Below are 56,530 nucleotides of genomic sequence, written 5' to 3'. Positions count from 1 at the left end.
CACACGAAATCGAGCACCACCGACCGAACAGGACGCCCGATGCGCAGAGCCATGATCGTTCCGCTCGCGGCTTGTGCGCTCCTTGCTGCCGGCTGCACTACGAGCGTCGAGGGAACGCCGACCGCGGCGAAGGGTGCCTCGAGTACGACGGGCTCGTCGTCCGCCGCACCCGGCGCCTCGGGCGCGAGCAAATCGGCGGACTGCGATGCGTTGACGGAGGCGTTGGGTCCACTCGTATCGGACCGGCCGGAGGTCTCGGAGCAGACGTTGCCCGGGTTCGAGGACCCGATGTGCATGTGGTCCAAGGGTGCATCGAACATTGCCGGTGCCCTCACCGTGATCGTGCGGGAAGAAGCGCACGATCCGGCTGTGCTCGCGCAGATGCACACTGTCGGAACCACGGTTCCCGATCCCCGCGCCGACGCGCTGGGCGGCGTGGTGCTGGACGTGGTGGGGCTGGCACTGCTCACGCCGACCCACAACATCATCGCCAACAGTATGGACAGCAGCATCGACGATGCGAAGAAGCTGGACATGTTGTTCGCGGTCGCCGAGTATCTGGAGAAATAGTCCTCCATTAGGCTGGTCTGCATGAGTGAGCAGCGCAGCAAGGCGGACAACATCAGCTGGCAGGGTTTCTCCACCAAGGCGGTTCACGCCGGATTCGACCCCGATCCACAGACCGGTGCGGTAAACGTTCCGATCTATGCGAGTTCGACGTTCGCGCAGGACGGCGTGGGCGGAATGCGTGACGGCTTCGAGTACGCACGCACGGGCAACCCGACGAGGCGGCCGCTGGAGGCCAACCTGGCCGCGTTGGAATCGGGCACCTACGGGCGCGCCTTCGGTTCGGGCATGGCCGCAACGGACTGCGCGCTGCGCGCGACGCTTCGCCCCGGCGATCACCTGATCATTCCCAACGACGCCTACGGCGGAACGTTCCGGCTCATCGACAAGGTCTTCACTCAGTGGGGGATCGAATACACCCCGGTCCCCGTCACCGACGTCGACGCGGTGCGCGCGGCCATGAGGCCCGAGACCAAGCTCGTGTGGGTGGAGACGCCCACCAACCCGTTGCTCAACATCGGTGACATCGAGAAGCTGGCCGACGTTGCGCACGAGGGCAACGCGAAGCTGGTGGTGGACAACACGTTCGCGTCGCCTTACCTGCAGCAGCCGTTGCAGCTCGGCGCGGACATCGCCCTGCACTCGACCACCAAGTACATCGGTGGACACTCCGACGTCGTCGGTGGCGCGCTCGTGACGGACGACGAAGAGCTGGACACGGCATTCGCGTTCCTGCAGAACGGCGCGGGCGCGGTTCCCGGCCCGTTCGATGCGTTCCTCACACTGCGTGGCATCAAGACGCTCGCGCTGCGTATGGAGCGGCACAGCGACAACGCCGAGAAGCTCGTCGACCTGCTCACCGGGCATTCCGCGGTGTCGCACGTGATCTACCCGGGCCTCGACAGCCATCCCGGTCACGGTGTCGCGGCCAAGCAGATGCGACGCTTCGGCGGGATGATCTCGGTGCGGCTCGCCGGTGGCCGCCAGGCCGCGCTCGACTTCTGCGCCCGTACGGAGATCTTCACCTTGGCCGAGTCGCTCGGCGGCGTCGAGTCGCTCATCGAGCATCCCGGTGCGATGACTCACGCGTCCACGGCAGGCTCGGTGCTCGAGGTTCCAGACGATCTGGTGCGTCTGTCGGTGGGAATCGAGGACGGCGCCGATCTGGTTGCCGACATCGAGAACGCGCTTCGCTGATTCGGAGCTTCCACGAGTGCGGCTTCCACGCGGGTTACTCTTGCCCGCGTGGAAGCCGTCACCCTCGAACAAGTAAGGGCAGCTCGTGAGCTGTTGGACCCCGTCATGCGGCGGACCCCGACGATCGCCTCGCGGGCGCTGTCGGACCGGAGCGGTCATCAGGTATTGCTCAAATGCGAAAACCTGCAACGCACCGGATCTTTCAAGCCTCGGGGTGCATACAACCGGATAGCCAACCTGTCCGAAGTCGAGAGTGCGAACGGTGTGGTTGCGGCCAGCGCCGGAAACCATGCGCAGGGCGTGGCCTGGGCGGCCACCGAGCTCGGCATCGAGTCGACGGTGTTCATGCCGAACGGAGCGCCGTTGCCGAAGCTGGTGGCGACGCGGGCGTACGGCGCCACCGTGCATCTCGTCGGAGAAACCGTCGACGACGCTCTTGTCGCGGCACGAGAGTTCGCGGAGTCGAACGGGGCAGTTCTGATCCATCCGTTCGACCACCCGGACATCGTCGCGGGCCAGGGCACGGTCGGCCTCGAGATCCTCGAACAACTTCCGGACGTCGGCACTGTGCTGGTTCCTGCCGGTGGCGGCGGACTGCTGGCTGGAATCGCGGCCGTGATCTCCGACCTCGCGCCGGATGTCCGGATCATCGGAGTACAGGCAGAAGGGGCAGCGGCGTGGCCCGGTTCTCTCGAAGCCGGACACCCGGTGCCACTTGGCGCCATGTCGACGATGGCGGACGGGATCGCGGTGGGCCGGCCGGGCGACGTGCCGTTCGCGCACGTGTCCAAGCAGGTCGACAAGATCGTCACCGTCTCCGAGGATGCGTTGTCACGTGCCCTGCTGCTGTGCCTCGAACGAGCGAAGCTCATCGTGGAGCCGGCAGGTGCGGCCGCCGTGGCCGCGTTGATGAGTATCCCGGCCGACGAACTCGGGCTGACCGGGCCGGTGTGCGCCGTCCTTTCCGGCGGCAACGTCGATCCCCTGCTGCTCACCCACGTCGTCACGCACGGACTTCGCGCCGCCGGGCGTTATCTCGGTGTGCACATCACGATTCCGGATCGTCCGGGCGGTCTGGTCGACCTCCTCGGGGTGGTCAGTGACAACGGCGCCAGCGTGGTCGACGTCGTGCATTCCCGGACCCGCGGCGCCCTCGCGCTGGACGAGGTGGAGGTATTTCTCACCGTCGAGACGCGCGGTCCCGAGCATCGGCAGAGCATGCTCGACGCGCTCGACGCGGCCGGCTACGCACCTCGCCTTCAGGACTGACTCGGCCAACCTCCGAGGGTGACCACCCGAAACTCCTGGTCGACGAGTCTGGCAGGAAGTTCCAGGCGCGAGAGGAAATCGATCGCGCCGCCCGCCATACGCACGGCAGTGGTACTCGCGCTGTGCGCCGCGGTGCACGTTTCGGCGACGACGGAGACGGTGCGCCACTGCGGAAACGACTCCGGGTGAAGGGGTTTGACGGTGCTCGCCGTTGCGACCCCGGCGCCCGAGGGGATGGACACCTGGCACGTCGGATCGCCGGGTAGGTCCTGCACCTGGACCTGCCATCGGTCCTCGGGGGTGTCTCCGGCCGCGGCGATGTCACCGCCGAGGGCCACGAGGACCCCGCAGCCGAGAAGCTCGGCCGTGGACGTCGCGCAGTGGTCGGCAGTGCTCGCTCTGGACGTACTCGACAGATCGAGATCGACTCCGTCGGGAAGATGTAGTGACGTTCCGTCGACGGAGATCGCGCGCCAACCGGTTCCGTTCGCAGTCGGCCCGGGCGCTCCCTCGGTGGAGTGGGCAACAGACAGCGCATCCGCAACGAAGCGAGCGAACATCGGGGTGACCGTGTTGTGTCCGGGGATCAGATTGCGAATCTCGGAGTCGGCGCGGTCTCGATTGGTGGCGACATCGGCGGCAGAAAGGTAGCCGCGGACGAGGTTCGTCGCCGAGTCGAGCGCATCCGGATCGGTGACGACCACCCGAGCGTGCAGACCCCACGACGACCATTCGGTGGCGTGTTTGGGCGTCACGATCCGCTGGAAACAGCGTCTGCAGGTCCGTCGCCGGCTGCGACGAGTGCAACGGCCGTGGAGTCGGGGGTGGGTGTGTCGGTGGCGACGCTGCCGCCGGCGAGCAGTCCGACGATTCCGGCCGAGGCGAGGGCAATGCGAACAGGTAGGAAGCGTGCGGGGCGTCGTTCATCGCTCATGGCGTCCAGCATCCCCGTCGAACCTGTGAAGAGTCTGGGAAGCAGCTTGGGATCGGTGTCGGGTTTGACCACATTCCCTGGTCCGAGCCCCGAAAACGCTCTGTGTGACGAGCCCCGGAAAATATCCGCTTTCGACCCGTTCGAAGTTCGTCATTCTCCTCCCGCCACCTGTGTCTCGCCGTAACGTGAGGGCACTCGGTCCGTTGCACCGAGGAGGAGGAGTTACGGATGTCAGTGGATGCAGCAGCGATCATCGTGGCGATCACTACGGCAGCGGGGGCCATTGTGGCGGGGGCGGACATTCCGCAACCCGTCAAAGATCAAGCGGTCACGGCGGTTCAGAACGCAGAACAGGCATCGCCGGACGTGCAGAAGCAGGTCGAGGACGCAATAGCGGCGATGCCGGAAGGCACGCGCCAGCAGGCCGAGCAGATGGTGGGTGATGTCGGCGGCGCAGTGAAGGACGCGACCGATCCGTACATTCCCGAGCAGGAGAAGGCTCCCAAGCCTGGAGACCCGGCAGTTGCGGCGCCCCCTCCGCCCGCACTTCGAGTTGCACCCGGAGGCCAGACGGGCACGGCCCCACTCTCCAGCGGCGCTGCACCGACGAACAACGGATTTCAATCTTTGATGCCGTCCGCCCCGTCTTCGGTGGGAGCTGTCGGAGCAGCAGGTTCTGCCTTCGCCGATATCCCAGGGCTGCCGTTCCTCGGAGCACTCGGTTCGCTGGTGCCGGCGGTGCCCGCAGGTTTTCCAGGTGTGTCTCTCGCTCCGGTCGGTGCCATCGCGGTGTTCGCACCGTGGATTCGCAAGGCCGGTTCCGTGTGTGAAGGCGTCAAGCCCGCCACCTTGGCCGCCCTCTATTCGGTCGGCAGCGGATTTCGCTATGGCGCGGCCGCACCGACGAGCCCGGCTGGTGCGCGCGGGCCCGGACAGTTCACCCCGGAGGCCTGGGCCAAGTACGGAAAAGACGCCGACGGTGACGGCAAGGTCGACATACTCGGTGTCGCCGACCCGGTGATGGCCAGTGGCGCCATGCTGTGCGACGTGTTCGGTCAGGTCGAGGCGCTCAAGGCCGGTGGTGCCGTGAAGGGCGATTCCCTGGACCTGACCCTCGCCGCGTACGACGTCGGGATCGATGCGGTTCGGCAGTCGGGCGGTGTCCCCGCCGCAGCGCCGGGCCGTGAACCTGCGCCGTTCGTTGCTCGCGTTCGATCGCTCGAGGAGTCGTTCGACCGCATGTTGGCCCCGTTCTTCTACGGCGGCGCAGCAGTGGACGGCGTCAGCAAGGTGATCGACGCGGCCATGAAGTACATCGGACTTCCGTACGTCTGGGGCGGCGGCAGCATCAACGGCCCGTCGATGGGTGGCTTCGACTGCTCGGGCCTGACCTCGTTCGCGGTGTATGCCGCGACCGGAATCAAGCTGCCCCGTACCTCGGAGACCCAGTGGCGCGTCGGTGTCGAGGTTCCGCTCGACCAAGCCCGTCCCGGCGATCTGCTGTTCGGTAACTGGGGGCCGGGTGGACCGGGTCACGTCGCCATCTATCTCGGCAACGGACAGATGCTTCACGCACCCACCACAGGCGATGTCGTACGCGTCGGCGCGGTCTTCGACGGCATGAAGGCTCGCCGACTCGCCTGACCCTCATTTGCTCATACAACGAAGCGCCGGCCCCGGATTCTCGATCCGGGCCGGCGCTTCGTCGAAGGAAATCGGTGTATCAGCCGCGGTACGGTTCCGCGCTGACGAGTGTCACCTTCATGCTGTTGCCGTTGGGCAGCGTGTACTCGCGGGTCTCGCCGACCTTGGATTCGAGCAGGGCGCTACCCAGCGGTGAGTTCGGCGAGTAGACCTCGAGCTCGGAGTCGTTCGAGCCTTCTTCGCGGGTGGCGATGAGGAATGTCTCGGTGTCCTTCTCGTCTCCGTCGTAGTAGACCTTCACGACGGAGCCGGGCAGCGCGACACCAGACTGGGTGGGGGCTTCGCCCACCTTTGCGCTGTTCAGCAGCTCCTGAAGCTGACGGATGCGGGCTTCCTGCTGACCCTGATCCTCGCGTGCGGCGTGGTATCCGCCGTTCTCCTTCAGGTCACCCTCTTCGCGCCGTTCGTTGATCTCGGCTGCGATCACGGGGCGGTTGGCGATGAGTTGGTCGAGTTCGCTCTTGAGCCTGTCGTGTGACTCCTGGGTCAGCCAGGTCACCTGGGTCTCGGTCATCTCGATCACTCCCTCGTAGTTGGAGCCGCCGGGCTCCCTCGACAGGTCATTGCAAGAGCAATGACCAACGGCACGACGGGAAGGCACGACTTTCGTCGCGCCGGGCCCCATCCTGCCGTCAATGCAGCAATACACGGTTCCACCCGGAACCGTGTATCAGCCGATTCTAGCACGAGCGGGCCTGCCGAACTGGCGATCGCTGTTCGTTCGCTGTGAGGTGAACGTGTGTCAGTGAGCGGTCAGGTACTCGGGAACGTCGAAGCTGCACCCATAGAGATCGCCCATTCCTGGCGGGCGAGAGGTGAGGACGGCTGTCGTGATCAATACCGTTTGGTCCTCACCACCGGGCACCAGCACTTCGCGTCGGCCGGTTTCGGACCCGTCCTGGGACCGGGCGCGCACGATGCACACCGCCTCACGTGACGGGTCTTCTCGAGTCACTTTGAGGGTGAGGTCGAGCTTCGAGTCGTCGACGATGTCGAACGAGGTGACCTCGGCGTCGATCTCGCTGGTAGCGAACTTCTGGTACGCGACGACAGCGACGACCACCCCGACCAGTACGACCACAGCGCCTGCCAACCATGCCAGTGACCTGCGAGATCGTGCAGGTTTGGTGGTCGAGGAATACCGGCCGGGTGGAAGCGTGCTGGTCATCTTGTCTGCTCTCAGGCCATCGGAACGGGGCCACGGCTGCATTGGGAAGTATCGGGTGGAACTATAGAGGAGTGCATTGGTGCGCAGCCGACGCGGCACACGGCCGGGACGGCGACAGGCGAAGACGAGGTGAACGAACACGTGAGCGGATTCAGGCTCATGGCCGTCCATGCCCATCCCGACGACGAGTCGAGCAAGGGCGCTGCGACGACGGCCCGTTACGCCGCTGAAGGAAACGACGTCATGGTCGTGTCGCTCACCGGCGGTGAACGCGGCGACATCCTCAATCCGGCGATGGACATTCCCGGTGTCAGGGACCGCATTCAGGCGGTTCGTGAGGAGGAGATGGCGGAGGCCGCTCGCATCCTCGGTGTCCAGCATCGCTGGCTGGGATTCATCGATTCGGGCCTGCCGGAGGGCGACCCGAAGCCGCCGCTTCCGGACGGGTGCTTCGCGCTGGTCCCGTTGGAGGAGTCCACGGAGGCATTGGTCCGCGTGATCCGTGAGTTCCGCCCGCACGTGATCACCACGTACGACGAAAACGGCGGGTACCCGCATCCCGACCACATTCGCTGCCACGAGGTGTCGATGGCTGCGTACGAGGCGGCCGGCGATCCGAACCGTTTTCCGGATGCGGGAGAGCCGTGGGAAGTACAGAAGGTGTACTACTCGCACGGCTTCATTCGGAAGCGACTCGTGCTGTTCCAGGAGGAGTACGAGCGCCGCGGCGAAGACTTCCCGATGGCCGATTGGTTGAAGAAGTGGAAGACCGAGCAAGGTGACCTGATGGCACGGGTGACCACACAGATCACCTGCGGCGACTACTTCCCCCAGCGGGACGACGCACTGCGTGCGCACGCGACACAGATCGATCCCAACGGGTCGTTCTTCGCGGTGCCGCTGGACATACAGCAGAAGATTTGGCCGACCGAGGAGTTCGAGCTCGCACAGACACGGGTCACCACGTCGATTCCGGAGTCGGACCTCTTCGCCGGAATCGTGGAGGAAGAGCAGAAGTGAACGCGCTGACTGTCCAGATACTCGCTCAGGCCGATCCTTCGGGCCCCGAGTTCGGCAAGGCGTCGCCGTTCGGACTGCTCGTGCTCTTGGCGCTCTTCGTCGGAGTGATTCTCCTGGTGCGATCGATGAACAAACGGCTCAACAGGCTGCCGGACACGTTCGAACCCGAACATCCGGAGGCGGATCAGGAAGCCGACGAGGGCACGGATCGGGGCGCGATTCCGCACACCCCTCCGGACAAGACCGACTGAGGGCGCTCCGCGCCCTGTGAGCGGTTGACGAGTCCCTGGACTCGCCAACCACTCACAGGGGTCAGGGGATGTAGATCTCGCGTGCCACCCGCGGACCGGGGATGTGTGCGAGCCAACGGACGGGCCCGCGAGCCGGGTCCCATTCGGCGAGTAGTCCGGTCACCTTCGCCGTCATCTCCTTGCGGAGTCGATCGAACGAGTCGTCCGGGTGGTCGCCGACGTACCCGAGCAACAGCCACCAGGCCCAGGCGACGGCGCCCGCGTTGGCGACGAAGTCCGGAATCACGGCGATGCCCCTGGCGGTCAGATCGAGTTCCGCATCGGCGGTCGTTGCGGCGTTTGCCGCCTCGACAACGACCTTCGCGTCGATGACCGCGCAGTTGTCGCCGGTGATGGCGTAGGACACGGCGGCAGGGACCAGGATGTCGACTCCTACCGTCAGGACGACGTCCCGCGGTAGCTGTTCGACGGACGCGGGCACCCGGCTGCGGTCGATCTCTCCGTACTCGTCGCGGGTCTCCAACAGGGTCGGGATGTCGAGCCCCAGTGGGTCGAAGAGCGTGCCGGCCGCATCCGCTACGGCGACGATCTTCATGCCCGCATCGTGCAGATACCAGGCTGCCGCGCCGCCCATGGTTCCGATGCCTTGCACGGCGACCGTGGTCTGATCGACCGGCCAACCCCACTGGGCTGCGGTCGCGAGGCAGGCCTGCGCCACACCGTATCCGCCGATGACATCGCCGAGGAGGCCACCGCGAGCCTCTGCGTTGAGCCCCGCCATCACTCTGTCGGCGGTGGCATTCGGGTCCAGGGCGCGCTCGATAGCGGCGTGATACGACTGGCGCATACCGAGGTGTCCGAAGACGTCGTCGATGAGTTGCTGGGTGACACCCAGGTCTTCGGCGGTCACCCAGTGACGATCGAGAAACGGGCGCATGGCGTCGAAGAATCGGGTGAGCACCTCGACCGCGCGGGGATCCTTGGGATCGAAGTCGACCCCGCCCTTGGCGCCTCCGACCGGGAGGTCGAATGTCGCTGTCTTGGCCGACATGCCGCGAGCCAGGTCTTCGACCTCGCTCATCGTGCATCCCTTGCGCATGCGGGTACCGCCGGTGGCGAGACCGGCAACGAGAGTGTCGACGACCAGGTATCCGAGGGCGCCGGTGACCTCGTCCGTCCATTGGATGCGCATGACGGGCTCGTGGCGCGGCGGGGCCGCGGGTGGGTGGAGCACTGCAGGAGTGGACGTGCGGACCTCGGTGCTCAACCTGTCCAGGGGGTGGTCTGCAATGGTCATTTTCGTCGCCTCCTGAGGTGGTTTCGCGTATGCGGCGATAGACCCTTGTTCATGTCCGTGACTGTTCATGTCCGTGACAAGGGCTCACTGGTAACTCGGGGCCGGTCGCTCGTCATCGGAAGCGGCCGCTGACCACAGCATGCGTCCGAGTCGGACGTGCCGTCCAGTTACGTTTGCTGGACCTGTTCGTTCACGAACTCTGGACTGTCGTACACAGACCGTTACCAGCGCTTATCCTGCAGATATGGAGTTGTCGCTGCACCGTCTGAAGTTGCTGCGCGAGCTCGAACGCCGCGGCACGGTCACCGCTGCTGCGCAGGCGCTGAACTACACCGTTTCCGCAGTGTCGCAACAACTCGCCCTGCTCGAACGTGACGCGGGCACAACACTCTTCGAGAAGCGCGGTCGGCGCGTGGTGTTGACGGAGGCCGGCATCGTGTTGGCGGAGCACGCGGAGGAGATCCTCGGTGCGGTGGATCGTGCGGGTGTCGCGCTCGAAGCGGTGCGCGGTGGGATGTCCGCGACTCTCACCGCAGGGGTGTGGGCATCCGTGGCTGCGGGTTTGCTGCCTCGGGCGTTGAACATTCTGGCGGAGCAGCAACCGGGCATCGAAGTGCTGACGAAGGAGCTGGCACCCGAGGACACAGCCGGCGCGGTGCGCGACGGCGATCTCGACTTCTCGTTCGTGATCGACTATTCCAACTATCCGATGCCCTGGGATCCTCAGTTGACGAGGCAGGTCATCGCGGTCGAGCAGATGCATGCCGCGCTGCCGCCGCATTCCTACGAGGGCAGTTCCGTATCCCTCGCCGACCTGACCGAGTTCCGATGGATCCTGTCCGGCCCCCGTTCACACTTCGGACGTGCGGTGCGTATGGCGTGCCGCACAGCAGGCTTCGACCCCAAGATTCGCCACGAGGTGGGGGAACAGGCCACCGCGTTGGCAATGGTCGCAGCGGGCCTCGGGGTCACCTTGGTGTCGGATCTCGGCCTGAACATGCTCCCTGCGGGAATCGACATCGTTCCCCTGGACGATCAGTTCTTTCGGACGGTATCGGTCGCCCACCGCACGCGGGGCGAAGTGCGAGCATCGTTGCAGTTGGTGGTGGGCGCTGTGACCGAGGCCGCCCGTGAGCTCGGCCTGGAGGACGGTTCCGCTGCGTCGGCGTGAAGAACGACCTGCCTGTTCTCGGCGCCGAGTCACACGCGAGGGCCCAAGAAGAGGCCGCCGCCGGCGTCGATCACCTGGTCGGCCACCTTCGGTCCGGATGTGATCGGCAGACGCCCCTAGACTCGAGGGAAAGCTCGTGGTGTCAACTCTGTAAGGGGCACAGTGAACAAGCTCGTCGACAGCACTTCGCCGTATCTCAGGCAACATGCCGACAATCCGGTGCACTGGCAGCAGTGGGGAGAGGAGGCGACCCGCGAGGCGCGCGAACGCGACGTGCCGATTCTGCTGTCTGTCGGGTACTCGGCCTGCCACTGGTGCCACGTCATGGCGCACGAGTCGTTCGAGGACGAGGCCACTGCGGCACTGATGAACGAGAACTTCGTGTGCGTCAAGGTGGATCGTGAGGAACGCCCCGACATCGACGCCGTGTACATGAACGCGACCGTTGCGATGACCGGCCAGGGTGGTTGGCCCATGACGTGTTTCCTCACTCCGGACGGTGCGCCCTTCTACTGCGGCACGTATTACCCGAAGGAACCTCGCGGGGGAATGCATTCGTTCACACAGCTTCTCGACGCGATCGTGGGGACGTGGCGAGATCGACGCGGAGACGTGAATCAGGCGGCATCGTCGGTAGTCGCGGAACTCGAACGCAGTGCGGGTGGTGTGCCGGGAGGTGGTCCGAAGCTGGACGCAGGCCTGCTCGATGCGGCGGCCGCCACGTTGATCGCCGACGAGGACACCGCACACGGCGGATTCGGGGGAGCGCCGAAGTTTCCGCCTGCGGCCTTGATGGAAGCGCTGCTTCGCAACCACGAGCGGACCGGGTCGGCGGAATCTCTGGCCGTGGTCGAACGGGCGGCATCGGCGATGGCACGCGGCGGTATCTACGACCAGCTGGGCGGCGGGTTCGCGAGATACTCGGTCGACGCGGAGTGGGTGATACCGCACTTCGAGAAGATGCTCTACGACAATGCTCTGCTGCTGCGCTCCTACGCGCACCTGGCCCGCCGCACCGGCTCGGAGTTCGCATTGCGAGTCACGGAGGAGACCGCGGCCTTCCTGTTGCGGGATCTGCGAACGGAAAACGGTTGCTTCGCTTCCGCTCTGGACGCGGACACCGATGGCGTCGAGGGTTCGACATACGTCTGGACCCCAGCGCAACTGGGAGAGGTTCTCGGTAGCGAGGACGGTGAGTGGGCCGAGGCGCTCTTCGGGGTCACGGCCGCGGGCACATTCGAGGAGGGCACCTCGGTGCTGCAGCTCCCCGACGATCCCTCCGACCGCGACCGGTGGCGCAGGGTGAGCGCTGCGCTGTTCGAGAGTCGTGGTTCGCGGGCGCAGCCCGGCCGCGACGACAAGGTGGTCACCGCATGGAACGGACTCGCGGTGACGGCCCTGGCCGAAGCGGGTGCGGGGCTCGGGCGCCCCGAATGGGTGGATGCGGCGGCGACGTGCGCGCGAACGTTGCTCGAGGTCCACAGAGTCGACGGCCGCTTGCGGCGCGCCTCGCTCGGCGGTGAGGTGGGTGCACCCGTCGGCGTGCTCGAGGATTACGCATGTCTGGCAACGGGACTCGCCGCGTTGCATCAGGCCACGGGGGACGGGCACTGGCTGCAGGAATCACGACAGTTGCTCGATCACGCCCTGGCCCGGTTCGAGGACCCGAGCGAACCCGGCAGTTGGTTCGATACCGCTGACGATGCGGAGACGCTCGTCGCGCGCCCTCGGGATCCCGTCGACGGGGCGACGCCGTCGGGTGCGTCCAGCGTGGCGGAGGCACTGCTGACGGTGAGCGTGCTGGCGGACGCGGACACAGCGGAACGCTTCGGACGTGCGGCGGAGAATGCGCTCGCGCGTATCTCGGTTCTGTTCGATCGTGCGCCGCGTGCCGCCGGCCACTGGCTGGCGGTTGCGGAAGCCGCAGTGCGGGGACCGATGCAGGTCGCGATCGTGACCGATGGTTCCGAGGACCTGGCTACGCTCGCCCGGCGCGAGGCGCCGGGCGGGGCCGTGGTGGTTGTCGGAGAACCGGATTCGTCTCCACTTCTCGCCGACCGACCGCTCGTGGACGGCGCCCCGGCCGCGTACGTCTGTCGGGGGTTCGTGTGTGACCGCCCGGTGACGACCGAGGACGAACTGAGGGGATTGCTCGGGAACTGACAGAACTCAGCGGAACACCACGAGGCATACCGCGACGAAATGGCAGACCGCGGCGATCACGGTTGCGGCATGGAAGAACTCGTGGTGGCCGAAGGTGCGCGGCCACGGGTTGGGCCATTTGGCGGCATAGAGAACCCCGCCGATGCTGTAGAGAATGCCGCCCACGAGCAACAGGATCATCGGGGCGAAGCCCACCTGGCGGGTGAGTTCCGGGGCGACGGGGACGATCGCCCAACCAAGAATCAGGTACAGCGGTACTCCGACCCAGCGCGGCGCCATCGGCCAGGCCATCTTCAACGCGACCCCGCAGAGCGCACCGACCCACACGACGGTCAACAGCACTCGACCCGTCGCGGTCGGCAGGGCAAGCAGGCCGAACGGGGTGTAACTGCCGGCGATGAACAGGAAGATCATCGAGTGGTCGGCGCGCTTCATGCGTGTTCGGCTCACCGCGGTGTGCCAATGAATGCGGTGGTAGGCGGCACTGACGCCGAACATCGCGCACACGGTCGAGGCGTAGATCGCCGTGGCGATGGCGGCCTTCGCCGACACCTGGGCGGCGGCGATCGTGAGGGTGACACCGGCGATCGACCCGACGGCGACGGCCCACAGATGTATCCATCCGCGCAGGCGCGGTTTGACAGGTATCAACGCGTCGGCGAGGGAGTCGTCGGTGCCTGAGGTCGTCATGGAAACCTACGCTAGCGTAGGTTGCGCCGGTGTCCAGCGCGGCGAAGCGGTCAGCGCCGAGACCGAACTCCGTCGGCGTAGTCTTTCGTCTCATGGTGATGTCGCGGTGAGTGCACGGAGTCTGCTGTACAGCGTTTACGAGAGACGGCTCCTTCGTCGACTCGACGGACTACAGCACCCTCGGCACATCGCCGTCATGTGCGACGGAAATCGCAGGTGGGCTCGCGAGAACGGTTTCACCGACGTCAGTCACGGTCATCGCATGGGCGCGTTGAAGATCGCCGAACTCCTCGGGTGGTGCGATGCTGCCGGCGTCCAGATGGCCACCATCTATCTGCTGTCCACCGAGAACCTCCGACGTGATCCGGAAGAGCTGGACACCCTTCTCGAGATCATCACCGACGTCGTCGAAGAGATCTCCGGTTCCGACAAGAACTGGAGCGTCAAAATCGTCGGAGCCCTCGATCTGCTTCCCGCGGAGCAGGCGCGCCGACTACGAGAAGCCGCCGCGAGCACCGAGGGGCGCACCGGCACCCACGTGAACGTCGCGGTCGGCTACGGCGGCCGTCAAGAGATCGCCGACGCCGTGCAGTCGCTGCTCAGCCAGAAGCTGCTCGCCGGACTGACCGGTGACGAGTTGGTTCGGTCCATCACCGTGGAGGGTATAGACGGTCACCTGTACACATCGGGTCAGCCCGATCCCGACCTGGTGATCAGAACATCGGGTGAGCAGCGGCTCTCCGGATTCCTGCTGTGGCAGAGCGCGTACTCCGAGATCTGGTTCACCGAGGCGTACTGGCCCGAGTTCAGACGTGTCGACTTCCTTCGTGCCTTGCGTGACTACGCCGCGCGGCATCGTCGTTTCGGGGTCTGAGAAGTTCGGGGTCTGAAGGGGCCCGTTTCGTCAGAGCTTGCGGAGACGCAGCCTGTTGATCGAATGATCGGCGTCCTTGCGCAGTACCAGGGTTGCCCTCGGTCGCGTGGGGAGGATGTTCTCCACCAGATTCGGTCGGTTGATGCTGTTCCAGATGTCTTTGGCCGCTATCGCAGAATCCTTGTCGGATAGGTCGGCGTAATGGTGGAAGTGCGCGTCGGGGTCGGAGAACGACGTCGCGCGCAGAGCGAGGAACCGCTCCACGTACCACTTCTCGATGTCCTCGATGCGGGCGTCGACGTAGATGGAGAAGTCGAACAGGTCCGACACCATCAGGCGAGGACCGGTCTGCAGGACGTTGAGTCCCTCGATGATGAGAATGTCGGGCTGACGCACCAAGTGGTACTGGCCGGGTACGACGTCGTACGAAACGTGGGAGTAGACCGGGGCCGCCACCTCTTCGGCGCCGGACTTCACTTCGGTCACGAAGCGGAGGAGTTTGCGCCGGTCGTAGCTCTCGGGGAAGCCTTTTCGGTGCATGATCCCGCGCCGGTTCAGCTCCTTGCTGGAGTAGAGGAAGCCGTCCGTCGTCACGAGGTCCACTCGCGGGTGGTGTTCCCATCGCGCGAGGAGGGCCTGCAACACGCGGGCGGCGGTCGACTTGCCCACCGCGACACTGCCCGCGACGCCGATCACGAATGGAACCTGGCGGTCGGGATGCGTGTCGCCGAGGAAGGTCGCCGTTGCCGCGAACAACCGCTGCCGGGCGGCGACCTGCAAATGAATAAGACGCGACAGTGGCAGGTAGACCTCGGCAACTTCTTCGAGATCGATCTGCTCGCCCAAGCCGCGTAGACCGTAGAGCTCTTCCTCGGTCAGGACCAGCGGGGTCGATTTGCGCAGCGTGCGCCACTGCTTGCGGTCGAACTCCACATACGGGCTGGACTCACTCGAACGCGCCATCAGACCTGCTCACGCTTGTCGGCCGGCCGAAATAGGCGTGGCATGCGTGTCCTCGCGAGTTGCGGTTGCATAAACGGATTGTGCTTTGTCGCGTACGTGGCGGTGTCGTCGGGGCTGTATCCGCGGCCCGGTTGCGTGTCCCCCGATAAGGTCGGAGCCTATGGAACCGGATCGTCTCGTTCGTGAATATCTGCTGCTCGGTTTGGCATTCGATCGGATCGAGGAGGGGTTCGTCGACGCCTTCACCGGAGATCCGGAGTTGCGCAGGCAGGTGGAGAACGCGCCGCGCCCGGACCCTCGGGATCTGGCGAAGCGGGCCGCGGAACTGCGGCGCGAACTGACCGCCACCGATCTTCCCGAGGAGCGCGCTGCGTTCGTCGACGTGCATCTGCGGGCGCTCGAATGCTCCGGTCGCAAGTTCGCGGGCGAAGACGTCGGCTTCGTCGACGAGGTGGAGGCCTACTTCGACGTGCGCATCGAGCCCGGGGACGAGGACGACTACCGCGAGGCGCATCGCGCCATGTCCGAGGTTCTCCCCGGCTCGCGGCCGCTGGCCGAACGAATCCAGGCTCACCGCGCTGCGGACGAGATCCCACCCGAGCGGCTCCACGAGTGCGTGGAAGCCTTCTCCAGTGCTCTGCGCGACCTCGTTCGCGACGTGTACCCGCTGCCCGAGTCGGAAGTGGTCGACTACGAGATCGTGGGGGACAAGCCGTGGTCGGGATTCAACTACTACCTGGGCGACTATCGGTCGACTGTGGCCATCAACTCCGACCTGAAACAACACATGGCGAATCTGCCCCGGTTGATCGCCCACGAGGCGTATCCCGGTCATCACACGGAGCACTGCCGAAAAGAAGCCGGGCTGGTCGGCGCGGGCCAGCTCGAGCAGACCATCTTCCTGGTCAACACGCCCCAATGCCTCATGGCGGAGGGCCTGGCCGACCTCGCACTCGAGTCGCTCGTCGGCCCCGGGTGGGGTCGGTGGGCGCAGGAGATCTACGCGGATCTGGGCTTGCGCTTCGACGGTGAACAGGCCGAGAACCTCTCGGCGGCGTCGGGTCGGCTCCTCGGCGTGCGGCAGGACTCGGCGCTCATGCTGCACGATCAGGGTCGCAGTCACGACGACGTCGCAGCTTTCCTACAGCGGTGGACCCTCGCCACGCCGGACCGGGCTCGGCAGATGCTGCGATTCCAGTCGTCCTCGCTGTGGCGGGCGTACACCAGCACCTACGTCGAGGGCTATCGGCTGCTGGGCGGCTGGCTTGCCGAAGTGCCTGTCGGGCTCGCCCGTTCGGAACGTTTCGGCCGACTTCTGGACGAGCCGCTCGTGCCGACCACTCTGCGAACAGGAGTGTGACCGGCGCCTGCCGAACGGGTGGGTACACGAGGAGACCCTCGGGTTCGTAGACTGGGTGCATCCATTTTCGCACCCAGCTTGGAGAAACGTCGATGACAGCTGCGCCCGGTTCCGATGTGAACAACACCCCGCTCGCCGAACTCGACCCCGAGGTGGCCGCGGCGATGGCAGGCGAACTGGCCCGTCAGCGTGACACCCTCGAGATGATCGCCTCCGAGAACTTCGTTCCGCGTGCGGTGCTGCAGGCCCAGGGCAGCGTGCTCACCAACAAGTATGCCGAGGGCTACCCCGGTCGTCGCTACTACGGCGGCTGCGAGCATGTGGACGTCATCGAGGACCTTGCGCGCGAGCGTGCGAAGGAACTGTTCGGTGCCGAGTTCGCGAACGTTCAGCCGCACTCGGGTGCGCAGGCGAACGCAGCTGTGCTGATGGCACTCATGAACCCGGGAGAGAAGCTCCTCGGCCTCGATCTGGCGCACGGTGGCCACCTCACCCACGGCATGAAGCTGAACTTCTCCGGCAAGCTCTACGACGTCGCGTCCTACGGGGTGAGCAAGGAAGACCACCGCGTCGACATGGACGAGGTTCGTCGTATCGCGGTGGCAGAGAAGCCCAAGGTCATCGTTGCCGGTTGGTCCGCGTACCCGCGCCAGGAGGACTTCGCCGAGTTCCGCTCCATCGCCGACGAGGTGGGCGCATACCTGTGGGTCGACATGGCGCACTTCGCCGGGCTGGTGGCAGCAGGTCTGCATCCGTCGCCCGTGCCGTACGCGGACGTCGTGTCCACCACCGTTCACAAGACGCTGGGTGGCCCCCGCTCCGGTTTGATCCTCGCCAAGAAGGAGTGGGCGAAGAAGATCAACTCCGCGGTGTTCCCCGGGCAGCAGGGCGGCCCGCTCATGCACGTGATCGCGGCCAAGGCCGTATCGCTGAAGATCGCAGGCACCGAGGAGTTCAAGGAGCGTCAGGCACGCACCCTGTCCGGTGCCAAGATCCTCGCCGAGCGACTTACCGACCCCGACGTGGCGGAAAAGGGCGTCAGCGTGCTCACCGGCGGAACCGACGTACACCTGGTGCTGGTCGACCTGCGTAACTCGCAGCTCGACGGCCAGCAGGGGGAGGACCTTCTGCACGAGGTCGGCATTACCGTCAACCGCAACGCGGTGCCGTTCGACCCGCGTCCCCCGATGGTCACGTCCGGTCTGCGGATCGGCACGGCCGCCCTCGCCTCGCGTGGATTCGGCGATGCCGAGTTCACCGAGGTTGCGGACGTCATCGCCGCCGCACTTGCCGGCACCGCCGATGCCGCGTCGCTGCGGGCTCGTGTGTCGAAGCTGGCCCTCGACTTCCCGCTGTACGACGGGCTCGAGGACTGGCGCCTGGTCTAGGGGCGCTCCGCGCCCCGTGAGTGGTGTGCGAGTCTCTGGACTCGCAGACCACTCACGAGGCGCACCGCCCTTTACCGGATGTTCACCGACACGCCCATCACAGGGGCGGCTCGAAGGGGTGAACCGCAGTACCGTCGGCAGTAACGAGCAGCGGGGAAGTTGCTTGTACGGGAGGTCCTGATCGTGACTGACGAACTCAGTGCGAGGGGGCCGGCACCCGGCCCTCGTGTCATCTGACACCAGGGACGGACCGGTCCAGCGAACCGAGTCGACGCGGGTGCCGCGGCGACCTAGGAGCCTCACGTGACTGCTACACGCTCCGTCCCTTCACGTACCGGACGCTCGACATCCACTTCATCGAAGCCCGCGACGGTGCGGACGTATGTTCTCGACACGTCCGTCCTGTTGTCCGACCCCTGGGCCGTCACCCGCTTCGCCGAACATCGTGTGGTGTTGCCGCTGGTCGTCATCAGCGAACTCGAAGGCAAACGGCACCATCACGAGCTCGGATGGTTCGCCCGCGAGGCCCTTCGGATGCTCGACGATCTACGAATCCAGTACGGGCGCCTCGATCAAGCCGTCCCCATCGGCACCGAGGACGGGACACTGCAGGTCGAGCTGAATCACACCGATCCTTCGGTGTTGCCGGTCGGGTTCCGCAGCGACAGCAACGACTCTCGGATTCTCGCCTGTGCCTTGAACTTCGCGGCCGAGGGCGCCGATGTCGTCCTCGTCAGCAAGGACATCCCGCTGCGTGTGAAGGCCGGCGCTGTCGGTCTGCCCGCAGACGAGTATCACGCGCACGACGTGGTGCCGTCGGGGTGGACGGGAATGTCCGAACTGGATGTGGCGCCGAACGACATCGACGACCTGTTTCGCGACGGATCCGTGGACATCGACAATGCGCGAGAATTGCCGTGCAACACCGGTGTTCGGCTTCTCGGCGGAACATCGAGTGCGCTCGGCAGGGTCACGGCCGACAAGCGAGTGCAGCTGGTACGCGGCGAGCGTGAGGCATTCGGTCTGCACGGGCGTTCTGCCGAGCAGCGAATCGCTCTCGATCTGCTGCTCGACGACAGTGTCGGAATCGTGTCCCTCGGCGGCAAGGCCGGTACGGGTAAATCCGCGCTGGCATTGACGGCAGGCCTCGAGGCGGTGCTGGAGCGGCGAACTCAGCGCAAGGTGGTCGTTTTCCGTCCGCTGTATGCAGTCGGTGGGCAGGAGCTCGGATACCTGCCGGGCAGCGAGAGCGAGAAGATGGGGCCATGGGCCCAGGCCGTATTCGACACGCTCGACGGGCTGGCGAGCTCGGAAGTGATGGACGAGGTGATCAGCCGCGGCATGCTGGAGGTCCTGCCTCTCACGCACATTCGCGGGCGTTCGCTGCACGACTCGTTCGTCATCGTCGACGAGGCGCAGTCGCTGGAACGAAATGTATTGCTGACCGTCCTCTCTCGGCTCGGAAACGGATCCCGGGTGGTACTCACGCACGACGTGGCGCAGCGCGACAATCTGCGAGTCGGACGACACGACGGTGTTGCGGCAGTAATCGAAAAGCTGAAGGGCCACCCGCTTTTCGCGCACATCACATTGACTCGGAGTGAACGTTCACCCATTGCCGCATTGGTGACGGAAATGCTGGAGGAGTTCGGCCCGACCGAGTGATTCACCTGCTCCACCCCTGACCAATGTCACACCCGTTCGGCTCAGCCGAACGGGTGTGACATTCGTTCGTGCAGGTGAGGATTGGGTGTCGGCGATTGATATTGAACTGTGACAGACCCAGTTCGGGGATATTTTCGCGAAGTATTTGTGCCATCCGATTGCATCAACTTTGACAATTGACGCAAACATGGGGTTAGGCTCATACGGCAATTGCCAGAAGCTGTCTGTCTGAAGGAGTAGGGGCTTACGATGAACCGAATCACACGCCGAACCACCGGTCTGGCCGCAGCAGTTGCGCTCGGAGGGCTGGTCCTCGTGGGCTGTGGCGATGATGATTCCTCGGCGAAGGACGCAGTCAACAGCGTCACCAGCCAGGCCGAGAGCGCAGCCAACGGAACGGGCGAGGAAGGCGCGTCCGGCGAGGCCGGCGCCTCCGGTGAAGCCGGTGCCGAAGGTGGAGCAGCGGGCGAAGCCGGCGCAGAGGGCGAGGCCGGCGCCGCAGGCGAAACCAAGATCCCGACTGCCGGTGGCGAAGAAGTGACCGTCAGTGGCGACCTCGCAGCGAAGTACAACGAGCTGGGTGGACCCACGGGCTACCTCGGCGCACCGACCGCTGGTGAGGAAGAGGGTCCCGAGGGCGGCAAGTCGATCCCGTTCGAGGGCGGCACGATCTTCTGGAGCGAGGGCACTCAGGCCCACGTCGTTCAGGGACGCATCCTCGAGACCTACACCGAGGGCGGCGGCGCAGGTGGCGAACTCGGCTACCCGACGAGCGACGAGCACCCGATCGAGGGTGGACTCGGCAGCGACTTCGCGAACGGTTCGATCACGTTCATCGACGACCAGACCGAGGTCGTCAGCAAGTAGAGTTCCTCGAAACCGGGTGTGCCGCTACGTGCGGCGCACCCGGTTTCTTGTTTCAGGGGCGTGCGCTTCGGGCCAGCCCGACCAGCATCGCCCACGCGATGTTCTTCGCGCTGAAGTAGTCCCGCCATACGGCTATCCGGCCGTCCTCGATCTCGAACGTCCCGCACACCCAGAACGCCATCCGAAATCGACGCCACGTCAGAACGTCGGTGCGCTCGGTGAATACGGCGTGATCGTCGCCGGCGATGTGGTGCAGTCGGGCCTCGAACCCGATGTCGTAGCGCTCCATGCCGTGCAGGATTCGATTAACTCGCGGTATGCCCACAATTTTCGGTATGGATACGTTGTGCCACACGATTGCGGGGTGGAGGTGGGTCACAGCCGTATCTATGTCGCCGGATTGCAGCGACGACAGAAAGTCGCGAACCACGGCGATGGACGTGGATTCCGTCGGTCGATTCTGTTCGGCGCCATTCACGGACGTCCTCCTCGTTCGAACCGGCCGAGTCCGTCTTCGTCGAAATACTCGAGGGTGACAGAGTTTCCCGCGAATGTGGCTTTCGATACGGTCCCGGGCGGGGCATTCTCGTCCGAAATCGTAAAGGTGAATGTGTCACCGTCCCAATGATCGAGGGGGCGGCGCTCGGCATCGGGCCCGATGATCAGATAGAGCCGCCCTGCGTCGTTCTCCACCCGCGCCGGTCCCCAGTAGGGGTTCTCGTATGCCCCGGCGTACGTGTCCGCGGGCTGGGCAGGGGCGGGCGCAGTCGGTGGCTGCTGACCGGCCAGCTCGCCCTCCGGGTCGCTCATCGACGCGAATGCGTTCTTGTAGATGTTCGCCCAGTCCTCGCGGACCTCGCCGAACTGGACGAGATCTGCGAACTCGGCGGTGAGGGTCTCGGGGACTCCGGTCGGCGACCCGTTGGTCAGAGCGACGATCGCGACGTCGGCCGACGGAATCGCCACGAAGTTGGTGGCCGCTCCCAACTGGAAGGCTCCCGAGTGACTGATGGTGGTGCGTCCTGCCGGGCTCGCCGAGACGTTGAAACCGTAGCCATAGGTTCCGGCACGTGAATCGGGAGTGGCTGCCGGACTCGAGACGATCTGCGGCGTGATGGCAGGAACGAGCGCTTCTGCGTCCACGATTGCGCGACCGTCGACAGTCCCGCCGCCGAGCAGCATCTCGAGCCAGGCGGTCATGTCGTTTGCAGACGAACTCACGCCGCCGGCAGGCGATTGTGCGTCGGGCTGGCGGACCGCGTCGTGCACGTACTTGCCGTCGACGATCTGATGTTCGACGGCGCGATTCAGCCGAGCCTCGTAGTCGGTGAAACGGGAGCTGGTGTCGTTCATTCCGAGTGGCGCGTACAGGACGTCGTTCGACAGCGTCGCCCAATCTTTCCCGGCCGCCGCAGCGACCGACTCGGCGGCCGCGGTGACACCGAAGTTGGTGTATTCGTAGGTACTTCGGAAAGGGGCCAGGGGGAGGAGTCGGAGCCGCTCGAGGACCTGCCGTCTGTCGTATCCCAGGTCCTCGAGTCGGTCGCCCGCATGATCAGGCAGCCCCGAGCGATGCGTGTACATATCGGCGATGGTGAGGTGATCGGTCACCCACGGGTCGTTCAACGCGAACCACGGCAGGTGCTGGTCGACCGGGGTGTCCCAGGAGACGGTGCCTGCGCCGACCTCGTGCGCCACGACGGTGGCACCCACCGACTTCGACAACGAGGCCAGCGGGAAGACCGTGTCGGCGTCCACCTTCTGATCCGACCCTTCCTCCCGGACGCCGAAACCTTTCGCATAGACGGTCTGGCCGTCGTGCACCACGGCCACGGACATGCCCGGCACGCCGGAATCGGTCATGAGTGTGTAGATCAGCCCGTCGAGTTGCGACACGGCATCGTCGATCTGCCCGGGCGGGATGTCCACACCGGCGACTGTTCCGGGGTCGGCCGGCGGCTCCGCTTCGTTGTCGTCCGGGGCTTGGCTGGTGTCTTCCGACGCGTCCGGAGTGGAGTCGTCTGAAGTGCATCCCGCGGCCACGAGCGTTCCGGTGAGGGCGAGCGCGCAGAAAATATGAGGGATCGTGCGGTTCGTACGCATCATGGGACCTGAGCTTTCGGTCGGCGCACGGTTGCGCCCGGCTCTTTCAGACTATCGACCCGGTGCGATTGACCTGGGCGTTTTCGGGCGCACAACAATTTTGTGCGACCTGGGTCTCCTCCAGGACACTTCGGACCGCTACGGTGTGCGAATGCCGACCGACATCAACGACTCACAGTTGCTCAGCGAGCTTGCACCCGTGGTGCAGGAGAACCTGGACCGGCACATCGCTGCCGCCGACGGGTGGCAGCCGCACGACTTCGTGCCGTGGGACAGTGGCCGCAACTTCGCGTTCATGGGCGGCGAGGACTGGTCCGCAGATCAGTCGAAGCTCAGCGACGTCGAGGCCATCGCGCTCACAGTCAGCGTCCTGATCGCCGACAACATGCCGAGCCATCACCGCGAGCTCGCCCACGCATTCGGCTTGGTCGGCCCCTGGTGGACCTGGGTCGGTCGCTGGACGGCGGAGGAGAACCGCCAGTCGATCGTGTTGCGCGATTACCTGGTCCTGACGCGTGCAGTCGACCCCGTCGCGCTCGAACGCGACCGGATGAAGCACATGGTCACCGGATTCGACGTGCCGCCGATGCACCTCGCCGAGATGCTCGCTCACTCTGCGTTCGACGAGGCCGCAGCGGCAGTCCGCCACCGCAACACTGTCCGGCTCGGTTCGGATCCGTTGGTCGCCACGATCACCGACCGCATCGCGAAGGACGACGAACTGCAGGCCACCTTCTACAGCAATCTCGTCGCCGCCGCGTTCGGCATCGCTCCCGATCAGACCATGATCGCCGTGGCGTCCGCCGTCGACAGGTTCGAGGTTCCGCGCGTCGACTTCATCGACGGCTCGGACAGCACGACTCGCCTCGCCGAAGCCGGGATCTACGATCCGGCTCGTCAGAACGAGGACGTGTTCGCGCCGCTCCTGCGTGAGTGGAAGGTGTCGGAGCGGACCGGACTCGGCGACGAGGCCGAGAAGGCGCGCCAGAAGCTCGCCGCACTGCTCTGATCCAGTATTGATCTGATCGGAGCCGCAGGCCGGACATCCGGCCCGCGGCTCCGATCGGTCTACTTACGAACCTTGGCCATCGCGAGAACATCGAGCCGCTTGTCGAGTTCTTCCTCGGTGAGTCCGTCTCCCACCAGGCCGCGGTCGACGACTGTCTGACGGATGGTCTTCTTCTCCTTCAATGCCTCCTTGGCGACTGCCGCGGCCTCTTCGTAGCCGATCGCCGAGTTGAGTGGCGTCACGATGGACGGCGACGACTCCGCAAGGGTCTTCAGGTGTTCCTCGTCGGCGACCAACCCGGCGATGCAGCGATCGGCGAACAGGCGGGACACGTTCGCCAGCAACGTGAACGATTCGAGCACGTTTCTCGCCATCATCGGGATGTACACATTGAGCTCGAAGGCGCCGCCTCCGCCGCCCCACGCGACTGCGGCGTCGTTGCCGACAACCTGCGCTGCGACCTGCGTAACCGCTTCCGGTAGAACGGGATTCACCTTGCCGGGCATGATGGACGAGCCGGGCTGCAGATCGGGGAGTTGGATTTCGCCGAGCCCCGTCAGTGGGCCGGAGCCCATCCATCGGACGTCGTTGGCGATCTTCGTCAGCGATATCGCGATGGTGCGGAGAGCGCCGGACGCCTCCACGAGGCCGTCGCGGGCTGCTTGAGCCTCGAAGCTGTCGGTCGCGGGCACCAACGAATCGACGCCGGTCGATTCGACCAGCGCGGCAACCACCTTCGGGCCGAATCCGTCCGGTGCGTTCAGTCCGGTGCCCACTGCGGTACCGCCGATGGGTAGCTCGCCGAGGCGCGGCAGCACGGCCCGGACCCGCTCGATCCCCGCTTCGACCTGGCGGGCGTACCCGCCGAACTCCTGCCCCAAGGTGACGGGAACGGCGTCCATCAGGTGCGTGCGACCCGATTTGACCACCGTGCGCCACTCCTGCGCCTTGTCCGACAGAGCGAGCCGCAGATGGTCGAGTGCCGGGATCAACGTCGTGACCGCAGCTTCGGTGGCGGCGACGTGAGTAGCGGTGGGGAAGGTGTCGTTCGACGACTGCGACATGTTGACGTGGTCGTTCGGATGCACGTCCACGCCTTTGCTCTTCGCGATGGACGCGATGACCTCGTTGGCGTTCATGTTGGAACTGGTGCCCGAGCCGGTCTGGAAGACGTCGATGGGGAACTGGTCGTCGTGTGCGCCCTCGGCGATCTCGTTCGCTGCGGCGATGATCGCATCCGCTCGCTCGTCGTCGAGCAACCCGAGGTCACGGTTGACCTTGGCACACGCGGCCTTCAGCAGGCCCATCGCCCGAATCTGGGTGCGTTCCAACGGGCGTCCACTGATCGGGAAGTTCTCCACGGCGCGTTGCGTCTGCGCGCGCCACAATGCGTCGACGGGCACCCGAACGTCGCCCATCGTGTCGTGTTCGATCCGGTACTGCTGTTCGTTGTTGTCACCCATGGATTCGAGGATGCCACCAACGGCGGCTGCGTGGGGACCTACGAGAAAGCGCCCGCCGCCGACGGTCGATCATCGGTGGCAGGCGCTTTCTGCGGTGTATCGGAGGGGGTCTGTCAGAAGGTCGGCGGTGCCGAACTGTCGTCACCGTCGAAATCGACGGTGGAGTACTCGCGCAGCTTCTCGAGGCGGTGGTACGCGTCGATCATGCGAACGGTGCCGGACTTCGACCGCATCACGATGGACTGCGTCGCGGCGCCGCCGCCGTAGTAGCGCACGCCGCGCAGAAGGTCACCGTCGGTGACACCGGTGGCGGCGAAGAAGACGTTCTCGCCGGAGACGAGGTCCTCCGTGGTCAGGACCCGATCGAGATCGTGGCCGGCATCGATCGCCTTCTGGCGTTCGGCGTCGTCGGTCGGTGCGAGACGACCCTGCAGCGAGCCGCCCATGCAACGCATCGCAGCAGCGGCGATGATGCCTTCGGGGGTGCCGCCGATACCGATCAGCATGTCGGTGCCCGATTCCGGTCGTGCAGCGGCGATCGCACCCGCGACGTCGCCGTCGGAGATCAGACGGATACGTGCGCCGGTCTCACGAACCTGCTGAATCAGCTCGGCGTGACGCGGGCGATCGAGGATGCACACCGTCACGTCTGAGACGGAGGCCTTGCGAACCTTGGCGACTCGCTTGATGTTCTCGGACACCGGTGCGGTGATGTCGACCACGTCGGCGGCCTCGGGGCCCACCGCGATCTTCTCCATGTAGAAGACGGCGGAAGGATCGAACATCGCGCCCCGCTCGGCCACGGCCAGAACCGAGATCGCGTTCGGCATGCCCTTGGACATCAGGGTGGTGCCGTCGACGGGGTCGACTGCGAAGTCGCAGTCGGGTCCGTCGCCGTTGCCGACCTCTTCGCCGTTGAACAGCATGGGGGCTTCGTCCTTCTCGCCCTCACCGATCACGACGACGCCGCGCATCGAGACGCTGTGCACGAGCTTGCGCATGGCGTCGACGGCCGCGCCGTCGCCGCCTTCCTTGTCGCCGCGGCCTACCCAGCGACCGGCGGCCATCGCGCCCGCCTCGGTCACCCGGGCCAGCTCGAGAGCGAGGTTACGGTCGGGAATCTCGCGGCGACTCGACGTGCTGGCCGTCATGGGCGGTGCCTCCTGCTGAAGTCACGGTCGGCCGAAGGTGATCGGCCGTTTCGGATGGAATTCTTCGAAGATTGTCCCAGAAACGGGCGCGCCACTTGCTGCTGGGTCACATTTCACAGGACCGAGAATCGTCGGACCGGTGCCCACCCTGGATACTGGTACGCGTGGCATCTGAAAAACCCCGCATTCTGCACAACAACCGCGACATGGTGTGGTCACTCGTGCCGCTCGTGCTGTTCTGTGTGATCATCGCGGGAATCGCGAGTCAGTGCTCGTTCAGCCCTGGTGGGCCGACGAGCGGACCGATCCCGAGCTTCGATGTCGATGCGGCGCTGAAGTACGACGCAAGCGAACTCGGCTTTCCGATCCGGCATCCCGAGATCCCGGAAGGCTGGACGCCCAACTCCGGTAGCCGCGCCATCATCAGTGGTGGCGATTCGAGCACGGTGGGTTTCATCACCGAGCCCGGCAGGTATGTACAGCTGACCCAGACCGACGCCGAAGAAACAGCGCTGGTGACCTTCATCGCGGGGGAGCCGCGCACCGCAACCGGTAGCGAGGACGTCGGCGGCCACACCTGGGTCCTTTACAGCGGGGAAGGTGTCGAACCGATCTGGGTGTCCGACTTCACGCAGACCCGCATCGCGGTGACGGGTAGCGGATCGGACGAGGAGTTCCGGGAGCTCGCCGCCGCAGTCGGGGTAGCGGAGCCGCTGGAGGGCTAGCGTCACGTGAGCGGTCGGCGAGTCCGGAGACTCGTCGACCACGCACAGGTGTCAGTCGCCTTCGTCGGCGTGTGCGATTGCCTTCTCGACGCGAGTCCGGGCACCTTCGAGGTGTTCTTCGCACCGTTTCGCGAGGGCCTCCCCGCGTTCCCAGAGGGACAGTGACGCGTCGAGGTCGAGTCCGCCCTGCTCGAGGATCTTCACGACGTCCACCAGTTCGTCACGAGCCGCCTCGTAACCGAGCTCGGACACGGGGGTGGGGGTGTCGTTCTCTTCGCTCATCGGTCTATTTGTCCTTTCCCATCACCGCGGCGCGTACGGCGCCGTCGGCTACTCGCACACGGATCTGTGTTCCAGGCGGGGCATCGTCCACCGAGCGCAGCACTTCGGGGTCCCCGTCGGGAACCATGCGCTGCACGACGGAATAGCCGCGCGCCAGGGTTGCGGCGGGTCCGAGTGTGGTGAGACGGGCCCGCAGATGTTCGATGGTGGTGGTCTCGGCGGCGATCGCCCGCGAGACGTCGCGCCTTCCGGCACTGCGGAGTTGATCGACGTGGTCGGCGCGTTCGTCGAGGGCGCGCCACGGCGACGCCAGGACCGGCCGACTCCGTAGCTGGTCGACGAAGTGCGCTTCACGTCGCACCCAGCTACGCAGGGCGGCAGCACTGCGCGTCTTCAGTTCCGAGACGAGTGCCTGCTCGGCTACCGCATCCGGAACGACGTGCTTCGCGGCGTCGGTCGGGGTGGCCGCGCGCAGGTCGGCGACGTGATCGGACAGCGGGCTGTCCGGCTCGTGACCGATGGCGCTCACGATCGGCGTCCGGGCGGCGACGATCGCGCGGCACAGCGCCTCGTCGGAGAAGGGGAGAAGGTCTTCGACGCTGCCACCGCCGCGCGCGAGGACGATGACGTCGACGTGCGGGTCGGCATCGAGTTCCTTCAGCGCCTCGAGGATCTGAGGAACCGCAGTCGCTCCCTGGACAGGGGTGTTACGTATTTCGAAGCGAACGGCCGGCCAGCGACGCTGGGCCACGCTGAGCACGTCCCGCTCCGCAGCGCTCGCACGGCCGGTGATGAGGCCGACGGTGCCCGGAAGGAACGGCAACGGACGCTTCAGTCGTGGATCGAACAGCCCTTCGGCCGCGAGCAGGGCCCGCAGGCGTTCGATGCGGGCGAGGAGTTCACCGACCCCGACGGCCCGAATCTCGGTGGCACGCAAGGAAAGCGTGCCGCGGCCCGTGTAGAACGAGAGCTTTCCATTGACGACGACCCGGCTACCTTCGGTCAGCGGCACCGGCGAGTTCTGCAACATCTGGGGCGAACACGTCACGGACAGCGACATGTCCGCGGAAGGATCGCGGAGAACCAGAAACGCGGTCCGCGTGCCGGGACGGGCGTTGATCTGGGTCAACTGCCCCTCGACCCAAACACTGCCGAGACGGTCGATCCATTGGGCGACCTTCATCGACACCGTGCGGACCGGCCACGGTTGTTCGGCCGTGCTGGCCGCGGAGGTTGCCGATCGGGGCTGAGCGGAGGTCACTTGGCCTTGGCGCTGGTGATCCGGTTGGTGAGCATCGTCTGGAACGGTGCGCGGTTCTGTGTGGCGTTCTCGTATTCCAACAAGGTGGACAGATCGTCCACGGACAGATTCCGCAAGCGCGCCCGAAGCTGAGCCAGCGTCAGCGTTCCGTAATCGAGGTAGGTTGCGATCTCCGGCTCGGCCACCGCGGCGGGCTTTGGAGCGGCAGCGACCTTGGGCTTCGTGCCGTTGGTGGCGGCGCCGTCGGTGGCTGGTGCAGGCGCGTCATCGGGACCCAGTGAATACAGAGCGAATCGACCCTGACCGCCGGCGCGATCCTCGGGCTCGGGTGCCGAGACGGGCGCGGTCTCGTCTTCGTCGAACGATGCCCACTCCGGCTGTTCCTCGTCGTGCGTCCAATTGACGAGCGCAAAGGCCTGATCACCCTTGATGGCAAGCGTCGTCATCGACTGCTGCACGCGCATCGTGGTCTGCAGGAACTGACTGACCGCGGTCATGGGCAGAGTCACGGCGGTTGTCGGAAGCCTGCGGGCTTCCTCGACGGCTGTGACGGCGATTCCGGCAGCGACACGCGCAGCAAACGGTGGACGAATCATGCCCACAGCCTGCCTGAATCACTCCGATATTGGTAGCCGACGTGCCCATGGCGCCGTCAACTCCTGTGATCCGAGCGGCGTGAGTGTCCCTCCTACGGCGCGACCCGTAGTCTGGTGCCATGTCTTCTGCTGTACCACTCACTGTGGGGATCACACGTTCGGCAGACTCCGGCGGCCCGCGCCCGGACGGGGTGAAGCGGGTGTTGCTCGCCGAGCCACGCGGCTACTGCGCCGGGGTCGACCGGGCCGTGGAGACCGTCGAGAAGGCGCTCGAGAAGCACGGGGCGCCCGTCTACGTCCGCAAGGAGATCGTCCACAATCGCCACGTCGTCGAGACGTTGAGCGATCGCGGCGTCGTCTTCGTCGACGAGACCGACGAGGTGCCGGAAGGCGCACTCCTCGTGTTCTCTGCGCACGGCGTGTCCCCGATGGTTCACGAATCAGCTGCGGAACGTCAGCTTCGCACCATCGATGCCACCTGCCCGCTCGTCACCAAGGTGCATCAGGAAGCGAAGCGATTCGCGCGAGACGACTACGACATCCTCCTCATCGGTCACGAAGGTCACGAGGAGGTCGAAGGCACCGCAGGTGAGGCTCCCGACCACGTTCAGCTGGTCGACGGTCCGGACTCGGTCGACTCTGTCGAGGTTCGCGACGAGTCCAAGGTGATCTGGCTGTCACAGACCACCCTCAGCGTCGACGAGACGATGCAGACGGTGTCTCGCTTGAGGGAACGCTTTCCGGCTCTGCAGGACCCGCCCAGCGACGACATCTGCTACGCCACCCAGAACCGTCAGGTCGCGGTCAAGGCCATGGCTCCCGAGTGTGACCTGGTGATCGTGGTTGGTTCACGCAACTCGTCCAACTCGGTGCGTCTCGTGGAAGTTGCTCTCGGGGCAGGAGCGCGCGCGTCCCACCTCGTCGATTACGCCCGTGAGGTGGAACCGGCGTGGCTCGAGGGTGTGCAGACCGTGGGAATCACGTCCGGCGCATCGGTCCCGGAGATCCTGGTGACCGGCGTCATCGACCTGCTCGCCGAGCACGGATTCCACGACGTACAGCCGGTCACCACTGCTAACGAGACTCTGGTGTTCGCTCTGCCGCGCGAGCTCCGCGCGGCCCGTACCAGCTGATGCGCTAGCGCAGTCGATCCGATTCGAAGGGTGGCTCGTACCGATCCCGGTAACGCACCTGCGGAATCGGATGGGCCGGCACCTCTGCCGACTCCCGCGGACGCGGGCTCGGCTGCCTGCGCGGTGGTGGCGGTGGGGGTTCACGATGCGTGCGATCCGCGAACGGGCGCCCGGACGCGGATTGACCACGCGGCGGGGGAGTAGCAGCCGACCTACGCGGCCGTGGTGGACGTGATTCGTCGACGGAGGCTCCGCTACGGCGCCCCGGCCTGATCGGATCCTTCGGAGGCTCGCGGCGGGTCGGACGGCCGGCCCCTCTGGCCGGACCGGACGCGCGCCCAGGCTTCTCGTCTCGGGCCGCCGCGGAGCGACCGCCACGACGAGTCGTGGCGGTCGCTCGCTCGGAGCGTGACGTGCGACGCCGTGTGGAAGAGCGAGCGGGTCCGTTGCGGCGCTGCTGCAGCAGGAAGAGGCGTGCACCGCAGATCGCCACCGCAAAAATCGTGGCGGCCAGCATCACGGGAAATCGGTTGACCAGGGGGTATGCGACGTTGATTGCGACGTCTCGGATACCTGATCCCATACCGTCGCCGATCAGGGTCTGTGCGATGGGCACGCTGACGAAGAGGATCAGGGGCGGCTGCACCATGGCCGTGAACAACGCCCGGTTGCTGGCAGCCACCGCGGCGCCGACACATCCGAGGAAGTAGAACGTCGAAAAGGCGGCAGTGAGTTCCGATCCACGGGCAGTATCGACCAGGAAGCCGACCATTGTCAGGCCAGCGCCGAGCAATACGACGCCCCACCAGGGAAAACCGGGAACCGTCGTGACAATCGACTGCTTGTCGAGCGGCACGCCGGAGCGAGCACGTTGGTTTGCAGACACACAACGACAGTAGCGGCAACCGACTAACTAGCTTCGTTGGCGTGACCGTGCGAGGCCGAAAGATCTGCGAGATTTGTGCGCCTCGGCCATGAATCCACCGCATTGACCTCGGAAATTTCGCCCTCGAAGAGATCGAGGTCGTTCAACTTGCGCGCCGTGACCGTGACGCGCGACTCCATCGAGGCGACAGTGGAGTTGAACGAGTCGACGGCCTTGCCGAGCTGGCCGCCCAGTTTGTCGAGGTGACCACCGACGATGCCCAATCGGCCGTACAACTCTCGCCCGAGTTGGTGGATCTTCGCGGCGTCCTCGGAGAGCGCTTCCTGTCGCCAGGTGTGTGCGATGGTGCGCAAGAGGGCGATGAGAGTAGTCGGCGTGGCAATGATCACGTTTCTCGAGAAGGCGTGCTCGAGGAGGTCGGAATCGGCGCCCAGAGCCGCGTCGAGAAACGGATCTCCCGGTACGAAGAGGACGACGAACTCCGGAGTGGGGTCGAACGACTCCCAATACCGTTTGTCGGCGAGCTGGTCGACATGGGTGCGTAGCTGTCGGGCATGCCGGGTGAGATGGTGATCTCTGGCTGCCGGGTCCTCGTCCTGCGCGGCGTCGAGGTACGCCGCGAACGGCACCTTTGCGTCGCCCACGATCTGTTTGCCGCCTGCCAGATAGACGAGAAGATCGGGGCGGACCCCTTCCTTGCTGACCTGGGTGTCGAAATCGCAGTGTCGCACCATGCCGGCGAGCTCGACGACCCGTTCGAGCTGGATCTCGCCCCACCGTCCGCGGATCTGCGGCGCACGCAGCGCGGTCACGAGCTGACCGGTCTGCGAGGTGAGCGTCGCGGACGTGCGGTGCATACCTTCGACCTGTTGTGTGAGTCCGGCATAGGCACGAACGCGGTCTCGCTCGACGTGATCGACCTGCTGAGCCAGTGCACCCACGGCCTCGTGCAGCGGGCCGACGAGCCGGGAGATCTGATCGCCGATGGCGCCTGAATGGCGGCGTGCGGAATCTTCGTTGACGGCACCGAGTGATTGGCGCAAGAGCGCCTCGTTGTCTTTCAGTGCCGAAAGCTGAGCTTCGGCGCGCGCGGCGCGCTCACCCGTTCGCGCCGCGTGAAGAAGCCATCCGACCACGGATCCCAACACGAGGGCTACGAGCATTCCCAGTGCCGTGAGTGCATTCATGTGACGGATGATGCATGGGGCCACCGACAGGAAATGTGGGACGCACCACGGGCCGCGGGGTCCCCGTTGTTGTCGGTCGGTTCCTCTAGCGTTTTCGTCCATGAGGATCCTGCACACTTCGGACTGGCACATCGGCCGCACTTTTCACGGCGTCGACCTGCTTGCCGACCAAGCGCAGGCCCTCGAAGCCATCGCCGCCGTCGTGGCCGAACACTCCGTCGACGTCGTCGTCGTGCCTGGTGACGTATACGACCGCTCGATTCCCAGTGGCGACGCCGTTCTGGTCTGTAACAGGGGTTTCGAAGCGATTCGCGCCGCCGGGGCAGTCATAGTCGCCACGTCCGGCAATCACGACTCGGCGGCGCGCCTGGGCGCAGGCGCTGCCTTCGCCGGTGCCGGCGGGCTGCACCTCATCACACGAGTCGACCAGATTTCCAGCCCTGTCGAACTCACCGATGAGCACGGCACTGTGGCGTTCTACGGGATTCCCTATCTCGAGCCGGAGATCACCCGCATGCAACTGGACGTGCCCTCGGCGCGTTCGCACGCCCAGATACTCGACGCCGCGATGGACCGAGTACGCGGCGATCTCGCCGATCGGGAGAGCGGCACACGCTCGGTGGTGCTCGCCCACGCATTCGTGGTGGGCGGCGAAGCCACGGGATCAGAACGCTCCATCTCGGTCGGCGGAGTCGAGACCGTCTCGGCGTCCGCGTTCGACGGTGTCGATTACGTGGCACTCGGTCACCTGCATTCCCCGCAGACATTGACCGACACCGTCCGCTACTCGGGCTCGCCACTGCCGTACTCGTTCGGTGAGCGCTCCCATCGCAAGGCTGTGTTCCTGGTCGACCTCGACGCGGACGGCGTATCCGATGTCGGGCGCGTGGATCTCCCGGTGGTGCGAGATCTGGCTCAGCTGTCCGGCACCCTCGACGAACTGGTCGGTGGTGACGAGTTCGCGTACGCAGAAGACCATTACGTCTCCGCGGTACTCACCGACGAGGTCCGTCCGATCGACGCGATGCGCGCGCTGCAGTCGCGATTTCCGTATGCGGTCCATCTCGAATGGAGACGTCCCGATGGCCTCGCAGACCTGCGATATCGGGAGAAGGTGCACGGGCGAAGCGACCTCGATATTGCGCGCAGCTTCGTCACCGACGTGCGGAGCGAGCCTTCCGAGGGCGAGGTCCGGTTGGTGGAGGCTGCTCTGCGGCACGCCGACCGTGAAGCCGACACGCGGGCCGAAGTGTCCGCCGGTGCGGATGTGCTGGACGCGACTGCATGAGGCTCCATCAGCTCGAGGTGCGCTCGTTCGGCCCGTTCGCCGACACCGTGACCGTCGACTTCGACCGTCTCGGCGCCGACGGTCTGTTTCTCCTGCACGGTCAGACCGGTGCCGGTAAGACAACCGTGCTGGATGCCGTTGCCTTCGCTCTGTACGGCACCGTTCCGGGAGCGCGCCGCGAAGGGAAGCGGCTGCTGTCCGACCACGCGCCGGCAGGGTCGGTGCCTCGGGTCGAATTGGAAGCCACAATCGGGGGTCGCCGCCTGCGACTCACCCGAAGCCCCGAATACGAACGTCCGAAGAAGCGGGGCGCGGGTTCGCTCGTCGAGAACGCCAAGGCAACACTGACGTGGCTCGACGGTGACGGCGAGAACCTGTCGCGGATCCCCGACATCGCGGACGAGGTCGGGCGCTTGATGGGGATGAGCGCCGATCAGTTCTTCCAGGTCGTGCTCCTGCCCCAGGGCGAGTTCGCCAAGTTTCTTCGAGCGGACAACGAGGACCGCGGGCAGTTGCTGGAGAGACTGTTCGACACCGAGAAGTTCGGAACCGTCGAGGACTGGTTCATGGCGCGGCGCAAGAAGAGCCGCCACGACCTGGACGACGCCGAGCGCGAGGTCGACTTGCTGGTCGCGAGGATAGGCGCAGCGTCGGGACTCGAAGTGGGTGCCGATGCAGATCCCGTCGGTTGGGCGGTGAAGCTGCAGGAGCAGTTGTCCGAGAGTCGGGACAACCAGGCCGACGAGTTGTCCCGGGCAAAGTCCGAGGCGGCCGCCACTCACGAGGCGCTGTCGGAAGCGCGCCGGCTCGTCGATCTGCACACTCGGCGCGAGCGCGCGCGGCAAGCCCTCGATCGACACGAGGAGGGTAGGCCCGAACGTGATTCGATTGCGGCCGAACTCGACGCAGCGCGCCGTGCGAAAGCTGTGTCGGCGCTCGACGACGAACTCGTTTCCGCACGGGCGTCCGAAGCCCGCGGCGTGCAGGGTGCGCAGAGGGCGGAGGCGGAACTGCGCGGGATCGTCGGCAGCGAGCCACTGCTCGCCGACATCGGCTGGCCACCGAAAGACTCTGAGCGAGAGGCCGTCCGGGCGCGCATACGGGAGTGGGGCGACGAGATCGTGCGCCTCGATGCGACCCTGCGTGAGGTGCAGGTTCTCGAGGATCTGAACTCCGGATTGCAGACTCTGCTGGTGCGCCGAGACGAGAGCGCCTCGGCTGCAGCAAGGGTGGCGCACGAACTCGAACAGCTTCCGGTCGCATTACGGTCGGCGGAAGCGGACCTGGATGCTGCGCGTCGGGCACAAGACGCTCTCACCGGGCAAGAGGACGCGTACCGGCGCGCGAAGGATGCTGCGGACTCGGCGATAGAGTTGCGCACTCGTCGAATCGATCTCGCAGACGCGAAAGAAGTAGCTGCCGCCGCTTACGATGCTCATCTGGCCGCCCGGAGCCGATTGCTCGACCTGCGCGAGAGCCGGATCGCCGGGATGGCAGCAGAACTCGCCGGTCGGCTCGTTGCGGGTGAGGCCTGCCAGGTATGTGGATCTGCTGAACATCCACGTCCGGCGGAGGCCACCGACCAATCGGTGACGAAGGCCGACGAGGAACGCGCCGTTAAGGCGGAGCAGTCCGCTGCCGCCGCTCACGCCGCGGCTCAGGACGCCGTGTCGACTGTGGAACGTGCGATCGTGCTGCTCGAGCAGCGCGGCGGCGGCGGCGACGCCGACGAGCTGGCTCGTCTGGCCACCGCAGCCCAATCCGACCTTGCCCGAACTCGTGACCAGGCAGGGCATCTCGACGCTCGGACGGCGAGCCTCCACGAGCTGCGAGAATCGGAATCTGCGTTGCAGGCGCGAAGTCGGGAACTGAACTCCGAGGGCGCAACTCTCACTGAGAAGCTTGCTTCGGCCACTGCCGAGGCAGAGCAATTGCGAATCCGAATCGAGCAGGCGGCCGGTGACGACCCGAATGTCGCGGCACGTCATCGCCGAATGAAATCCCTGGTAGCTCGCGCTTCCACTCTCGCCGATGCGCGTGATGTGGCGGTGGCCGCCGCGTCCGAGGTGAAGAAGCTCGTCGGCAAGACGGAAGTCGCAGCGACCGAAGCCCTTTTCGACAGTGTCGCCGATGCTCTGGCTGCGGTGCGTGACAGTGGTCGCCAGGCCGAGATGGACGACCTGCTCACCAAGGCCCGAGATATCGAGACCGGCGCGCGGGCCGTGCTCGCCGATCCTGACATCGAGGCCCTTGCAGATGGCGAGCCGCCCTCACTCGACGCAGCGCGGTCCGCGCATACGGAGAAGAGTGACGCGGTCGATGCCGCCGTCGCCGCGGCATCGGAGGCCGAACGTCGTCTTCAGGACGTCGAGAGGCACACAGCTCAACTGGTCAAGGCCACCGCAAAGGTCGCTCCCCAGCGGGCTGCCCACGAGGAACTCGCGGCGCTCGCCGAACTGATCGCCGGGCGCGGACAGAATGCGCGAAAGATGTCGCTGCGGTCCTACGTGCTCGCCGCAAGACTCGAAGAGGTTGCACTGTCGGCTTCGGTGCGACTGCGCCGCATGTCGGGTGGCCGCTACGAGTTCGTTCACAGCGACGAAGCGGGTCCGCGTGGCAGGCGAGGCGGCCTCGGCCTCGACATCCGTGACGACTACACAGGAACCGTGCGCTCCGCGAAGACACTGTCGGGTGGCGAGTCCTTCCTCGCTTCGCTCTCGTTGGCGCTCGGCCTCGCCGACGTCGTGGCCGCGGAGTCCGGTGGTGTCGTGCTGGACACGATGTTCATCGACGAGGGGTTCGGCACGCTCGACGCGGACACCTTGGATTCGGTGATGTCGGTTCTCGACGAACTTCGAGACGGTGGGCGGGTCGTGGGCATCGTCAGCCACGTGGACGAGATGCGCCAGCGCATCCCGAGTCGGCTACACGTGATCCGTGGACGATCCGGATCGACGCTCGAGGTTGTCGCCGGCTGACGCCTTCTCGTTCGCGGCCCCGACCGGTGTGGCACCCGTGGCTTCGGGGCGCTCGTCGAAACTGTCCGCACTGTCGCCGTCGGTCCCAGCAGCGCCCGGTTCCGTGGCGCGATGATCGATCTGCTCACCCAGGTACCGAACCACCACCGCGGCCACTGCAGCGGCGGGTACGGCGAGGAATGCACCGATGATTCCGAAGACCGATCCGCCGGCCGTCACCGCGAGAAGGACGACGACGGCGTGTAGTTTCATACTCTTGCTCTGCAGAATCGGCTGGAGCACGTTGCCTTCGATCTGCTGCACCGCGAGGATGAGCGCGAGCACGATGAGGGCTGTCGTGAGGCCGTTCGCGACGAGCGCGACCAGAACTGCGAGGGCGCCGGCCACGAAGGCACCGACGATCGGGATGAATCCGCCGAAGAAGGTCAGGATCGCCAGCACCGGGGCCAAGGGCACACCGAGAATGAGTAGGCCGGCGCCGATGAACACGGCGTCGATGAGGCTCACGAGGGCTTGGGTGCGGATGAATCCGCCGAGGGTGTCCCACATCCGGACGAGGACTTCTTCGAGGTGGGATCCGGCGCGCCGTCCGCTGACCCTGTGCAGCCACGGCACGAAGCGCGGGCCGTCCTTGATGAAGAAGAAGCAGAGGACGATCACCAAACCCATGGTGACCAGTAGCGACCCGGCGGTGCTCACTCCGGTGAAGACACCTGTCGCGATGGTGCTGCCGCTTTCCTGGACCTTCGAGATGATGGTGTGGACACCATTGTCGATCTGTTCGTCCTGAAGGTTTATCGGCGGACCCTTCACCCAGTCCTGCACCTGGTTGATGCCCTGGGTTGCCTTGTTGGCCAGTTCGGGAGCCTGGGAGACGATCGACGGAACGATGCCTGCGATGACGCCGGCCACCACCGAGATGAACAGGATCAGGGTGAGGATTGCGGCCGCGGCAGGTGGCAGGCCACGTTTCGTCATGAAGCGCGTGGGCGGCCAGAGCACGGTGGACACCACGATTGCGAGCAGTACCGGAAGGATGATCACCCACAGCTCTTTGACGAGCCAGCCCAGAACCCAAGCCCCCAGTGCGATGGCAACGAGGACCAAGGACCATTTGGCGAGCCAGAGGCCACCGCGTCCGATCAGGTGTCCGCGATCGGGCTTCGCCGGTTGCTGCTCGGTGGCTGGCGTGCTTGCGCTGTCGCTCACAGATAGTCCTTCCCAGGTGCGCTGTGCCTGCGGTGGGCACGGCGATCCTGATGTTACTGGTGTTAACTGCCGGTGTCGGCAGTGATGTCTCTCGAGGTTGCTCAATCGTGTTCGGCGGCCCACCTGCGTTGCCTACGATCCGCATATGAAACTCGCAACAGCATTGTGCGCGGCGGCATTGGTGGTGGGCGGACTCACAGCCTGTGGGTCGGGGGACGAGTCCGATGATTCGACCGGGGGTGCGATGACGTCGGTGCACACGGCGCTGGACGACGCCAAGTCCGGTGCCTTCGTCGCGTCGTTCAAGGCGGCCTTCTCCCCGCTCGCCGATGGGCGATCCGACGACGACATCAAGGCGATACTCGACGACACGTGCGGTGACCTGAAGGAATCTTCGGACGAACAGGATGTCCAGGCCGATATCAAGGATCGCGCGGAGAACAACGGAACCGAACCGACCGACAACCAGGCACGACAGATCTACGAGATGGCCAAGGTCGCCTGCCCCTGATCCGAAACCGCACGGGCCGTCGGCTCAGCAACAGCGGGCGCCCGGGTTGGCCTCGGCTTCGGCGTGACGGGTTCGCCAGTACTCCCGCTCCGACGGAATCGGTGCGCCCGGGTGGACGCGCTGCATGTGGTGCACGTACCGCGCGTAGTCGTGGTCGCCCATGACAGAGCTGAACCACCACCAGATACCGCGTAGAACGTGCACCACCTGCTTCATCGCGCCGGGGCTCCTTCTGGATCGAGAGGTTCGGAGTGATCCGACTTCTCGTAGTCGTCCCACTGCTTCTGCAGGTCCTTCTCCGCCGCCGTGGTGTGGAATCCGGACGGCGCGAAGATTCGCGAGGGCTGTTCGGGATCTTCGGTGGTCGGGAGGGAACCTGCCCGGTACGCCTTGATGCACACCATGACACCTGCGACGAACACGATCAGTACGAGCACCGCGAAGATGATCGACAGGGTGCCCTGGATGAACGTGTTGCGGATGACGGCGTCGATGGCTTCGGGTGTCTTGGCGGATCCGAAGCTGGTCTCGCCGGCAGCCTTCGCGTCCTTGAAGGCGTTGTGTTGCGACCAGTAGCCGATCTTGGTGTCGGATGAGAAGACCTTCTGCCACGACGCGGTCATGGTGATGACGAGGTCGAATACGAGCGGGACGGCGGGTATCCACGCCCACTTGAACAGGCCCTTTTTCATGACGACCGTGAGAACCACAGTCAGCGCGATAGCGGCCAGAAGCTGATTCGCGATGCCGAACAGTGGGAACAGCGTGTTGATTCCACCGAGCGGGTCGGTGACGCCCATCAGCAGGATTGCGCCCCAGGCGGCGACCACTACGAGCGAGCAGACCCATGCACCCACGCGCCACGACGGATCCTTGAACTTGCGTGCCGGTCCACCGAAGTTGCCCAGCGAGTCCGACAGCATGAACCGAGCCACACGAGTTCCGGCGTCGATGGTGGTGAGGATGAAGAGAGCCTCGAACATGATCGCGAAGTGGTACCAGAACGACTTGAGGCCCGATCCGCCCAGGAACTGACTGAGTACTTCCGACATGCCGAAGGCGAGAGTCGGGGCGCCACCTGTGCGGGAGATGATCGATTCCTCACCCACGTCGGCGGCGGCGCTGGAGAGTACGTCGGGGGAGATGTCGGGCGTGTTCAGGCCCAGTCCGTTGACGTAGTCCGCCGCTGTTTCGGGGGTGCCGCCGGTGAGGGCTTCGGGTGCATTGAGCGCGAAATAGAGGTGCTGGTCGAGGATGCAGGCGGTGACGAGAGCCATGATCGCGACGAACGATTCGGTGAGCATTCCGCCGTACCCGATCATGCGGGTCTGCTTCTCCTTGGCGAGAAGTTTCGGCGTGGTCCCGGACGAGATCAACGCGTGGAACCCGGACAGGGCCCCGCACGCGATGGTGATGAACAGGAACGGGAACAGTGAACCGGCGAAGGCGGGGCCGTTGCCGTCTATCGCGAAGCTGCTGACGTCCGGCATCTTGATGGTGGGCTGAGCGACGAGGATGCCGACGGCGAGAAGCACGATGGTGCCGACCTTCATGAACGTCGACAGGTAGTCGCGCGGAGCAAGTAGGAGCCAGACCGGAAGCACCGAGGCTGCGAATCCGTACGCGATCATCAGCCACGCGATGGTGACCTTGGAGAGAGTGAACCAATCGGCACCCCAGGATGTTTCGGCGACCCAACCGCCCGCGACGATCGCAAGCAGCAGCAGAACGACACCGATCAGGGACACCTCGGATACGCGGCCGGGCCGCAGGTATCGCAGGTACACGCCCATGAACAGGGCGATCGGGATGGTCATCGCGATGGAGAAGACACCCCACGGGCTTTCGGCGAGGGCGTTCACCACGACCAGTGCCAGCACCGCGATGAGGATGATCATGATGACGAACACGCCGATCAGGGCTGCGACACCACCGACGACGCCGAGTTCTTCGCGCGCCATCTGACCGAGGCTTCGCCCGCGACGCTTCGTGGAGATCCACAGAACGAGAAAGTCCTGGACCGCACCCGCGAACACGACGCCGATGATGATCCACAGGGTGCCGGGAAGGTAACCCATCTGTGCAGCCAGGACAGGGCCGACGAGGGGGCCGGCACCGGCGATGGCCGCGAAGTGATGTCCGAACAGCACACGCCGGTCGGTGGGCATGTAGTCCTTGCCGTTTTCGAGGATCTCGGCAGGAGTGGCCACGTCGTCGCGCGGGCGGGTGATCTTGTTCTCGATGAGCCTGGCGTAGAAGCGATACGCGATCAAGTAGGTGGAGATCGCGGCGACGACGAACCAGACCGAATTGACCTCTTCGCCACGAACCACCGCGATCATCGCCCAGGCGACACCGCCGAGGAGTCCGATGATGAGAAAGGCGACGCGTGCGGTGGGGGAGATCGGAGCCCGTTCGACTACCCCGACCGGGGGAATGTCCGGATCCGTCGTCAGATACTCCACGTCGGGCTCGGGTGAGCTCTTTCGTGCCATCCGCATGGCCATCTGCGACTCCTCAGCAGTCTTCCCGAATGCCGAAGGGCCATAGTCATTGTGTGGCACGGACCCTTGTCGACACGGCCACCGTTTTGTGGCCCCCGTCACCCTAGGGGTGCCGGGGCGAGTTCAGGAAGTTTTGCGCCGAGCGCGCCGAAATCTGCGATGTGCGGTCGATTGCCGCCAGTGGCGCCGCGTCGACTAGATTCGGATGTCCGTAGCCGCAGTCTTGTCGGCTCACATCGGAGGGGGATTCGAGAATCATGACCGAGAACCAGGGGTTCGAGCCGCAGAGCTTCGGCGCGCAGCAAACCGGTGCGAACGATTACCCGGCTCCCGGCTATTCACAGCCGGCGTATGCGCAGCAGGGGTATTCGCCCCAGGCCTACACGCCTGCACCCGTCGGTTCGAGCGGCGCGCCGCAGCTCCCGCCTTCGAACGCGGGGTGGGCAGTCGCGGCCGTCCTGTTCTTCTGGCCGCTCGCATTCAGCGCGTTCAACCACGTCCACAACGTGTATCCCAAGTGGGCGATGGGTGACTATCAGGGCGCGCAGTACGCCTCGGACCGCGCCAAGCAGCTCGGAAAGATCGCGCTGTGGGTGTGGGTCGGACTGATGATCCTGTTCGTGGTCGTCTACTCAATCTTCATCGTCGCAATGATCGCATCGATCGGTGAAGCAGCGAACTCGACCAACGATTGGTGACGCATGGTCGAGGACGGTGCGCCCACATGGACGTGGGACTTTGATTTCACGCTCCCTCCCGAGTTCGCCCGCGTACTGGAATCGGCTCTGAAGGCGCTGATTCGGGACATCAAGTGCTCGGAAGATGAAGTTGGTCCCTATTTCGACCTGGTGTGGAAGGTGACGCTCCAAGAGGATCCTCGAGACCCGGAACGTATTCCCGGCGTCGACGTGACCATCTATCGGCAAGGTCAAGAGGTGCATTTCTTTGGATTGCCCTGGGAACTAGGCGAGGCGTTCGCCACCTACCGAATAGCTGACGAGTTCCAAACCAAGCTTTTCGACGACTTCGTCCCGTGGCCGACTGCTGATGGGCACATCATCGAAGCGGGTGTCATCGCGGGTCGTGCTGTCTGGCATCGCAAGGGAGTGCGGGTGGCCGATATAGGCGAGCTGTGTTCGTCGACCCGGCCCTGATATGAGGTAGCGGCCGTGGCTCGGAGTGTCCGGGTTATCGATATGAAGCAATTCAGGCGGAACGAATGGAACATTCGTCCGGCCTGACTGGACGGGCGTCGCGTTCGTCCGGGGGGCGTGGGGCCACACAGGCACCAGAAACTCGCGAGTGCCTAGTGCGTACGCACCAGTAGGAGTCGGTATCGATAGACGATGACCGGCGGCACGCCGCAAGGAATCGTTGGAAGCGTGCAAAGAGCAGGTCCAGGCCTGTTTGCAACCAACGACGAAGAGGCTGTTCATGTCCGCTGTAACAATCGCCCCAGTACGTATTGGGAGGTGGTCCATCGGTGCCCTCGGCATCTTGGCGCTCGCCCTCGGCACCTTGCAGTCTGTGGTGGAGCCCGCGCTCCCCATGCTGCAGCGTGAACTGGGGGTCAGTCCCGCCGAAGGGGCACTGGTCTCCAACGCGCTATTGATCACCGGTGCGGTGGTCACGCCGATCGCCGGAAAGCTCGGAGACCGCTACGGCGGAAAGCGAGTGCTGCTCTGGCTGATGGCCGTGGTCTCGGCCGGCGGCTTGCTGGCTGCCTCGGCGCCGAACCTGCCGACGCTGTTGTTCGGCCAGGTCCTGCAGGGCGTCATGGTGGGTGCGCTTCCTCTCTCGTTCATCCTGGTGCGCAAACACCTCACGACGGGAGAGTCTCAGGTGGCGATCGGGGTCGTGCTCGCACTCTTCACCGGCGGCGGCATGGTGGGGATGGCATTTGCCGGACCGGTCGCGTCGGCACTGTCCTGGCATTGGATTTTTGCGCTCCCGACCGTCGCAATCATTGCAATGACGCTGGCGGTTGCCCGACTGATGCCACATGATCCGCCGATCGAGTCGGAAGCCGGAATCGACTGGCCTGGCGTGTTCTTGCTGAGCGGAACGTTGCTGGCGTTCATGCTCGGGTTGGTGACGATGACGAACGGTGCACTGCCACCCCTCGCGATCGGAGCCATTGCGGTGGCGGTCGGCGTACTGGCGACCGCATGGGTCGCCGTCGAGCGTCGCGCATCGGCCCCGATGGTCGATCTGAGAATGCTGGCGACCCCTGCAATGCGGAACGCATGGGTACTTACGTTCGTCATCACCGTCAGTTCGGGGATGGTGCTCCTTCTGCTGCCGCAGTTGTTCGCCGCTCCGGCCGACGGCTACGGATTCGGGGCGGACACCACCGACATCGGACTGTTCCTGCTTCCCGGCGCTATCGCTGGGGCACTGAGTGATTCGGTCGGCGGATATGCGGTGCGGCGTTTCGGGTCGCGCGCGGTCGTGACCGTGGGCGCGGTAGTCACCGCAGCAACATTGATCGGTTTGGCCTCGTTGCACACCGATGCGTGGCAACTCGTCCTCGCGAAGGTCCTCACCGCGTTCGCTGCCGGCGTCGCCACCACCGCTCTACTCGCGGGCACCGCCACTGCGGTCAAGGCCGAGGACACCGGAATTGCCACCAGCCTGCTCGTGGTGACTCGCGTCATCGGCGTGGCTTTGGGAGCCCAGATCGGCGGCGCGATTCTCGCAGCCGGGGCCGACCCGTTGACCGGCCATCCGGCCGAATCGGCCTTCGTCACAGGGTTTGCCATCGCGGGAATCGTCGCCGCTGTGTCACTGATCGTTGTTCGTATGACCAAGAAGGAAGTCCCAGCATGAATATCAGCAACGTATCGAAAGATGTAAGCACTCCCGCGAAGCGCACGGTGTTGATCTCTGGAGCCAGCATCGCAGGACCCACACTGGCGTACTGGCTTCACCGCGCCGGATTCGAGGTCACGGTGGTGGAGAAGGCGAGCGCATTACGAGATGGTGGTTACCCGATCGACATCCGTGGCACCGCGATAGAGGTCGTTCGGCGGATGGGGATACTTCCGCAATTACAGGAGGCGCACATCGACTCCCGTCGCTTCACCTTCCTCGATGCCGATGGCAGCACTGTGGCGGTGGTCAACCCGAGTGCCGTAGCCGGCAGCGTAGAGGGACAGGACCTCGAGGTTCGCCGTGGAGATCTGGCGGCAGCGCTGTACGGAAGTGTGCGTGATGACGTGGAATTCCTGTTCGACGACTCGATCGACACCCTTCACGACTCCGAACAGGAGGTCGACGTCATGTTCCGCAGTGGACACCGGCGCACGTTCGACCTGGTCATTGGTGCCGACGGCATGCACTCGGCCGTCCGAGAGTCCCTATTCGGCCCCGAAGAGCAGTTCCATCGCTATCTCGGCTACTGCTTCGCGATATTCACCATGCCGAATACGCTCGGTCTCTCCCACGAGCTCATGTTGTGGAACACACCGGGGAAGGCCGCTGCCCTCTACGCCGTCGGGGATGACGACGAGCTGCATGCATTCCTCAATTTCTACCGACCCGAGGCTCCATCAGGGCTCCTCCGAAACACCGACGCCCAAAGAGAATTGGTAGCCGCGACTTTCGCGGACGCGGGTTGGGAGGTACCCAGGATCGTCGATGCCATGGGTGGCGCCGACGATCTGTTCTTCGACACGGCCGGACAGATTCGTATGCCTCACTGGTCCAGTGGCCGGGTCGCGCTCGTCGGCGACGCGGCCTACGCTCCTTCGTTCCTTACCGGGCAGGGGTCGAGTCTTGCCCTCTCCGGTGCCTATGTGCTCGGCAATGCCCTGAGCGTGCATCGGGATCACTCCGAGGCGTTCGCCGCCTACGAACGCGACCTTCGCACGTTCGTTTCGCTGAATCAGGCACTGGTGGACAACGGGGGCGCCAGACTCTTCCCCACGACGGAGCAGGCCCTCGAACTACGCAACACCAAGCTGCGCGGACTTGTCACCATGCCCTCTGCGGCAACACAACCCGCCCATTCGGCGCTGACGCTTCCTGAATTCGTCTCGAGGCGGTGACCTAATGACCGTCGGCGCCTGGGGACGCACGGACCAGCCCCGTACGGTAGGCGATCACCACGAGTTGAGCGCGATCACGAGCGTCCAGCTTCGTCATGGACCGCTGCACATGGGCGCGGACGGTGAAGGGACTGAGAAACATCCGCTCGGCGATCTCCTGGTTGGACAGACCCATCGCGACAAGCGACACCATTTCGCGTTCGCGTGGCGTGAGCACCGCGAGTTGTTCGAGGTGCTGCGCCTCGGCCACGTCCGGCGCCGCCAGAAATCGAGAAACCAGGGCACGAGTTGCGTTGGGGGACAGAAGAGTTTCCCCAGCAGCCACAGTGCGCACGGCGTCCAAAAGTTCCTGGGCCCCTATGCCTTTGCCGATGAATCCGCTGGCACCCGCACGCAGGGCCTGGGCGACGTATTCGTCGGTCTCGTAGGTGGTGAGGACCAGAATTCGGCTGGATTTCAAAGTCGGGTCTGCGCAGATTTCCGATGTGGCGGTAATGCCATCTACCTCGGGCATACGGATGTCCATGATCACCACATCCGGCTGTAACTCTCGGGTGAGTTTCACCGCGTCCCGGCCATCGGCGGCCTCACCGACCACGGTGATGTCGTCGGCAGTGTCGAGAAGCATCCGGAAAGCGCCGCGCAGCAAGGCTTGATCGTCGGCGAGCAGCACTCGTAGTGTCACAGTGCATCACCGGTCTTTCCGTCGGTTCCGTCGATGGTGTCCGCGGCGGCCGGGAGTGGTAAGTCGGCTGTGACGAGGAAGCCGCCCTCCGGACGCCTACCGGCGGAGAGACGTCCCCCGACCGCAGTGGTGCGCTCGCGCATCCCGATCAGACCGTAGCCGGGGGCTCGGTTCGTACGAGCACCGGCACCGTCATCCGACACGTTTATGGTGAGGCGACTCGGCTTCCAGGCGACGCACACCCGGGCTCTACCGGCACCGGAGTGTTTGGTCACGTTGGTCAGAGCTTCCTGCACGATGCGATAAGCGGTGAGGTCCACTCCCGGTGGAAGTGGCCTGGACGTACCCTCCCGGTGCACCGACACCGACAAACCGGCGCGTTCGAACGACTCGACAAGCGTGGGCAGGTTGGACAACCCCGGTGTGGGTTCGGCGGGCACGGTTGCGTCTCCGGACTGACGGAGCAGACCGACCGTGGCTCGCAACTCGTCGAGGGCACTCCTGGTGGTGTCGACCAGTTCGTTCAGGCTCTTACGGGTCTGCTCGGGGCGGTCGTCGAAGAGGTGGGCAGCGACCGTGGCCTGTGCATTGGCCAGCGTGATCTGATGGGCCACGAGATCGTGGAGTTCCCGGGCGATGCGCATCCGTTCTTCCGTCACCCTCTGGCGCGCTTCGCTGTCCCGGCTCTCCTCGGCGCGCCGGGCTCTTTCCTTCACTGTTTCCAGATAGGCACGTCGAGTCTGCGTCGAATGACCTAGAACGCCTGCCATCAGTGGAAACGCGGCCACCGCGCCCAACCTGCTCGCGTCTTGCCAGGACTGAGCCCCGAAGAAGGGCGTGACGGCGACCAACGCCACCGCCGACGTGAGCAGAGCGACGCTGGCCTTCTGCCATTCGTTGCGCACTGCGAACGAGTAGGCAGTGATTACGGCGGGAGCCACTATAAGCGGGGTAAGTAGAAGACCCAATGGCGTGACCAGCATGCCGCACACGACCGCGACCGCCAAGGCGGCCAAGGGTGCCCGGTGCCGAAACGGCAGCACGGCGCAAGAAACCACTGCGACGAGGTAGGCGGAGGCGGTCGGCGGCGCCAACGTGTCGTCGACCTGAAAAATGCCACCGAGCAGGCAGAGCACGAAGGCGGTCGCCGTGATCGCTCCCTCACGCCACCACGCGCCGCGCGAACGCGGGGCGCCTTTACCGGTCATGGTCGACTCAGTGCCTGGGCCTCGGACTCAACATTTGGTAGCACAAGGCTCACGATACTGGCGAGGAGCTCGATCTCCCCTCGGACAGTTCAATTGTTCGCCTCGTCGATGGACCACGACCCCGGCGGCCGTCTGCGTCAGATCAGGTCTTCACCCTTGCGGCGAGCGGATGCCCACTCGGAGAAGAAGCCCTTGCTGATGACGAACAGCACGGCTGCCACCAGGACCGGCCAGATCAGGACGTAGATCGTGAGAAGTACGGTGCTCATGAATGCTCCTTCGACTACTTGACGGGTTCGAGATCAGGGGTGGCTGCGCTGCGGTGGGGTCCGGGCCCTTCGTCGTCCGGCTCCTCCGACTCGTCGAAGTCACCGACTCGACGGTTGATCAGATCGAAGTCGAAATCGTCGGTCTGATTCACCGACATCGCGAAGCACACGATGGTGCTCACCGCGTATGCGACCAATGAACCACTGAGCGTTGCGTACTCGTGCAGAGATCCGAGCGCGAAGGGTGCCGTCACGAGCATCGCGACGACTCCGGCGATCTGCGCGGATCGGAGTCCGAAGAACCCGAAGACCATCAGCGCCACCACAACTCCGACGCCGACAATGGACACGACGTCCACCAGGTATCCGATCGGGCCGGACATGGGGATCCATTCGAAGCGGACGGGAATGAATGCGACGAGCGCGACGATCACGGAGACCGTGAACGCCTTGTTCGTCACCTTGCCCCAGTAGAAGCTCGCGATGACGGGGAACACCAATGCGCCCCACAGTGCACCGACGAACACGAGAAGATCCAAGATGCTGAGCTGCATACTGGCGAACGCGATTGCCAGCGCGGTGGCGCAGATCATCGTGATGCGGCCGATCAGCAGCATCCGCTTCGGATCCGCCTTCCCCTTGCCGGCAACCGTCTGTCCGTAGACGTCGGTCATCACGATCGAGGACAGTGCCGCGAGATCGGAATCGGCAGTCGACGACAGCGCTCCGATGATCATGACGAAGAAGACCGCCAGAAGCGCGGCCGGCAGATACGACGACGCCATTTGCGGGATCAGGTTGTTCATGTCGCCGTTCGCAGGCTCGACGCCGAGGTACAGGGCGAGGACGCCGAGCATGCCCACACCGATGACCGTTGCGCCGTAGCCGACTGTGGCGGTCACGAACGTCGGCTTGATCAGGTTCTCGCGGACGGCGAAGAGGCGCTGCGCGATGGTCTGGTTGCCGATCGCGTACGCAAGTACGGCAGCGATGTAGGGCGCTCCCTGATTGAGGAAGGCCTCGCTCGAGAAGAAGTTGCCCTGTTCGGGAGTGAGGTTGTGCGCGCCGGTCTCGAATGCGGCAGGGAAGCCGGCTGCAAAGAAGATCACGGGCAGCAACACGGCGACAGCGCCCAGCATGCCGAGCAGCTGAACGAAATCGGTGAGGACCGAAGCGCGGAATCCGGACCACAGTGTGTAGAGCAAAACGCCCAGCGCGACGATGAAGACGCCCTGAATGAAGTTGAACGGCGACAGCAGGGAGATGAGAACACCACCGGCCAGGAAGTTCGACATCAAGCTGATCAAACTTCCGACGACGTTCGAACCCGCGAGCATGAGCTGGCTGGAGCGGCCGTGACGTGCGTACATGATCTCGGCCAGTGTGTGGGCTTTCGGTGCAACAGCCCGGATGCGGCGGCCGAAGGGGTAGATGAACAGGATCATCAACGCGCCCCAGAGGCCGTAGTGGATGGGTCCCGAGATGCCGTAGGTGTATCCGGAGGTCGCCGAGGCGTACAGCGAAGACGCCCAGATCCAGGTGGCCGTCATGCTGGCAGCGGAGATGCCGAAGCCGACGTTGTTGCCGGCGGTCATGAACTCGTCGGCGTTCTCCTCCTTCTTTCCTATCCGGGTGGAAATGAGAAATGTTCCACCGTAGAAGAAAACCAACAACAAAACGACGACAAGGGCGCTGAACTGGACCATCTCCGAGCTCTCCACACCCACCTCCTCACATCAATTCCCAAGAAAATGCGCAAAATTCAGACGCGGCGTCGGGCGCGCGTCACTACAAATCGAAAAACTCACATCCTCAAAAATTCAATCAGCACCGGTGGGCGTACCGCCCGGTTTCGAGTCCGGCTCCCGGTTCACCGCTGTCGGCCTGTCGGCGGAGGTTCACGCCGCTGCTCGATGCGTGCCGAGGGCCCCGAATCTCGAGTACTTCGTTAGCAACAGGCAAGGACTGTAGCACCTGTTTTCCCAGCGCACGCCCTCGCATCCGGATTTCAGCGCCGTCAGGACGCCGCGAAATCGGTCGCACGCAGGAGTTCCGCCCGTGGCGAGCTATGTCCGCTTCGCGTCGATCCGACGTGGGTGGAGAGTGGAGCAAGTGCGGTGCTGGGGCCGCCGTGCGGTGGCGTCGGTCGACCGGAACTCGTCCTGCAGTCGACCCGAGTCAGGGCGATGGGCGGGTATTGCTGAGCGCAATTCCGGGTCGCAATCGTAAATTGGAGTATTGCGGGAGTGAATAACTCCGGCGCTCCCGAATTTTCGAAAAGAAGCTATTTGTGCGGAACGAATGGAACATTCGTCCGGTCTGACTGGACGGGCGTCGCGTTCGTCCGGGAGGGGTGCTGAGTGGGCAGAGTCGAAGCCCTCGCGAAGCGGCTGGTGGACCCGCGGAGGGGGAGAGGCCGTAGAATCCACAGACCGTGAGCCTTACTCTCGGAATCGTCGGACTGCCCAACGTCGGCAAGTCGACCCTCTTCAACGCCCTGACCAACAACGACGTCCTCGCTGCGAACTATCCGTTCGCCACCATCGAGCCCAATGTCGGCATGGTGGAGTTGCCGGATCCGCGTCTGGCCAGGCTCGCCGAGATCTTCGGGTCCGAGCGGCTCCTGCCCGCGACCGTCTCCTTCGTGGACATCGCCGGCATCGTCAAGGGCGCGTCCGAGGGTGCGGGTCTGGGCAACAAGTTCCTGGCCAACATCCGTGAGGCCGACGCCATCTGTCAGGTCGTTCGCGTGTTCGCCGACGACGATGTGGTCCACGTCGACGGCAAGGTGGACGCCGCCTCGGACATCGAGATCATCGAGACCGAGCTGGTCATCGCCGATCTGCAGACGCTCGAGAAGGCTCTGCCGCGGCTGGAGAAGGAAGCGAAGAAGAACAAGGAGCTCAAGCCGCTGCACGACGAGGCGGTGAAGGCCCAAACGTTCCTGGACGAGGGCAAGACCCTGTTCAGTGTGAAGGACAAGCTCGACTTCAGTCTGCTGAAGGAGCTGAGCCTGCTCACTACCAAGCCGTTCCTGTACGTGTTCAACGCGGACGAAGCAGTTCTCACCGACGAGGCCAAGGTCGCCGAGCTGCGCGCCTCGGTCGAGCCGGCCGACGCCGTGTTCCTGGATGCGAAGGTCGAGCAAGAGCTCCTCGAACTCGACGAGGAGGACCGGCAGGAAATGCTCGACTCCATCGGACAGTCGGAGCCCGGACTGCATGCACTGGCCCGCACCGGATTCCACACGCTCGGCCTGCAGACGTACCTGACCGCCGGTCCCAAGGAATCGCGCGCTTGGACCATCAACAAGGGTGACACCGCTCCGCAGGCAGCCGGCGTCATTCACACCGACTTCGAGCGCGGCTTCATCAAGGCCGAGATCGTGTCCTTCGCAGACCTGGACGAGACGGGTTCGATGAACGCCGCCAAGGCCGCCGGCAAGGTGCGCATGGAGGGCAAGGACTACGTCATGTCCGACGGTGACGTGGTGGAGTTCCGCTTCAACGTTTAACCCAACCCTGAAGCACCGGGTGGCGCAGATCGTCCACTTCGTACGCACTTCGTACCGGGTGTGTACGTACTCCATACCGGGATCGTGTGGGGCTATTTCAGGGCCAGAACTCCACGTAAGAGCCCCGCCTCAGTTCAGCTCGTCTCGGACGCAGTGGAGGCAGGCGAATGACCGCGGGCCTACGCTGGTCACCATTGACGCCCCTGAAAAGGAAGTGATCATGAGCAACGATTTTGCTGTCGGTGACCATGTCGGTTGGAACTCCGAAGCCGGAGAAGTCAGCGGCGTCATCGTGAAGAAGCACACGAGCGACACCGAGTACAAGGGACACACGCGCCGCTGTACCCCGGATGATCCGCAGTACGAGATCAAGAGCGACAAGACCGATCACGTGGCCATGCACAAGGCCGGCGCGCTGCACCGGATCGGTTGATCGAGCCGTTACGTGAAGGAGCCTCACGAGATCTGGACGATCGGGCACTGGACCTGCCCGATTCCCAACTTCCTCGAACCTCTCGACGAACACCACATCGAGGTGCTCGTCGACGTGCGCGCTCATCCTGGGTCTCGCCGCAACCCGCAATTCGGGTCGGACGCGATGGCCGACTGGCTCCCGGAGAACGGCATCGGCTACCAGCGGATCCCGGCGCTGGGCGGTAGACGACGGCGCCAGGACGTCGACCCGGAAATCAACGCCGCCTGGCAGAACGCGAGCTTCAAGAACTACGCGGACTACACCCTCACCGACGAGTACCGCACCGGCATCGACGAGCTCACCACCATTGCTCGGTCCCGCCGGGTCGCGATCATGTGTGGCGAGCCGATGCCATGGCGGTGCCACCGCTTGCTCATCGCCAACACGCTCGTCGCGCAGGACTGGGTCGTCGAGCATCTGGTCACGGGTGGCGCCGCACGCAAGCATGTGCTCGGCCAATGGGGTGCAACACCTTCCGTCGACGTCGACGGTCTCGTGACGTATCCGGACAAGTCACAAGCCTGAGCGCGAGGTCGTCATCGTGCCGTGAGGGCGTCGAGCACGAGCGTCGCGTAGCGCTCGGTGGCCCGTTTGCGGCGGGCTTGCGGGTACGCGGTGAGGTTTCGCCCAGCGGACAGGAACAGGATCAGATCGGCGACAGTGAAGTCGTGCCTCAACCGTCCGGCCGCTTGGGCACGTTCGGCGACGTCGGTGATCGTGTGGAGGAGCTCGCGGCGGTGTGCGGCGATCGTCTCGCTTATCGAATCGTCGTCGACGAAGGCGTCGACGAAGGCGTCGACGAAGGCGTCGACGAATCCCCGGTTCTGTGTGTTCACTTCGATGAGTCCGCGCACGATCGAGGTGAAGCCCTCCCACGGATCGGATGCGGCGCTGCCGTCGGTCACCACTTGACGGCACGAGGTGAGCTCCTCGGAGAACGCTTCGTCGATGAGCGACTTGCGCGTGGGGAATCTCCGGTAGAGCGTGGCCGGGCCGACGCCGGCGCGCCGAGCGATCTCCCTCATGCCGACGTCGAGCCCGCTGTGCGAGAACACCTCGCGGGCCGTCGCGACGATTCGGTCTCGGTTGTCTTGGGCGTCGGCACGCAAGCGAGGCACCTGCGAGTCCATGTCTCTCACTTTCTCTAAGTGGACGGGCGCGTCCGTTACGGTCGTACGGTACCGCCCCGAGAGCAAGAGGGAAGACGATGCAGGCAGTAGTCATTCGGAAGTACGGCGACCCGACGGGGATGGAGGTGCAGGAGGTTCCATCCCCTCTACCTGCGGACGACCAGGTGGAGATCATGGTGGAGGCAGCCGGTGTCGGCGGTGTCGACGCTTTGATCCGGCGCGGCACGCTCGGCGGGTTCCCTCCGGGGCTCGTCCCGGGTAGTGAGGTGGCGGGAGTCGTGGTGTCGGTTGGGGCGGAGGTCGATCCGGCGTGGGTAGGTCGCCGTGTGTGGGCGTTCGTCGGTATCGGCGGTGGGTACGCCGAGCGGGCAGTCGCGCGGATCGACGACGTGACGGTCCTGCCCGATGGTCTCCGTGCGATCGACGCGGTCGCGCTGGGCAGTGCTGCGACGGTTGCGCACTTCGCCCTCGTGCATGCGCGCTTCGCTCCGGGCGAGCGGGTGCTCGTGCGAGGTGCGTCCGGCAGTATCGGCATCGCCGTTGTCGAACTTGCGACCCGTCGGGGCGCGGCTGCCATCGCCGTGACCACCTCGTCGGCGAAACGGGGGGCCTGGCTCCGAGACCTCGGGGCGACCCACGTGCTGGATCGAACCGGGGCCGGCGATCCGGACGCACCACAGGAATACGACGTCGTCATCGACGTCGTCGGCGGCGCGGGGGTGCCGGCATTCATCGACCGGCTCGCGCCGAACGGACGCTTCGTCCTGGTCGGTGCGATCGCCGGGTTCCCGCCGACAGACTTCGGCATGCGGCTGGTCGAGGCGTTCCAGATGTCCCGCTCGTTCTCGACGTTCAGTCTCGACACCATGCCCGTGCCCGAGCGAAACGAGGTCCGCTCCGCTCTGCTCGGCGCCGCGGCTCGAGGCGAACTGACACCGGTAGTACACGACGTCATGCGACTGGCTGACGCTGCGGTCGCTCACCGCGCCATGGACGATGGTCAGGTCTTCGGCCGCATTGTGCTGGCCGATCGCCACGAGAAGGCCTGACGTCGGCGGCCTCCTTCAGCGTGGCAGAAGGGGAAGCCAGATCTCGTCGACGATTTCCGCCAGCGCGCGGTCGGAGACCGGACCGCCGTGCATGAGCATGTCCTGGCGCAGCAGATCGAGCGGCAGGTCGAGGATTCGATCCGTTCTCGGAGGCCCGGTCAGTTCGCCGCGGTCCACGGCGCGGGCGACCAGGACCGCGAACGGTTTTTCGCGATCAGTGAGCCCGATCGTGTTCCGGAGGCCCTCGAGCGTGCTGCCGGTCTCCCGGTAGTAGTCGGACAGTTGCTGGGCCAGGACCGTCATCAGCCCGCCGCGGACATCTCTGATTCTGCGCAGCAGCGCGAGCGCGTCCTCGCGGAGGTCGCCGTTGTCCGGGAGGTCGATGGGGGCCCATGCTCGACGCAGAGCGTCCTCGAGCAGGAGGTGGCGCTGCGGCCAGCGCCGGTAGAGGACCGCCCTGCTCGTCTCGGCGCGAGCAGCGATCGCATCGTAGGTGAAGCCGGCGTAACCGTTCTCGACGAGCACCTCCCACGCGGCGCACAACAGCGCGGTCTGCAGCTCGGCGCCGCGACGCCTCGTGGGCCTCTTCTCGATCCCGCTGCTGCCGTCCACCTCACCGTTAAGAGTCACTTGTGCATCTTATCTCCCGGGGGTAGCGTCGGCAATATTAGATACAGGAATGACTCTTATGGAGGTTTCATGTCCACCATCCGCACTGCCGTCATCGAAGCCTTCGGTGAGCCGCCACAGGTCACCACAGTTCCCGCCCCGATCGCCGCAGACGGCGAGGAGGTCGTCGACGTCCTCGCCGTCGGGATCCACCCGATCACCCGAGGGGTCGCGGCCGGCAAGCACTACACGAACACTGCCGAGCCGCCGATCATTGCGGGCGTCGACGCGGTGGTGCGCCGCCCAGACGGGAGTCTCGCCTTCACGATGGCGCGGCCCGGGACCGGCACGCTCGCCGAAAAGATCGCCGTCGACCCCGCCATGCTCATCACTTTGCCGGCCGACGCAGACCCGGCCGTGGTCGCGGCGACGATGAACCCTGCGCTGTCGTCCTGGGTGGCTCTCCACGCCCGTGTCGACTTCCAGCCAGGACGGGAGTTGCTCGTGATCGGCGCGACCGGCAGCGCCGGATCCATCGCCGTGCGGATCGGCAAGGCGATGGGGGCCGGCAGGGTCGTCGCCGCTGGGCGCAACCGCGAACGACTCGACCAATTGCTTTCTGAGGGAGCGGACGCGATCATCGCGATCACGCCGGACGAGGACGAGACCGCGGCAGCCTTCGCCGAGTCTGCAGCCGATGTCGACGTCGTCCTCGACTACGTGTGGGGCCCGGGGACCGAGCGGGCGATGGCTGCGATCGGCGGGGCGCGGACCGACCACGTCAAGATCCTCGACTGGGTCCAGATCGGCGGCACGGGCGGCATCGACATCACCCTCGGTGGCCATCTCTTCCGCCACAACGCGCTACGAATCAGCGGCAGCGGCTTCGGGTCGGTCGACATGCGGCTTGCCGATCTCGCTGGTCTCGCGGACCTCGTCGCGCGGGGCGAGGTCGCCACCGAACCCAGGACTGTTCCTCTCTGTCAGGTCGCCGAAGCCTGGGCACACGAGGATGCAAAGGGGGAGCGCACCGTCATCGTGTTCTGAGGCGGACCCGCCGGCTGCCGGTGTTCTCGACAAGACGGGATGAGATTCGAGCTATAGCGCCGAGGTCAGGGCTGCGAGACGACAATCTTGCCTGCGCCGTTTTCGGCGAGGGTGTGTGCTTCGACGACGTCGTCCAGGGGAAGTTCGTGGTCGACACGGGGTGTGTAGAACCCGTCCCGTCCGAGCGCGGCTGCGTGCCGTAACAGCGCCGAGTCGTTGCGAGCGTCGATTTTTCTGACGCCGAGTCTTGCGGCCCCCTGGTCGTCGATGACGGTGACCACCTGTGCGGTGTCGCCGACGATGCTCAGCAGGTCCGGCAGCGAATCGGACGGTGCCGAGTGCAGGGCTGCGTCCACACCGCCGGGTGCGAGGACGGCCACACGTTCGGCCAGGCCAGGCCCGTACGTCGTGGGGAGGACGCCGAGCGACTTCAGGTTCGGGAGGTTGCTCTCGCGTCCGGTGCCGATGACGGTAGCGCCGGCGGCGAGGGCAAACGCCGCGGCGGCGCTGCCGACAGCACCCGAAGCGCCCTCGATGAGGAGTGTCTTGCCGTTCACGTCGCCGAGAGCCTCGAGTGCGGCTGCGGCGGTGACGGACGCGAGCCCCGCGGCTGCGGCTTGCGCCGTCGACCACCTCTCGGGGACATCGGCCCATGCCGTCAGGACTGCGAACTCGGCTGTGGTGTCACTGATTCCGCCCAGGCCGAACACGACGTCGCCCACGTGCGTGTCCGTGACGCCTGGACCGACCTCGTCGACGACACCTACAGCGTCCCGGCCGGGGGTGGCGGGCAAGGGGATCGGCAGGACCTGCGCCAGGTGGCCGGCCCGCACGATGACGTCGATCGGGTTCACGCTCGTGGCGTGGACCTTGATCCGGATCGAACCTTCGATCGCGTGAGGTTCCGGGGCGTCCTCGACAACGAGAACATCGGGGGCTCCGTAGGAGTGGAAACGGGCAGCGCGCATGAGATTCCGCCTTCTGTGAGCGTGATGCAGCAAATGCTTGCCGCGGAAAGTAACGCTAGCTCAGATTCCTTTCTGCGGCAAGGAACGGTATTCTGGGCTCGTGCCCACCGATCGCCTCTCGCCGCAGCAAGACCGGACGTGGTCGTTGCTGGTGGGCGTCATGATGTGGCTGCCGGCCGAGCTGGATACCTATCTGGAGCAGGCCGCGGATCTCAGTCACGCCGAATACGGAGTGCTGCGCTGTTTGTCGGTCAGCGAGGATCGCGAAATTCACATGAGTCGCCTGGCCGCCACCGCCAGCGTGACGCCGTCGCACCTGTCACGGATCGTCGGTCGCTTGGAGAAGCGAAGCCTCCTGGCACGCAGTGTGGACCCGACGGACGCGCGGAAGACCCTCGCGAGGCTGACGCAGTCCGGCGCGCGGCTTCTGGTCGAGGTGGAGCCCGGTTACGTGGCGGAAGTCCGTGCCCGAGTGTTCGACCTTCTCGACGACCAGCAGTTGGGCCAACTCGAGAACTTCGCGGAAGCCATTCTCACTCCGCTCCGAAGTGACTGCATAGACCTCTTGCCGCCTCGGTCAGCTCGCTGAGCTGTCGCATGACTCGGCTCTCCTGGAAGCCGTGCCTACAGCATGTGATGCTCGACGGGTGTGCACAAGCTCGATGGGTGTGCAAAAGGGGAGCGGCCGGGCAA

At 65.2% G+C, this 56,530-nt stretch carries 55 protein-coding genes; 29 read left to right on the top strand and 26 right to left on the bottom strand.

Annotated elements, in window-relative coordinates; genetic code table 11:
* Positions 1–39: 39 nt before the first annotated feature.
* The 3 genes from ACZI8R_RS19015 (at position 40) to ilvA (ending at position 3,033) form a co-directional block, all read left to right on the top strand.
* The gene (locus ACZI8R_RS19015; RefSeq protein WP_463381213.1) at positions 40–570 is read left to right on the top strand and encodes a hypothetical protein; all 531 of its coding nucleotides are present in this window, start codon (positions 40–42) and stop codon (positions 568–570) included.
* A gap of 21 nt (positions 571–591) precedes the next feature.
* The gene (locus ACZI8R_RS19010) at positions 592–1,764 is read left to right on the top strand and encodes a cystathionine gamma-synthase (protein ID WP_463381212.1); all 1,173 of its coding nucleotides are present in this window, start codon (positions 592–594) and stop codon (positions 1,762–1,764) included.
* Positions 1,765–1,869: 105 nt separating this feature from the next.
* A complete protein-coding gene (gene ilvA, locus ACZI8R_RS19005) occupies positions 1,870–3,033 on the top strand; it encodes a threonine ammonia-lyase (RefSeq protein ID WP_463381230.1) in 1,164 nt (387 codons plus the stop codon).
* On the opposite strand, the gene ACZI8R_RS19000 is transcribed toward ilvA, so the two are convergent.
* Positions 3,024–3,791 (bottom strand): FAD:protein FMN transferase, encoded by a 768-nt coding sequence (locus ACZI8R_RS19000; protein WP_463381229.1) that lies wholly within the window; start codon positions 3,789–3,791, stop codon positions 3,024–3,026. The genes ilvA and ACZI8R_RS19000 overlap by 10 nt on opposite strands.
* Complete coding sequence (locus ACZI8R_RS18995; RefSeq protein ID WP_463381211.1) at positions 3,785–3,967, bottom strand: hypothetical protein; 183 nt, start codon at positions 3,965–3,967, stop codon at positions 3,785–3,787. Before ACZI8R_RS18995 ends, ACZI8R_RS19000 begins: the two co-directional genes overlap by 7 nt.
* Before the next feature lie 228 nt (positions 3,968–4,195).
* Between ACZI8R_RS18995 and ACZI8R_RS18990 the strand changes: the two genes are divergently transcribed.
* Positions 4,196–5,611: a C40 family peptidase gene (locus ACZI8R_RS18990; RefSeq protein WP_463381210.1), complete on the top strand. Its 1,416-nt coding sequence runs from the start codon at positions 4,196–4,198 to the stop codon at positions 5,609–5,611.
* 79 nt (positions 5,612–5,690) lie between these two features.
* On the opposite strand, the gene greA is transcribed toward ACZI8R_RS18990, so the two are convergent.
* On the bottom strand, positions 5,691–6,185 hold the full coding sequence (greA, locus tag ACZI8R_RS18985) for a transcription elongation factor GreA (RefSeq protein ID WP_463381209.1): 495 nt from the start codon (positions 6,183–6,185) through the stop codon (positions 5,691–5,693).
* 228 nt (positions 6,186–6,413) lie between these two features.
* Positions 6,414–6,839, bottom strand: coding sequence for a DUF4307 domain-containing protein (locus ACZI8R_RS18980; RefSeq protein ID WP_463381208.1), 426 nt, complete (start codon positions 6,837–6,839; stop codon positions 6,414–6,416).
* 141 nt (positions 6,840–6,980) lie between these two features.
* Between ACZI8R_RS18980 and mca the strand changes: the two genes are divergently transcribed.
* Together mca and ACZI8R_RS18970 are read left to right on the top strand one after the other, a co-directional pair.
* Positions 6,981–7,859 (top strand): mycothiol conjugate amidase Mca, encoded by an 879-nt coding sequence (mca, locus tag ACZI8R_RS18975; RefSeq protein ID WP_463381207.1) that lies wholly within the window; start codon positions 6,981–6,983, stop codon positions 7,857–7,859.
* Positions 7,856–8,110, top strand: coding sequence for a hypothetical protein (locus ACZI8R_RS18970; protein ID WP_463381206.1), 255 nt, complete (start codon positions 7,856–7,858; stop codon positions 8,108–8,110). Before mca ends, ACZI8R_RS18970 begins: the two co-directional genes overlap by 4 nt.
* Before the next feature lie 61 nt (positions 8,111–8,171).
* Here ACZI8R_RS18970 and ACZI8R_RS18965 read toward each other — a convergent pair whose 3' ends face one another.
* Entirely contained in the window at positions 8,172–9,407 is a 1,236-nt protein-coding gene (locus ACZI8R_RS18965; protein ID WP_463381205.1) for a Glu/Leu/Phe/Val dehydrogenase dimerization domain-containing protein, read from the bottom strand.
* A 244-nt stretch (positions 9,408–9,651) separates the two neighbouring features.
* Here ACZI8R_RS18965 and ACZI8R_RS18960 point away from each other — a divergent pair, with 244 nt between their 5' ends.
* Entirely contained in the window at positions 9,652–10,578 is a 927-nt protein-coding gene (locus ACZI8R_RS18960; protein WP_463381204.1) for a LysR family transcriptional regulator, read from the top strand.
* A 162-nt stretch (positions 10,579–10,740) separates the two neighbouring features.
* Complete coding sequence (locus ACZI8R_RS18955; RefSeq protein ID WP_463381203.1) at positions 10,741–12,741, top strand: thioredoxin domain-containing protein; 2,001 nt, start codon at positions 10,741–10,743, stop codon at positions 12,739–12,741.
* A gap of 6 nt (positions 12,742–12,747) precedes the next feature.
* Here ACZI8R_RS18955 and trhA read toward each other — a convergent pair whose 3' ends face one another.
* The gene (gene trhA, locus ACZI8R_RS18950; RefSeq protein WP_463381202.1) at positions 12,748–13,431 is read right to left on the bottom strand and encodes a PAQR family membrane homeostasis protein TrhA; all 684 of its coding nucleotides are present in this window, start codon (positions 13,429–13,431) and stop codon (positions 12,748–12,750) included.
* A 106-nt stretch (positions 13,432–13,537) separates the two neighbouring features.
* On the opposite strand from trhA, the gene ACZI8R_RS18945 reads away from it, so the two are divergent.
* Complete coding sequence (locus ACZI8R_RS18945; RefSeq protein WP_463381201.1) at positions 13,538–14,305, top strand: isoprenyl transferase; 768 nt, start codon at positions 13,538–13,540, stop codon at positions 14,303–14,305.
* Positions 14,306–14,335: 30 nt separating this feature from the next.
* Here ACZI8R_RS18945 and coaA read toward each other — a convergent pair whose 3' ends face one another.
* On the bottom strand, positions 14,336–15,268 hold the full coding sequence (coaA, locus tag ACZI8R_RS18940; RefSeq protein ID WP_463381200.1) for a type I pantothenate kinase: 933 nt from the start codon (positions 15,266–15,268) through the stop codon (positions 14,336–14,338).
* 160 nt (positions 15,269–15,428) lie between these two features.
* On the opposite strand from coaA, the gene ACZI8R_RS18935 reads away from it, so the two are divergent.
* From ACZI8R_RS18935 to ACZI8R_RS18920, 4 genes are all read left to right on the top strand, one after another.
* Complete coding sequence (locus tag ACZI8R_RS18935) at positions 15,429–16,628, top strand: DUF885 domain-containing protein (protein WP_463381199.1); 1,200 nt, start codon at positions 15,429–15,431, stop codon at positions 16,626–16,628.
* Positions 16,629–16,720: 92 nt separating this feature from the next.
* Positions 16,721–18,016, top strand: a complete 1,296-nt coding sequence (glyA, locus tag ACZI8R_RS18930; protein ID WP_463381198.1) for a serine hydroxymethyltransferase — start codon at positions 16,721–16,723, stop codon at positions 18,014–18,016.
* A 303-nt stretch (positions 18,017–18,319) separates the two neighbouring features.
* Complete coding sequence (locus ACZI8R_RS18925; protein ID WP_463381197.1) at positions 18,320–19,681, top strand: RNA 5'-3' helicase PhoH2; 1,362 nt, start codon at positions 18,320–18,322, stop codon at positions 19,679–19,681.
* A gap of 249 nt (positions 19,682–19,930) precedes the next feature.
* Positions 19,931–20,548, top strand: a complete 618-nt coding sequence (locus ACZI8R_RS18920; RefSeq protein WP_463381196.1) for an LGFP repeat-containing protein — start codon at positions 19,931–19,933, stop codon at positions 20,546–20,548.
* 52 nt (positions 20,549–20,600) lie between these two features.
* Here the strand turns inward: ACZI8R_RS18920 and ACZI8R_RS18915 are convergent, their stop codons facing one another.
* Together ACZI8R_RS18915 and ACZI8R_RS18910 are read right to left on the bottom strand one after the other, a co-directional pair.
* The gene (locus ACZI8R_RS18915) at positions 20,601–21,026 is read right to left on the bottom strand and encodes a limonene-1,2-epoxide hydrolase family protein (RefSeq protein WP_463381195.1); all 426 of its coding nucleotides are present in this window, start codon (positions 21,024–21,026) and stop codon (positions 20,601–20,603) included.
* Positions 21,023–22,651, bottom strand: coding sequence for a serine hydrolase (locus ACZI8R_RS18910; RefSeq protein ID WP_463381228.1), 1,629 nt, complete (start codon positions 22,649–22,651; stop codon positions 21,023–21,025). The genes ACZI8R_RS18915 and ACZI8R_RS18910 overlap by 4 nt, the downstream gene beginning before the upstream one ends.
* A 151-nt stretch (positions 22,652–22,802) precedes the next feature.
* Between ACZI8R_RS18910 and ACZI8R_RS18905 the strand changes: the two genes are divergently transcribed.
* The gene (locus ACZI8R_RS18905) at positions 22,803–23,660 is read left to right on the top strand and encodes an acyl-ACP desaturase (RefSeq protein WP_463381194.1); all 858 of its coding nucleotides are present in this window, start codon (positions 22,803–22,805) and stop codon (positions 23,658–23,660) included.
* A gap of 59 nt (positions 23,661–23,719) precedes the next feature.
* On the opposite strand, the gene ACZI8R_RS18900 is transcribed toward ACZI8R_RS18905, so the two are convergent.
* Positions 23,720–25,123, bottom strand: coding sequence for a class II fumarate hydratase (locus ACZI8R_RS18900; RefSeq protein ID WP_463381193.1), 1,404 nt, complete (start codon positions 25,121–25,123; stop codon positions 23,720–23,722).
* 113 nt (positions 25,124–25,236) lie between these two features.
* Positions 25,237–26,274: a class II fructose-bisphosphatase gene (gene glpX, locus ACZI8R_RS18895; RefSeq protein ID WP_463381192.1), complete on the bottom strand. Its 1,038-nt coding sequence runs from the start codon at positions 26,272–26,274 to the stop codon at positions 25,237–25,239.
* Between the two features lie 164 nt (positions 26,275–26,438).
* On the opposite strand from glpX, the gene ACZI8R_RS18890 reads away from it, so the two are divergent.
* Positions 26,439–26,999 (top strand): DUF4245 domain-containing protein, encoded by a 561-nt coding sequence (locus ACZI8R_RS18890; RefSeq protein ID WP_463381191.1) that lies wholly within the window; start codon positions 26,439–26,441, stop codon positions 26,997–26,999.
* A gap of 51 nt (positions 27,000–27,050) precedes the next feature.
* Here the strand turns inward: ACZI8R_RS18890 and ACZI8R_RS18885 are convergent, their stop codons facing one another.
* Genes ACZI8R_RS18885 through ACZI8R_RS18875 form a run of 3 tightly spaced genes read right to left on the bottom strand, consistent with a single transcriptional unit; the run spans position 27,051 to position 29,138 of the window.
* Positions 27,051–27,281, bottom strand: coding sequence for an exodeoxyribonuclease VII small subunit (locus tag ACZI8R_RS18885; protein WP_463381190.1), 231 nt, complete (start codon positions 27,279–27,281; stop codon positions 27,051–27,053).
* 4 nt (positions 27,282–27,285) lie between these two features.
* A complete protein-coding gene (xseA, locus tag ACZI8R_RS18880; protein WP_463381189.1) occupies positions 27,286–28,542 on the bottom strand; it encodes an exodeoxyribonuclease VII large subunit in 1,257 nt (418 codons plus the stop codon).
* Positions 28,539–29,138, bottom strand: coding sequence for a lipid droplet-associated protein (locus ACZI8R_RS18875; protein WP_463381188.1), 600 nt, complete (start codon positions 29,136–29,138; stop codon positions 28,539–28,541). The genes xseA and ACZI8R_RS18875 overlap by 4 nt, the downstream gene beginning before the upstream one ends.
* A 119-nt stretch (positions 29,139–29,257) precedes the next feature.
* Between ACZI8R_RS18875 and ACZI8R_RS18870 the strand changes: the two genes are divergently transcribed.
* Positions 29,258–30,271 (top strand): 4-hydroxy-3-methylbut-2-enyl diphosphate reductase, encoded by a 1,014-nt coding sequence (locus ACZI8R_RS18870; RefSeq protein WP_463381187.1) that lies wholly within the window; start codon positions 29,258–29,260, stop codon positions 30,269–30,271.
* Between the two features lie 4 nt (positions 30,272–30,275).
* On the opposite strand, the gene ACZI8R_RS18865 is transcribed toward ACZI8R_RS18870, so the two are convergent.
* Positions 30,276–31,157 carry a DUF6542 domain-containing protein gene (locus ACZI8R_RS18865; protein ID WP_463381186.1) on the bottom strand — a complete coding sequence of 294 codons (882 nt, stop codon included), beginning with the start codon at positions 31,155–31,157 and terminating at the stop codon, positions 30,276–30,278.
* A 23-nt stretch (positions 31,158–31,180) separates the two neighbouring features.
* Positions 31,181–32,344: a DNA recombination protein RmuC gene (locus ACZI8R_RS18860; RefSeq protein WP_463381185.1), complete on the bottom strand. Its 1,164-nt coding sequence runs from the start codon at positions 32,342–32,344 to the stop codon at positions 31,181–31,183.
* Positions 32,345–32,444: 100 nt separating this feature from the next.
* Between ACZI8R_RS18860 and ACZI8R_RS18855 the strand changes: the two genes are divergently transcribed.
* Together ACZI8R_RS18855 and ACZI8R_RS18850 are read left to right on the top strand one after the other, a co-directional pair.
* A complete protein-coding gene (locus ACZI8R_RS18855) occupies positions 32,445–33,632 on the top strand; it encodes an exonuclease SbcCD subunit D (protein ID WP_463381184.1) in 1,188 nt (395 codons plus the stop codon).
* Positions 33,629–36,610: an AAA family ATPase gene (locus ACZI8R_RS18850; protein ID WP_463381183.1), complete on the top strand. Its 2,982-nt coding sequence runs from the start codon at positions 33,629–33,631 to the stop codon at positions 36,608–36,610. Before ACZI8R_RS18855 ends, ACZI8R_RS18850 begins: the two co-directional genes overlap by 4 nt.
* Here ACZI8R_RS18850 and ACZI8R_RS18845 read toward each other — a convergent pair.
* Positions 36,557–37,819 carry an AI-2E family transporter gene (locus ACZI8R_RS18845; protein WP_463381182.1) on the bottom strand — a complete coding sequence of 421 codons (1,263 nt, stop codon included), beginning with the start codon at positions 37,817–37,819 and terminating at the stop codon, positions 36,557–36,559. The two genes, ACZI8R_RS18850 and ACZI8R_RS18845, sit on opposite strands and share 54 nt — an antisense overlap.
* A 145-nt stretch (positions 37,820–37,964) precedes the next feature.
* Here ACZI8R_RS18845 and ACZI8R_RS18840 point away from each other — a divergent pair, with 145 nt between their 5' ends.
* A complete protein-coding gene (locus ACZI8R_RS18840) occupies positions 37,965–38,330 on the top strand; it encodes a hypothetical protein (RefSeq protein WP_463381181.1) in 366 nt (121 codons plus the stop codon).
* 24 nt (positions 38,331–38,354) lie between these two features.
* Here the strand turns inward: ACZI8R_RS18840 and ACZI8R_RS18835 are convergent, their stop codons facing one another.
* Complete coding sequence (locus ACZI8R_RS18835; RefSeq protein WP_463381180.1) at positions 38,355–38,546, bottom strand: YbdD/YjiX family protein; 192 nt, start codon at positions 38,544–38,546, stop codon at positions 38,355–38,357.
* Positions 38,543–40,837, bottom strand: coding sequence for a carbon starvation CstA family protein (locus ACZI8R_RS18830; protein WP_463381179.1), 2,295 nt, complete (start codon positions 40,835–40,837; stop codon positions 38,543–38,545). Before ACZI8R_RS18830 ends, ACZI8R_RS18835 begins: the two co-directional genes overlap by 4 nt.
* Before the next feature lie 254 nt (positions 40,838–41,091).
* On the opposite strand from ACZI8R_RS18830, the gene ACZI8R_RS18825 reads away from it, so the two are divergent.
* The 4 genes from ACZI8R_RS18825 (at position 41,092) to ACZI8R_RS18810 (ending at position 44,883) form a co-directional block, all read left to right on the top strand.
* Positions 41,092–41,532: a CD225/dispanin family protein gene (locus ACZI8R_RS18825; RefSeq protein WP_463381178.1), complete on the top strand. Its 441-nt coding sequence runs from the start codon at positions 41,092–41,094 to the stop codon at positions 41,530–41,532.
* 3 nt (positions 41,533–41,535) lie between these two features.
* Positions 41,536–41,988: a hypothetical protein gene (locus ACZI8R_RS18820; RefSeq protein WP_463381177.1), complete on the top strand. Its 453-nt coding sequence runs from the start codon at positions 41,536–41,538 to the stop codon at positions 41,986–41,988.
* 280 nt (positions 41,989–42,268) lie between these two features.
* Positions 42,269–43,663: an MFS transporter gene (locus ACZI8R_RS18815; protein ID WP_463381176.1), complete on the top strand. Its 1,395-nt coding sequence runs from the start codon at positions 42,269–42,271 to the stop codon at positions 43,661–43,663.
* On the top strand, positions 43,660–44,883 hold the full coding sequence (locus tag ACZI8R_RS18810) for an FAD-dependent monooxygenase (protein WP_463381175.1): 1,224 nt from the start codon (positions 43,660–43,662) through the stop codon (positions 44,881–44,883). The genes ACZI8R_RS18815 and ACZI8R_RS18810 overlap by 4 nt, the downstream gene beginning before the upstream one ends.
* Position 44,884: 1 nt before the next feature.
* Here the strand turns inward: ACZI8R_RS18810 and ACZI8R_RS18805 are convergent, their stop codons facing one another.
* The 4 genes from ACZI8R_RS18805 to ACZI8R_RS18790 all read right to left on the bottom strand — a co-directional run bounded on the left by ACZI8R_RS18805 (position 44,885) and on the right by ACZI8R_RS18790 (position 48,751).
* On the bottom strand, positions 44,885–45,568 hold the full coding sequence (locus ACZI8R_RS18805; RefSeq protein WP_463381174.1) for a response regulator transcription factor: 684 nt from the start codon (positions 45,566–45,568) through the stop codon (positions 44,885–44,887).
* Positions 45,565–46,776: a sensor histidine kinase gene (locus ACZI8R_RS18800; RefSeq protein ID WP_463381173.1), complete on the bottom strand. Its 1,212-nt coding sequence runs from the start codon at positions 46,774–46,776 to the stop codon at positions 45,565–45,567. Before ACZI8R_RS18800 ends, ACZI8R_RS18805 begins: the two co-directional genes overlap by 4 nt.
* A gap of 137 nt (positions 46,777–46,913) precedes the next feature.
* On the bottom strand, positions 46,914–47,045 hold the full coding sequence (locus ACZI8R_RS18795; protein ID WP_463381172.1) for a putative transporter small subunit: 132 nt from the start codon (positions 47,043–47,045) through the stop codon (positions 46,914–46,916).
* 14 nt (positions 47,046–47,059) lie between these two features.
* Positions 47,060–48,751, bottom strand: coding sequence for a sodium:solute symporter family protein (locus ACZI8R_RS18790; RefSeq protein ID WP_463381227.1), 1,692 nt, complete (start codon positions 48,749–48,751; stop codon positions 47,060–47,062).
* A gap of 728 nt (positions 48,752–49,479) precedes the next feature.
* On the opposite strand from ACZI8R_RS18790, the gene ychF reads away from it, so the two are divergent.
* The 3 genes from ychF to ACZI8R_RS18775 all read left to right on the top strand — a co-directional run bounded on the left by ychF (position 49,480) and on the right by ACZI8R_RS18775 (position 51,559).
* Positions 49,480–50,559, top strand: coding sequence for a redox-regulated ATPase YchF (ychF, locus tag ACZI8R_RS18785; RefSeq protein ID WP_463381171.1), 1,080 nt, complete (start codon positions 49,480–49,482; stop codon positions 50,557–50,559).
* Positions 50,560–50,779: 220 nt separating this feature from the next.
* On the top strand, positions 50,780–50,992 hold the full coding sequence (locus tag ACZI8R_RS18780) for a hypervirulence associated TUDOR domain-containing protein (protein ID WP_463381170.1): 213 nt from the start codon (positions 50,780–50,782) through the stop codon (positions 50,990–50,992).
* 12 nt (positions 50,993–51,004) lie between these two features.
* Entirely contained in the window at positions 51,005–51,559 is a 555-nt protein-coding gene (locus ACZI8R_RS18775) for a DUF488 domain-containing protein (RefSeq protein ID WP_463381169.1), read from the top strand.
* Between the two features lie 11 nt (positions 51,560–51,570).
* Here the strand turns inward: ACZI8R_RS18775 and ACZI8R_RS18770 are convergent, their stop codons facing one another.
* A complete protein-coding gene (locus ACZI8R_RS18770) occupies positions 51,571–52,164 on the bottom strand; it encodes a TetR/AcrR family transcriptional regulator (RefSeq protein WP_463381168.1) in 594 nt (197 codons plus the stop codon).
* A gap of 77 nt (positions 52,165–52,241) precedes the next feature.
* Between ACZI8R_RS18770 and ACZI8R_RS18765 the strand changes: the two genes are divergently transcribed.
* Positions 52,242–53,213 (top strand): zinc-binding dehydrogenase, encoded by a 972-nt coding sequence (locus ACZI8R_RS18765; RefSeq protein ID WP_463381167.1) that lies wholly within the window; start codon positions 52,242–52,244, stop codon positions 53,211–53,213.
* Positions 53,214–53,228: 15 nt separating this feature from the next.
* Here the strand turns inward: ACZI8R_RS18765 and ACZI8R_RS18760 are convergent, their stop codons facing one another.
* Positions 53,229–53,843, bottom strand: a complete 615-nt coding sequence (locus ACZI8R_RS18760) for a TetR/AcrR family transcriptional regulator (RefSeq protein WP_463381166.1) — start codon at positions 53,841–53,843, stop codon at positions 53,229–53,231.
* A gap of 69 nt (positions 53,844–53,912) precedes the next feature.
* On the opposite strand from ACZI8R_RS18760, the gene ACZI8R_RS18755 reads away from it, so the two are divergent.
* Positions 53,913–54,869: a zinc-binding dehydrogenase gene (locus tag ACZI8R_RS18755; RefSeq protein WP_463381165.1), complete on the top strand. Its 957-nt coding sequence runs from the start codon at positions 53,913–53,915 to the stop codon at positions 54,867–54,869.
* A 65-nt stretch (positions 54,870–54,934) separates the two neighbouring features.
* Here ACZI8R_RS18755 and ACZI8R_RS18750 read toward each other — a convergent pair whose 3' ends face one another.
* Complete coding sequence (locus ACZI8R_RS18750) at positions 54,935–55,837, bottom strand: NADP-dependent oxidoreductase (RefSeq protein ID WP_463381164.1); 903 nt, start codon at positions 55,835–55,837, stop codon at positions 54,935–54,937.
* 100 nt (positions 55,838–55,937) lie between these two features.
* Between ACZI8R_RS18750 and ACZI8R_RS18745 the strand changes: the two genes are divergently transcribed.
* Entirely contained in the window at positions 55,938–56,426 is a 489-nt protein-coding gene (locus ACZI8R_RS18745) for a MarR family winged helix-turn-helix transcriptional regulator (protein ID WP_463381163.1), read from the top strand.
* Positions 56,427–56,530: the final 104 nt, after the last annotated feature.

The organism is Rhodococcus huquni (genome assembly GCF_055231055.1).
The sequence above is the reverse complement of the archived record's forward strand: the minus strand, read 5'-3'. Positions and strand labels throughout refer to the sequence as shown.

Bases quoted from the DNA above. Each gene is read 5' to 3' on its own strand.
- ACZI8R_RS19015 (WP_463381213.1), top strand. From the start codon at position 40: ATGCGCAGAGCCATGATCGTTCCGCTCGCGGCTTGTGCGCTCCTTGCT.
- ACZI8R_RS19010 (WP_463381212.1), top strand. From the start codon at position 592: ATGAGTGAGCAGCGCAGCAAGGCGGACAACATCAGCTGGCAGGGTTTC.
- ilvA (WP_463381230.1), top strand. From the start codon at position 1,870: ATGCGGCGGACCCCGACGATCGCCTCGCGGGCGCTGTCGGACCGGAGC.
- ACZI8R_RS18995 (WP_463381211.1), bottom strand. From the start codon at position 3,967: ATGAGCGATGAACGACGCCCCGCACGCTTCCTACCTGTTCGCATTGCC.
- ACZI8R_RS18990 (WP_463381210.1), top strand. From the start codon at position 4,196: ATGTCAGTGGATGCAGCAGCGATCATCGTGGCGATCACTACGGCAGCG.
- greA (WP_463381209.1), bottom strand. From the start codon at position 6,185: ATGACCGAGACCCAGGTGACCTGGCTGACCCAGGAGTCACACGACAGG.
- ACZI8R_RS18980 (WP_463381208.1), bottom strand. From the start codon at position 6,839: ATGACCAGCACGCTTCCACCCGGCCGGTATTCCTCGACCACCAAACCT.
- ACZI8R_RS18965 (WP_463381205.1), bottom strand. From the start codon at position 9,407: ATGACCATTGCAGACCACCCCCTGGACAGGTTGAGCACCGAGGTCCGC.
- ACZI8R_RS18960 (WP_463381204.1), top strand. From the start codon at position 9,652: ATGGAGTTGTCGCTGCACCGTCTGAAGTTGCTGCGCGAGCTCGAACGC.
- trhA (WP_463381202.1), bottom strand. From the start codon at position 13,431: ATGACGACCTCAGGCACCGACGACTCCCTCGCCGACGCGTTGATACCT.
- coaA (WP_463381200.1), bottom strand. From the start codon at position 15,268: ATGGCGCGTTCGAGTGAGTCCAGCCCGTATGTGGAGTTCGACCGCAAG.
- ACZI8R_RS18935 (WP_463381199.1), top strand. From the start codon at position 15,429: ATGGAACCGGATCGTCTCGTTCGTGAATATCTGCTGCTCGGTTTGGCA.
- glyA (WP_463381198.1), top strand. From the start codon at position 16,721: ATGACAGCTGCGCCCGGTTCCGATGTGAACAACACCCCGCTCGCCGAA.
- ACZI8R_RS18920 (WP_463381196.1), top strand. From the start codon at position 19,931: ATGAACCGAATCACACGCCGAACCACCGGTCTGGCCGCAGCAGTTGCG.
- ACZI8R_RS18910 (WP_463381228.1), bottom strand. From the start codon at position 22,651: ATGCGTACGAACCGCACGATCCCTCATATTTTCTGCGCGCTCGCCCTC.
- ACZI8R_RS18905 (WP_463381194.1), top strand. From the start codon at position 22,803: ATGCCGACCGACATCAACGACTCACAGTTGCTCAGCGAGCTTGCACCC.
- ACZI8R_RS18900 (WP_463381193.1), bottom strand. From the start codon at position 25,123: ATGGGTGACAACAACGAACAGCAGTACCGGATCGAACACGACACGATG.
- glpX (WP_463381192.1), bottom strand. From the start codon at position 26,274: ATGACGGCCAGCACGTCGAGTCGCCGCGAGATTCCCGACCGTAACCTC.
- ACZI8R_RS18885 (WP_463381190.1), bottom strand. From the start codon at position 27,281: ATGAGCGAAGAGAACGACACCCCCACCCCCGTGTCCGAGCTCGGTTAC.
- ACZI8R_RS18875 (WP_463381188.1), bottom strand. From the start codon at position 29,138: ATGATTCGTCCACCGTTTGCTGCGCGTGTCGCTGCCGGAATCGCCGTC.
- ACZI8R_RS18870 (WP_463381187.1), top strand. From the start codon at position 29,258: ATGTCTTCTGCTGTACCACTCACTGTGGGGATCACACGTTCGGCAGAC.
- ACZI8R_RS18860 (WP_463381185.1), bottom strand. From the start codon at position 32,344: ATGAATGCACTCACGGCACTGGGAATGCTCGTAGCCCTCGTGTTGGGA.
- ACZI8R_RS18855 (WP_463381184.1), top strand. From the start codon at position 32,445: ATGAGGATCCTGCACACTTCGGACTGGCACATCGGCCGCACTTTTCAC.
- ACZI8R_RS18850 (WP_463381183.1), top strand. From the start codon at position 33,629: ATGAGGCTCCATCAGCTCGAGGTGCGCTCGTTCGGCCCGTTCGCCGAC.
- ACZI8R_RS18840 (WP_463381181.1), top strand. From the start codon at position 37,965: ATGAAACTCGCAACAGCATTGTGCGCGGCGGCATTGGTGGTGGGCGGA.
- ACZI8R_RS18835 (WP_463381180.1), bottom strand. From the start codon at position 38,546: ATGAAGCAGGTGGTGCACGTTCTACGCGGTATCTGGTGGTGGTTCAGC.
- ACZI8R_RS18830 (WP_463381179.1), bottom strand. From the start codon at position 40,837: ATGGCCATGCGGATGGCACGAAAGAGCTCACCCGAGCCCGACGTGGAG.
- ACZI8R_RS18825 (WP_463381178.1), top strand. From the start codon at position 41,092: ATGACCGAGAACCAGGGGTTCGAGCCGCAGAGCTTCGGCGCGCAGCAA.
- ACZI8R_RS18820 (WP_463381177.1), top strand. From the start codon at position 41,536: ATGGTCGAGGACGGTGCGCCCACATGGACGTGGGACTTTGATTTCACG.
- ACZI8R_RS18815 (WP_463381176.1), top strand. From the start codon at position 42,269: ATGTCCGCTGTAACAATCGCCCCAGTACGTATTGGGAGGTGGTCCATC.
- ACZI8R_RS18810 (WP_463381175.1), top strand. From the start codon at position 43,660: ATGAATATCAGCAACGTATCGAAAGATGTAAGCACTCCCGCGAAGCGC.
- ACZI8R_RS18800 (WP_463381173.1), bottom strand. From the start codon at position 46,776: ATGACCGGTAAAGGCGCCCCGCGTTCGCGCGGCGCGTGGTGGCGTGAG.
- ACZI8R_RS18795 (WP_463381172.1), bottom strand. From the start codon at position 47,045: ATGAGCACCGTACTTCTCACGATCTACGTCCTGATCTGGCCGGTCCTG.
- ACZI8R_RS18790 (WP_463381227.1), bottom strand. From the start codon at position 48,751: ATGGTCCAGTTCAGCGCCCTTGTCGTCGTTTTGTTGTTGGTTTTCTTC.
- ACZI8R_RS18780 (WP_463381170.1), top strand. From the start codon at position 50,780: ATGAGCAACGATTTTGCTGTCGGTGACCATGTCGGTTGGAACTCCGAA.
- ACZI8R_RS18770 (WP_463381168.1), bottom strand. From the start codon at position 52,164: ATGGACTCGCAGGTGCCTCGCTTGCGTGCCGACGCCCAAGACAACCGA.
- ACZI8R_RS18765 (WP_463381167.1), top strand. From the start codon at position 52,242: ATGCAGGCAGTAGTCATTCGGAAGTACGGCGACCCGACGGGGATGGAG.
- ACZI8R_RS18755 (WP_463381165.1), top strand. From the start codon at position 53,913: ATGTCCACCATCCGCACTGCCGTCATCGAAGCCTTCGGTGAGCCGCCA.
- ACZI8R_RS18750 (WP_463381164.1), bottom strand. From the start codon at position 55,837: ATGCGCGCTGCCCGTTTCCACTCCTACGGAGCCCCCGATGTTCTCGTT.